Origin of the sequence: Ruegeria sp. HKCCSA071, assembly GCF_017872555.1 — a bacterium.
Classification (GTDB): Bacteria; Pseudomonadota; Alphaproteobacteria; order Rhodobacterales; family Rhodobacteraceae; genus Ruegeria.
On record NZ_JAEDOX010000019.1, the window covers coordinates 1 to 48366 of the forward strand.

49 protein-coding genes and 1 pseudogene are annotated in these 48366 nt (G+C 56.5%); 26 read left to right on the plus strand and 24 right to left on the minus strand.

What is annotated here, in order from left to right; translation table 11 throughout:
* The 3 genes from I9188_RS19215 to I9188_RS19225 all read right to left on the minus strand — a co-directional run.
* The coding region (locus I9188_RS19215) for a GTP-binding protein (protein WP_245223758.1) at nucleotides 1-248 on the minus strand (248 nt) is incomplete at its 3' end.
* 112 nt (nucleotides 249-360) lie between these two features.
* Complete coding sequence (locus tag I9188_RS19220; protein ID WP_209506343.1) at nucleotides 361-954, minus strand: hypothetical protein; 594 nt, start codon at nucleotides 952-954, stop codon at nucleotides 361-363.
* A gap of 96 nt (nucleotides 955-1050) precedes the next feature.
* Nucleotides 1051-3399, minus strand: coding sequence for a DNA topoisomerase IV subunit A (locus I9188_RS19225; RefSeq protein WP_209506341.1), 2349 nt, complete (start codon nucleotides 3397-3399; stop codon nucleotides 1051-1053).
* A 201-nt stretch (nucleotides 3400-3600) separates the two neighbouring features.
* Between I9188_RS19225 and I9188_RS19230 the strand changes: the two genes are divergently transcribed.
* The 6 genes from I9188_RS19230 to I9188_RS19255 all read left to right on the plus strand — a co-directional run bounded on the left by I9188_RS19230 (nucleotide 3601) and on the right by I9188_RS19255 (nucleotide 7868).
* Complete coding sequence (locus I9188_RS19230; protein ID WP_245220564.1) at nucleotides 3601-4230, plus strand: SH3 domain-containing protein; 630 nt, start codon at nucleotides 3601-3603, stop codon at nucleotides 4228-4230.
* Between the two features lie 69 nt (nucleotides 4231-4299).
* A complete protein-coding gene (locus I9188_RS19235) occupies nucleotides 4300-5127 on the plus strand; it encodes an SDR family NAD(P)-dependent oxidoreductase (protein ID WP_209506339.1) in 828 nt (275 codons plus the stop codon).
* Between the two features lie 77 nt (nucleotides 5128-5204).
* Nucleotides 5205-5408 (plus strand): twin transmembrane helix small protein, encoded by a 204-nt coding sequence (locus tag I9188_RS19240; protein ID WP_209506337.1) that lies wholly within the window; start codon nucleotides 5205-5207, stop codon nucleotides 5406-5408.
* Nucleotides 5408-5980, plus strand: a complete 573-nt coding sequence (locus I9188_RS19245) for a cob(I)yrinic acid a,c-diamide adenosyltransferase (protein WP_209506334.1) — start codon at nucleotides 5408-5410, stop codon at nucleotides 5978-5980. Before I9188_RS19240 ends, I9188_RS19245 begins: the two co-directional genes overlap by 1 nt.
* A gap of 200 nt (nucleotides 5981-6180) precedes the next feature.
* Entirely contained in the window at nucleotides 6181-6939 is a 759-nt protein-coding gene (locus tag I9188_RS19250) for an electron transfer flavoprotein subunit beta/FixA family protein (protein WP_209506332.1), read from the plus strand.
* Nucleotides 6939-7868 carry an electron transfer flavoprotein subunit alpha/FixB family protein gene (locus tag I9188_RS19255; protein ID WP_209506330.1) on the plus strand — a complete coding sequence of 310 codons (930 nt, stop codon included), beginning with the start codon at nucleotides 6939-6941 and terminating at the stop codon, nucleotides 7866-7868. The genes I9188_RS19250 and I9188_RS19255 overlap by 1 nt, the downstream gene beginning before the upstream one ends.
* Nucleotides 7869-7927: 59 nt before the next feature.
* Here the strand turns inward: I9188_RS19255 and I9188_RS19260 are convergent, their stop codons facing one another.
* Complete coding sequence (locus I9188_RS19260; RefSeq protein ID WP_245220563.1) at nucleotides 7928-8731, minus strand: DUF6473 family protein; 804 nt, start codon at nucleotides 8729-8731, stop codon at nucleotides 7928-7930.
* A gap of 165 nt (nucleotides 8732-8896) precedes the next feature.
* Between I9188_RS19260 and I9188_RS19265 the strand changes: the two genes are divergently transcribed.
* Nucleotides 8897-9772, plus strand: coding sequence for a 3-hydroxybutyryl-CoA dehydrogenase (locus I9188_RS19265; RefSeq protein WP_209506328.1), 876 nt, complete (start codon nucleotides 8897-8899; stop codon nucleotides 9770-9772).
* Between the two features lie 47 nt (nucleotides 9773-9819).
* Here the strand turns inward: I9188_RS19265 and I9188_RS19270 are convergent, their stop codons facing one another.
* Genes I9188_RS19270 through I9188_RS19300 form a run of 7 tightly spaced genes read right to left on the minus strand, consistent with a single transcriptional unit; the run spans nucleotide 9820 to nucleotide 15241 of the window.
* Nucleotides 9820-10719 (minus strand): lysophospholipid acyltransferase family protein, encoded by a 900-nt coding sequence (locus I9188_RS19270; protein WP_209506326.1) that lies wholly within the window; start codon nucleotides 10717-10719, stop codon nucleotides 9820-9822.
* Between the two features lie 40 nt (nucleotides 10720-10759).
* The gene (locus I9188_RS19275) at nucleotides 10760-11029 is read right to left on the minus strand and encodes an HPr family phosphocarrier protein (protein WP_209506323.1); all 270 of its coding nucleotides are present in this window, start codon (nucleotides 11027-11029) and stop codon (nucleotides 10760-10762) included.
* Between the two features lie 16 nt (nucleotides 11030-11045).
* Nucleotides 11046-11438: a PTS fructose transporter subunit IIA gene (locus tag I9188_RS19280; protein WP_209506320.1), complete on the minus strand. Its 393-nt coding sequence runs from the start codon at nucleotides 11436-11438 to the stop codon at nucleotides 11046-11048.
* Nucleotides 11435-12316 (minus strand): RNase adapter RapZ, encoded by an 882-nt coding sequence (gene rapZ, locus I9188_RS19285; RefSeq protein ID WP_245220562.1) that lies wholly within the window; start codon nucleotides 12314-12316, stop codon nucleotides 11435-11437. Before rapZ ends, I9188_RS19280 begins: the two co-directional genes overlap by 4 nt.
* Nucleotides 12313-12783 (minus strand): HPr kinase/phosphatase C-terminal domain-containing protein, encoded by a 471-nt coding sequence (locus I9188_RS19290; protein ID WP_209506316.1) that lies wholly within the window; start codon nucleotides 12781-12783, stop codon nucleotides 12313-12315. The genes rapZ and I9188_RS19290 overlap by 4 nt, the downstream gene beginning before the upstream one ends.
* 3 nt (nucleotides 12784-12786) lie before the next feature.
* Nucleotides 12787-14505: a sensor histidine kinase gene (locus I9188_RS19295; RefSeq protein WP_209506314.1), complete on the minus strand. Its 1719-nt coding sequence runs from the start codon at nucleotides 14503-14505 to the stop codon at nucleotides 12787-12789.
* Nucleotides 14506-14536: 31 nt separating this feature from the next.
* A complete protein-coding gene (locus I9188_RS19300; protein WP_209506312.1) occupies nucleotides 14537-15241 on the minus strand; it encodes a response regulator transcription factor in 705 nt (234 codons plus the stop codon).
* A 343-nt stretch (nucleotides 15242-15584) separates the two neighbouring features.
* Here I9188_RS19300 and I9188_RS19305 point away from each other — a divergent pair, with 343 nt between their 5' ends.
* From I9188_RS19305 to I9188_RS19315, 3 genes are all read left to right on the plus strand, one after another.
* Complete coding sequence (locus I9188_RS19305; RefSeq protein WP_209506310.1) at nucleotides 15585-17183, plus strand: phosphoenolpyruvate carboxykinase; 1599 nt, start codon at nucleotides 15585-15587, stop codon at nucleotides 17181-17183.
* A 282-nt stretch (nucleotides 17184-17465) separates the two neighbouring features.
* Entirely contained in the window at nucleotides 17466-17852 is a 387-nt protein-coding gene (locus I9188_RS19310; RefSeq protein WP_348540358.1) for a hypothetical protein, read from the plus strand.
* Nucleotides 17853-17885: 33 nt separating this feature from the next.
* Complete coding sequence (locus tag I9188_RS19315; protein WP_209506308.1) at nucleotides 17886-18431, plus strand: hypothetical protein; 546 nt, start codon at nucleotides 17886-17888, stop codon at nucleotides 18429-18431.
* A gap of 4 nt (nucleotides 18432-18435) precedes the next feature.
* Here I9188_RS19315 and I9188_RS19320 read toward each other — a convergent pair whose 3' ends face one another.
* Nucleotides 18436-19200 carry a sulfite exporter TauE/SafE family protein gene (locus tag I9188_RS19320; RefSeq protein ID WP_209506306.1) on the minus strand — a complete coding sequence of 255 codons (765 nt, stop codon included), beginning with the start codon at nucleotides 19198-19200 and terminating at the stop codon, nucleotides 18436-18438.
* A gap of 144 nt (nucleotides 19201-19344) precedes the next feature.
* Between I9188_RS19320 and I9188_RS19325 the strand changes: the two genes are divergently transcribed.
* The 3 genes from I9188_RS19325 to I9188_RS19335 all read left to right on the plus strand — a co-directional run bounded on the left by I9188_RS19325 (nucleotide 19345) and on the right by I9188_RS19335 (nucleotide 22275).
* A complete protein-coding gene (locus I9188_RS19325) occupies nucleotides 19345-21036 on the plus strand; it encodes an acyl-CoA dehydrogenase family protein (protein ID WP_209506304.1) in 1692 nt (563 codons plus the stop codon).
* Nucleotides 21037-21287: 251 nt separating this feature from the next.
* Entirely contained in the window at nucleotides 21288-21842 is a 555-nt protein-coding gene (locus I9188_RS19330) for a hypothetical protein (protein ID WP_209506302.1), read from the plus strand.
* 40 nt (nucleotides 21843-21882) lie between these two features.
* Nucleotides 21883-22275, plus strand: a complete 393-nt coding sequence (locus I9188_RS19335; protein WP_209506300.1) for an META domain-containing protein — start codon at nucleotides 21883-21885, stop codon at nucleotides 22273-22275.
* On the opposite strand, the gene recO (I9188_RS19340) is transcribed toward I9188_RS19335, so the two are convergent.
* The 3 genes from recO (I9188_RS19340) to I9188_RS19350 all read right to left on the minus strand — a co-directional run bounded on the left by recO (I9188_RS19340) (nucleotide 22259) and on the right by I9188_RS19350 (nucleotide 25225).
* Entirely contained in the window at nucleotides 22259-22984 is a 726-nt protein-coding gene (recO, locus tag I9188_RS19340; protein ID WP_209506298.1) for a DNA repair protein RecO, read from the minus strand. The genes I9188_RS19335 and recO (I9188_RS19340) overlap by 17 nt on opposite strands.
* 421 nt (nucleotides 22985-23405) lie before the next feature.
* Nucleotides 23406-24404 (minus strand): HupE/UreJ family protein, encoded by a 999-nt coding sequence (locus I9188_RS19345; RefSeq protein WP_209506296.1) that lies wholly within the window; start codon nucleotides 24402-24404, stop codon nucleotides 23406-23408.
* Nucleotides 24401-25225 (minus strand): peptidylprolyl isomerase, encoded by an 825-nt coding sequence (locus tag I9188_RS19350; protein ID WP_209506294.1) that lies wholly within the window; start codon nucleotides 25223-25225, stop codon nucleotides 24401-24403. The genes I9188_RS19345 and I9188_RS19350 overlap by 4 nt, the downstream gene beginning before the upstream one ends.
* A gap of 340 nt (nucleotides 25226-25565) precedes the next feature.
* Between I9188_RS19350 and I9188_RS19355 the strand changes: the two genes are divergently transcribed.
* A complete protein-coding gene (locus tag I9188_RS19355; RefSeq protein ID WP_209506292.1) occupies nucleotides 25566-27521 on the plus strand; it encodes a DUF3604 domain-containing protein in 1956 nt (651 codons plus the stop codon).
* 724 nt (nucleotides 27522-28245) lie between these two features.
* Here I9188_RS19355 and recO (I9188_RS19360) read toward each other — a convergent pair.
* From recO (I9188_RS19360) to I9188_RS19370, 3 genes and pseudogenes are all read right to left on the minus strand, one after another.
* Nucleotides 28246-28431 (minus strand): annotated as a pseudogene (gene recO, locus I9188_RS19360) (DNA repair protein RecO); the annotation flags it as partial.
* A gap of 354 nt (nucleotides 28432-28785) precedes the next feature.
* Nucleotides 28786-28989: a hypothetical protein gene (locus I9188_RS19365; protein WP_058283652.1), complete on the minus strand. Its 204-nt coding sequence runs from the start codon at nucleotides 28987-28989 to the stop codon at nucleotides 28786-28788.
* Nucleotides 28990-29225: 236 nt separating this feature from the next.
* Nucleotides 29226-29993 (minus strand): helix-turn-helix transcriptional regulator, encoded by a 768-nt coding sequence (locus I9188_RS19370; RefSeq protein WP_348540359.1) that lies wholly within the window; start codon nucleotides 29991-29993, stop codon nucleotides 29226-29228.
* 153 nt (nucleotides 29994-30146) lie between these two features.
* Here I9188_RS19370 and I9188_RS19375 point away from each other — a divergent pair, with 153 nt between their 5' ends.
* The 6 genes from I9188_RS19375 to I9188_RS19400 all read left to right on the plus strand — a co-directional run bounded on the left by I9188_RS19375 (nucleotide 30147) and on the right by I9188_RS19400 (nucleotide 35786).
* Nucleotides 30147-31247, plus strand: a complete 1101-nt coding sequence (locus tag I9188_RS19375; protein WP_245220561.1) for an ABC transporter ATP-binding protein — start codon at nucleotides 30147-30149, stop codon at nucleotides 31245-31247.
* 34 nt (nucleotides 31248-31281) lie between these two features.
* Nucleotides 31282-32445, plus strand: a complete 1164-nt coding sequence (locus I9188_RS19380) for a spermidine/putrescine ABC transporter substrate-binding protein (RefSeq protein WP_209506289.1) — start codon at nucleotides 31282-31284, stop codon at nucleotides 32443-32445.
* Nucleotides 32446-32483: 38 nt separating this feature from the next.
* On the plus strand, nucleotides 32484-33335 hold the full coding sequence (locus I9188_RS19385; RefSeq protein ID WP_209506287.1) for an ABC transporter permease: 852 nt from the start codon (nucleotides 32484-32486) through the stop codon (nucleotides 33333-33335).
* Nucleotides 33336-33342: 7 nt separating this feature from the next.
* Entirely contained in the window at nucleotides 33343-34164 is an 822-nt protein-coding gene (locus tag I9188_RS19390; RefSeq protein ID WP_010442232.1) for an ABC transporter permease, read from the plus strand.
* Nucleotides 34165-34182: 18 nt separating this feature from the next.
* On the plus strand, nucleotides 34183-34941 hold the full coding sequence (locus I9188_RS19395) for an SDR family NAD(P)-dependent oxidoreductase (RefSeq protein WP_209506285.1): 759 nt from the start codon (nucleotides 34183-34185) through the stop codon (nucleotides 34939-34941).
* Between the two features lie 212 nt (nucleotides 34942-35153).
* A complete protein-coding gene (locus I9188_RS19400) occupies nucleotides 35154-35786 on the plus strand; it encodes a tyrosine-type recombinase/integrase (RefSeq protein WP_209506283.1) in 633 nt (210 codons plus the stop codon).
* Nucleotides 35787-36192: 406 nt separating this feature from the next.
* Here I9188_RS19400 and I9188_RS19405 read toward each other — a convergent pair whose 3' ends face one another.
* The 4 genes from I9188_RS19405 to I9188_RS19420 form a co-directional block, all read right to left on the minus strand.
* A complete protein-coding gene (locus I9188_RS19405; RefSeq protein WP_209599722.1) occupies nucleotides 36193-36816 on the minus strand; it encodes a hypothetical protein in 624 nt (207 codons plus the stop codon).
* Between the two features lie 226 nt (nucleotides 36817-37042).
* On the minus strand, nucleotides 37043-37789 hold the full coding sequence (locus I9188_RS19410; RefSeq protein ID WP_209506279.1) for a hypothetical protein: 747 nt from the start codon (nucleotides 37787-37789) through the stop codon (nucleotides 37043-37045).
* Between the two features lie 67 nt (nucleotides 37790-37856).
* Entirely contained in the window at nucleotides 37857-39497 is a 1641-nt protein-coding gene (locus I9188_RS19415; RefSeq protein WP_209506277.1) for a sulfatase-like hydrolase/transferase, read from the minus strand.
* 21 nt (nucleotides 39498-39518) lie between these two features.
* Nucleotides 39519-39761 (minus strand): hypothetical protein, encoded by a 243-nt coding sequence (locus tag I9188_RS19420; RefSeq protein WP_209506275.1) that lies wholly within the window; start codon nucleotides 39759-39761, stop codon nucleotides 39519-39521.
* A 118-nt stretch (nucleotides 39762-39879) separates the two neighbouring features.
* Here I9188_RS19420 and I9188_RS19425 point away from each other — a divergent pair, with 118 nt between their 5' ends.
* The 3 genes from I9188_RS19425 (at nucleotide 39880) to I9188_RS19435 (ending at nucleotide 44002) form a co-directional block, all read left to right on the plus strand.
* Complete coding sequence (locus tag I9188_RS19425) at nucleotides 39880-41238, plus strand: adenylate cyclase (RefSeq protein ID WP_209599723.1); 1359 nt, start codon at nucleotides 39880-39882, stop codon at nucleotides 41236-41238.
* 269 nt (nucleotides 41239-41507) lie between these two features.
* Nucleotides 41508-42140, plus strand: a complete 633-nt coding sequence (locus I9188_RS19430; protein ID WP_209506271.1) for a tyrosine-type recombinase/integrase — start codon at nucleotides 41508-41510, stop codon at nucleotides 42138-42140.
* 167 nt (nucleotides 42141-42307) lie between these two features.
* Complete coding sequence (locus I9188_RS19435; protein WP_209506268.1) at nucleotides 42308-44002, plus strand: alkaline phosphatase family protein; 1695 nt, start codon at nucleotides 42308-42310, stop codon at nucleotides 44000-44002.
* Between the two features lie 324 nt (nucleotides 44003-44326).
* Here the strand turns inward: I9188_RS19435 and I9188_RS19440 are convergent, their stop codons facing one another.
* Nucleotides 44327-44557 carry a hypothetical protein gene (locus I9188_RS19440; RefSeq protein ID WP_209506266.1) on the minus strand — a complete coding sequence of 77 codons (231 nt, stop codon included), beginning with the start codon at nucleotides 44555-44557 and terminating at the stop codon, nucleotides 44327-44329.
* A 95-nt stretch (nucleotides 44558-44652) separates the two neighbouring features.
* Between I9188_RS19440 and I9188_RS19445 the strand changes: the two genes are divergently transcribed.
* Nucleotides 44653-45540, plus strand: coding sequence for a LysR family transcriptional regulator (locus tag I9188_RS19445; RefSeq protein ID WP_170442075.1), 888 nt, complete (start codon nucleotides 44653-44655; stop codon nucleotides 45538-45540).
* 853 nt (nucleotides 45541-46393) lie between these two features.
* On the opposite strand, the gene I9188_RS19450 is transcribed toward I9188_RS19445, so the two are convergent.
* Nucleotides 46394-47038, minus strand: a complete 645-nt coding sequence (locus I9188_RS19450) for a hypothetical protein (protein ID WP_209506264.1) — start codon at nucleotides 47036-47038, stop codon at nucleotides 46394-46396.
* A gap of 315 nt (nucleotides 47039-47353) precedes the next feature.
* Between I9188_RS19450 and I9188_RS19455 the strand changes: the two genes are divergently transcribed.
* Both I9188_RS19455 and I9188_RS19460 read left to right on the plus strand, forming a co-directional pair.
* Nucleotides 47354-47782 (plus strand): hypothetical protein, encoded by a 429-nt coding sequence (locus tag I9188_RS19455; RefSeq protein ID WP_209506262.1) that lies wholly within the window; start codon nucleotides 47354-47356, stop codon nucleotides 47780-47782.
* Nucleotides 47783-47989: 207 nt separating this feature from the next.
* Nucleotides 47990-48271 (plus strand): hypothetical protein, encoded by a 282-nt coding sequence (locus tag I9188_RS19460; protein ID WP_209599724.1) that lies wholly within the window; start codon nucleotides 47990-47992, stop codon nucleotides 48269-48271.
* The last annotated feature ends 95 nt before the right edge of the window (nucleotides 48272-48366 follow it).

Sequence of the window (48366 nt, forward strand, 5' to 3'; positions counted from 1 at the left end):
TAGTCGGCGTGGCCGGGGCAGTCGACATGCGCATAGTGGCGCGCGTCGGTCTCGTATTCCACGTGCGCGGTCGAGATGGTGATGCCGCGGGCTTTCTCTTCCGGCGCACCGTCAATCTGGTCATACGCTTTGAAGTCACCGAAATACTTGGTGATCGCTGCGGTCAGCGTCGTCTTGCCGTGGTCAACGTGCCCAATCGTGCCGATGTTGACGTGCGGCTTATTACGCTCAAACTTTTCCTTTGCCATTCCTCAGGCGCCCTTTTGCGATTTGGGGGACCCTTGGTCCCGGGTTACTATCTGCGCGCGCGAGATATTTGGTTCAAAGGGGAAAATCAAGCACATCCTGAGGGAAATGCGCTTATCCCGCCGGATTTTGCGTAACCTCGGTGGAATCGAGGGGCTGGATCAGGTCTGGCCGTTTTTCGAACCAACCATTCTCTTCATGTTCTTCAGCCAGCCACTCTTCGACCCGGTCGGCAACTTTCAATGACAGACCCGCCATCTGTTCCTCTTTGGTGCGTTCGTGCCCCGACCCTTTCAGCGCACTGCCTCCGGTCGTGTCTTCCAGCACCTGGAACTGCTTTCCCTTGGCCAGAAACTTTTCTTTCTTCACGTCATAGACATTGACCAGCACAATCGCGGTGCTTTTGGGATTGTAGATGATCGGGATTCCCGGAGGCGCCAGCATGTAGCCTTCCAGGCTGATCCCGATGTCATATTCCTGCGTTCCTTCATAACGGCCCAGGCGAATATCGACCGCATTCTGGATGGCCTTCGTCCATTCGTCGGGCGTTGCATCGCGCGACACTGGCCCTTGCACGGCCTTGTCTGCGAAGGCGTAGTTGACCCGCAGCTTGAATTCCCCCAACGACTCGGGTGGTTCATAAACCTGTGTCTGCGTGCAAGCGCCCAGCAGGGCCAGTCCGGTGATCAGCGTCAGAATGCGCAACATGTCTCGTCTCGATAGGCCTGTTTTTCTTTGGTCTAGCGCACCGATACGGGTTGTGCCAAGCCGTATCGGTGGATTTCTACCGCAACCGGGGCCGGATCACGAAAACTTATAGTCCTTCGGGAAACCATAGGGTGGCTTTTTCCCTACGCTGGCGCGCTTGGACAGCCATTGAGACATATCTGCCTCATGCCGGGTTTTGTCGCCCGCCATGGACCATTTCAGGCCCTCCTCCCAGTTGAAGGTGGTGATGTCTGACAGACCGCCATCCAGTTCCAGCGTCCCCTGCCGCCCGCGAGCCATATTGTATTTTTGCAAACGCACACCCTTGCCGCGGGTCATTTCGGGCAATTCCTCGGTCGGGAAGACAAGGAACTTGCCGTTCTGCGACACGATTGCAACGTGGTCGCCCTCGACCGGTTTGCAGATCACTGCTGTTTCGTCGTCCTTGACGTTCAGTACCTGCTTGCCGTTTCGCGTCTGGGCCAGCACGTCATCTTCGGGCACCATGAACCCGTTGCCCGCATCCGAGGCCACCAGCAGCTTGCGCCCCGGTTTGTGAATCAGGATATCGATGATCCGTGCTTCGTTCGGCAGGTCGACCATGAGGCGCAGGGGTTCACCCATTCCCCGCCCGCCGGGAAGGTTGGCCGCGCTGACAGTATAGAACCGCCCGTTCGAAGCGAAGACCAGCAATCTGTCGGTCGTTTCCGCATGGAAGATGAAGCGCGGGCCGTCGCCGTCCTTGAACTTCAATTCGCGCTTCAGGTCGATATGACCCGTCATGGCGCGAATCCAGCCCATCTGAGAGCAGACGACCGTGATCGGTTCCTTGTCGATCATCGCCTCAAGCGGGACCTCTTCGATCTGTCCCGCCTCAGCGAATAGCGTGCGCCGCGCGCCGCCTTCGTAATCTTTGCCGAAGGTCTTCTTGGTCTCTTTCAACTGCTCAGCGATTTTGGCCCATTGCAGGGTGGGATCGGCCAGCAGGTCCTCGAGATTGGCGCGCTCTTCCATCAACGCGTCGCGTTCGCGGACCAACTCCATCTCTTCCAGACGGCGCAAGCTGCGCAGGCGCATGTTGAGGATCGCGTCAACCTGAACCTCGGACAACTCGCCCTCGCCCGGTCTGGGTGAGACATAGTCGGCCTCGCTGGTGGCGCGGATGTGGTCGATGCCCCAGTCCTCGCGCATCAGCGCGGCTTTGGGATCGCCGTCATAGCGGATGATGTCGATCACACGGTCGAGGTTCAGGAAGGCAACGATAAAGCCCTCCAACACTTCCAGCCTGTGGTCGATCTTGGCCATGCGGTGGCGCGAGCGGCGGATCAGCACCTCTTGCCGGTGATCGAGGAACGCGCGCAGCACTTCCTTCATCGAGCAGACCTTGGGCGTCACCCCGTCGATCAGCACGTTCATGTTCAGGCTGAACCGCACCTCAAGGTCCGAGTTGCGATAAAGCATGCCCATCAGCACCTCGGGGTCCACGTTTTTCGAGCGCGGTTCGAGGATCAGGCGGATGTCATCGGCAGATTCGTCGCGCACGTCTGCCAAGATCGGGATTTTCTTGGTCTGGATCAGCTCGGCGATCTTCTCGATCAGCTTGGACTTCTGAACCTGATAGGGAATCTCGGTGACGATGATCTGCCACTGACCGCGCCCCAGATCCTCGACCTCGTACTTGCAGCGCAAACGGAACGAACCGCGACCGGTGCGATAGGCTTGCGCGATATTCTCGGGCGGCTCGACAATTACGCCTCCGGTCGGGAAGTCAGGGCCGGGCACGTAGTTCAGCAACGTGTCATCGCGCGCGTCCGGCGTCTTGATCAGATGCAGACATGCATCGCAGAGTTCCGAGATGTTGTGCGGCGGGATATTCGTCGCCATCCCCACCGCGATACCACTTGCGCCATTGGCCAGCAGATTCGGGAACTGTGCGGGCAGCACGACCGGTTCGGTCAGCGTGCCATCATAGTTGTCGCGGAAATCGACGGCGTCTTCGTTCAACCCTTCCAGCAGCGCTTCGGCCACGATGGTCATCCGCGCCTCGGTATAGCGTGAGGCCGCCGGGTTATCGCCGTCGATATTGCCAAAGTTCCCCTGCCCGTCGACCAGCGGATAGCGGACGTTGAAATCCTGTGCCAGACGCGCCATCGCGTCATAGATCGCGGCGTCGCCATGCGGGTGATAGTTGCCCATCACGTCGCCGGAAATCTTGGCAGATTTCCGGAAACCTCCGGTTGCACTGAGTCGCAACTCTCTCATCGCATAGAGGATTCGGCGGTGAACCGGCTTCAACCCGTCCCGCGCATCGGGTAGCGCCCGGTGCATGATGGTGGACAGCGCATAGGTCAGATACCGCTCACCAATCGCGCGGCGCAGCGGTTCCGCCACCTCGCCCCCACCTGCAGGGGCCTCCATGTTGGGGTCATCGATCGTATCGTTCATATATGATGTGATACGACGCAAGTGCGCCTTGGTAAAGCGAGCAGCACATAAATTGCTGGGGAAAAGTCGCGCTTTTTGCAACAGGGGGAGACACCATGTTGTTTTCCCCCATTTTTCGACTCGCCCCCCGAAATATGCTAAGCTTTCATCAATTGAGATACTGCCATTTGTTGATGTTACGATTGCCTTGGGGGATGCGCCATGACGCGCCTGATACTTGTTACCTTTGCCGCGCTCGGCTGGACCTTTTACGTGATGAGCGGCGGCCCTGATTTTGAACCGCGCGGCGTGCGCCCTGCCAAACCAGAACGCGTGGCTGTCGTGGCCGAACCGGTTGCCCCGGTCGTTGAACCTGCACCTGTCGAAGATTTGGTCACCCGTGCTGCGGTCAAACCCGCTCTGGTGGCTCCACCTGTTGCCGAGGCGGTAACCCAGTTGGGTGAGACCGAAACAAAGGCCCTCCTCTCGCAGGTCGCGGCTGGCTTGAAGGCCAATCCCTCCCTGTTCCAGGACGAAAGCGTGACCCTGACCCTGGCATCATTGGAACAGGGCGTAAGCGCGCTGGAGCAGGTGGTCACCGACGCCGAGCTGCCCACAGTCGAACTGCCCACGCCTGCCGAGGCCCCGAAGGACATCCGCGAAATCTCGGGCACCCGGGTTAATCTGCGCGATGGGCCCGGTACAATCTATCCCATCATCGGTAAAGCCGCGCTTGGCCAACAGGTCGAGGTCCTGAGCGATTCCGGCACCGGCTGGTTACGCCTGCGCGTGTTGCCCGCGCAACAGGTCGGGTGGATTTCAGCATCACTTGTCCGGAAAACATCAAACTGACGCCCGGACGTCATTGCCCTGCCGCAAACCCCACCCTAGCTTTTGGTGGGGTTCAGCTTCGGAAGGCACATGCAGAAATCGATTCTTATTACGGGATGCTCGTCGGGCATTGGTCTGGACGCAGCACACGGAATGCGTGCACGAGGCTGGCGTGTGTTTGCATCCTGCCGACAGCAGCGCGACTGTGACCGCCTGCGCGCGCAGGGGTTTGAAAGCCCAAGAATCGACTATACCGACCGCGACAGCATTTCCTCGGGATTGTCATATGTACTTGAGGCAACGGGTGGAACTTTGGACGCGCTGTTCAACAACGGTGCGCACGGGCTGCCCGGTGCGGTTGAAGACGTCCCGACAGACGCTCTGCGTCATATCTTTGAAACCAATGTCTTTGGATGGCACGAGCTGACCAGACAGGTTATTCCCGTCATGCGCGAGCAGGGCCACGGCCGGATCGTGCAATGTTCCTCGGTACTTGGTCTTGTCGCCTTCCCCTGGCGCGGCGCATATGTCGCCACCAAATACGCCATCGAAGGACTGACCGACACCTTGCGGCTGGAGCTGCGGGATACAGACATTCAGGTCGTTTTGATCGAGCCCGGCCCGATCACCTCAAAGCTCAGGGAAAAGGCAATCCCCGTGTTCGAGAAATACATCGACTGGGAAAACTCGGCCCTGCGGGAAAAATACGAAGGTTCGCTGCTGAAGCGACTATACGAAAACAGTGCGCCCGACCGGTTCGAACTGCCAGCCTCTGCCGTCACCGACAAGCTGGCCCATGCGGTCGAGGCGCGACGCCCCAAACCACGCTACTATGTGACCACCCCGACATATGTCGCTGGGGTTCTGCGCCGAATTCTGCCCACAAAAGCCACGGACCGCATCCTTTCGGATATCTGAGACGTTATTTCCCGTTCGCTTTTCGACGCCTTGACGCTAGATGGGTGATAATCGAAAAAACCGGACGGTGACTTTAAATGGACCCTTTAATGGTCATTCTGCTTCTGGCCATGGCGGCGGTTGTCGTTGTGTTAGCCCTGGGCATCGCGAATTTCGGCAAAAGCGGCATGGAAGCAGCAAAGAAAAGCAACAAGATGATGCGTCTGCGTATCCTCTTTCAGTTCATCGCCGTTATTTTGATCGTGCTATACGTATATCTACGCGGGCAAGGGGTGCAGTAATGGTTGTACTGAACAAAATCTACACGCGCACGGGCGACGACGGCAAAACCGCTCTGGGCAATGGCGAGCGTGTGGCGAAGTACTCGGGTCGCGTTGCCGCCTACGGAACAGTGGACGAGCTGAACTCATTTGTTGGCGTGGCCCGCACCGAGGCTGAAGGCGAAGTCGATGCCGCCTTGTCGCGGATTCAGAACGACCTGTTTGATCTTGGCGCAGATTTCTGCCGCCCTGAAATGGAGAAGGATGCAGAAGCGGACTATCCACCGCTGCGAATCGTATCCGCTCAGATCGACCGGCTGGAAGCCGAAATTGACACCATGAACGAAACACTGGAACCGCTGCGCAGCTTCATCCTGCCGGGCGGTTCGCGGCTGGCCGCGCATTTGCACGTGTGCCGCACTGTATCGCGTCGCGCCGAGCGGTTGGCGGTGGAACTGACAAATATGGAACCGGTTAACGACGTGGCCGTCAAATACCTCAACCGGCTAAGTGATTGGTTTTTCGTCGCGGCCCGGTGCGCAAATAACGATGGCAAGGACGACGTGCTGTGGGTTCCTGGCGCCAACCGCTGAATTTTTCCCTGAAAACAGGCCCAGTTCGGGCAACAATCTTGCGTGCCTCAAGGTAAAAAACTGCAAAACGCGACGTCCCGACGCGACGACGTGACGATTTTGCTCTGTTTTGCGGGTGCAGCAGACGTTATCAAGTCCGACGAGAGCATTGGTGGAGTCGCCTTCGCGGCTTGCCGTTTTTTTGAGGAGAAAGCGCTACAATGAAGGTACTGGTACCTGTCAAACGCGTGATTGACTACAATGTGAAGGTCCGCGTGAAAGCGGACGGTAGCGGTGTTGATCTCGCCAATGTCAAAATGTCGATGAATCCGTTCGACGAGATTGCGGTTGAAGAGGCCATTCGCCTGAAAGAGGCTGGCAAGGCAGACGAAGTTGTTGCCGTTTCAATTGGTGTGAAGCAGGCGCAAGAGACGCTGCGGACCGCTCTGGCCATGGGTGCCGACCGCGCGATCCTTGTTGTTGCGACGGATGATGTGCACACCGATATCGAGCCGCTGGCAGTTGCCAAGATCCTGGCCAAAGTGGTCGAGGAAGAGCAGCCCGGCATCGTTCTGGCGGGCAAGCAGGCGATCGACAACGACATGAACGCCACCGGTCAGATGCTGTCGGCCCTGTTGGGCTGGTCGCAGGGCACCTTTGCCTCGGAACTGGATATTGAAGGCGACAGTGCCAAGATCACCCGCGAGGTGGATGGCGGGTTGCAGACTATCAGCGTCAAGATGCCGACCATCGTGACCGTTGACCTGCGCCTGAACGAGCCGCGCTATGCGTCGCTGCCCAACATCATGAAGGCGAAGAAAAAGCCGCTGGATGAGAAAACCGCAGCCGATTACGGCGTCGACGTCACGCCGCGCCTGGAAATCGTCAAGACCGAAGAACCGCCGGCACGTGCCGCAGGTATCATCGTTGGCTCGGTGGATGAGCTGGTTTCGAAACTCAAAGAAGTGGGGGCTGTGTGATGGCTGTACTTCTGCTTGCCGAAGTCAACAACGGCGAACTGGCGCTGGACGCCACTGCCAAGGCAGTAAACGCTGCCAAGGTGCTGGGTGACGTGACCGTTCTGGCCGCAGGTGGCTCGGCCGCCGCCGCCGGCGAGGCTGCCGCCAAGATCGACGGCGTGTCCAAGGTGCTGGTTGCCGAAGACGCATCGCTGGGTCATCGCCTGGCGGAATCGACCGCCGCGCTGATCGTGGGACTGGCCGATGGGTACGAGCATATCGTGGCCCCCGCGACCACCGACGCCAAGAACGTGATGCCGCGCGTCGCAGCCCTGCTGGACGTGATGGTGATCTCGGATGCCTCGGGCGTGGTCGATGGCTCGACGTTTGAGCGCCCGATCTATGCGGGCAACGCGATCCAGACCGTGAAGTCGAACGATGCCAAGAAGGTCGTCACCATCCGCACCGCGTCCTTCGACGCGGCGGGGACCGGCGGCTCGGCTGCGGTCGAGACCATCTCGGTCGGCGACAATCCCGGCCTGTCGTCGTGGGTCGAAGACAAGGTCGCCGCAAGTGACCGTCCGGAACTGACCTCGGCTGGTGTTGTTGTCTCGGGCGGCCGTGGTGTCGGCTCGGAAGAAGACTTCAAGCTGATCGAAGCTTTGGCTGACAAGCTGGGTGCTGCGGTTGGCGCGTCGCGCGCCGCTGTCGACTCGGGCTATGCCCCGAACGACTGGCAAGTGGGTCAGACCGGCAAGGTTGTTGCCCCCGATCTTTATGTCGCCGTCGGCATCTCGGGCGCGATCCAGCACCTTGCGGGCATGAAGGACTCAAAGGTCATCGTTGCGATCAACAAGGACGAAGAGGCACCGATCTTCCAGGTCGCCGACTTCGGACTGGTCGCCGACCTGTTCCAGGCGGTCCCGGAACTGACCGAAAAGCTCGGCTGAACGCAGCCCGGGGCCTTAGCCCCTCAACCACCAAAGGCCCGCCACCAAGCGGGCCTTTTTCAATTTAACCCCCTCAAAGCCACCTCAAGCTTCAAAGCTATCTCCCCGTGCGCGGAGGGGCCGAGCATATGCTCGGCCACAGGCTGTTGCAGCGTCCCGAACAGCACGTCCTCGATCTCGTCTGACAAGGAGGACACACAGACCGTGCATTCCACTACATCGGCACACAACGGTCGAACCTGTTCGATCATGTCAGCATCGGGCAAGACAAGGTCGCGATGCCGATCCTCCTGTCGATGTATTTGCAGCCAGAGAAGAACAACCCGTGGCTTGATCCGTCGCACCAGCTCGGATGTGTTGCGCAACCAAGTCTCTCGCAACTCCTGCGCCACAACCTCAAAACGCGCGTCCTTTATGGCCCGCAATCTCTCCAGTAAATGCCTGACAAAGTGGATTTCCGTGAAATCGACCTCAGGATAAAGGTCCTGCAAGTCGCACGAGGGTTCAAGAAACCGATCATTCCGACGCGAATGCACGCGATAAAACCTGTTCGACTGGTACGGCACGTCCAGCACTTGCAGCACACAAAGGTCTGATCCATTGACATGATTTAAGACCCCCGGATCAGCAAGCAACGCATCAGCCCCACAAAAAAGACTGCCAAAATTGATACAAGGTTGCGGCAATCTTTTGGCAAGCAATGCCGGGTACGGGTATTCCACGAACCGGCCAAACGTCTCTTCTCCACCCAGACAGGCCACATAAGGCGTCTCAAGATTTCCGTGCGGCGCCCGAAACCAAAGGTTTGATCCTGCATATTGGCACGCGGCCTCTGTGCCGTCGCTTACCCGATGAAAGCTCATACCAAGCCCCCCAAATTTTTCACCCAATTGCCAATTTGCGGCCTTAGGTATTGAGAATCTCCTAATGCGCGCATTTGAAGCAAAATTGACCGGTTCGATCCCCTTGCCGCCCGCCCCGGTCTGCCGATACTGTCCCGGTATCCTCCAGGGCAAAGGCAGCTGAACATGGAAGTTAAATCGGTCGGGGTGATTGGTGCGGGTCAGATGGGCAACGGCATTGCTCATGTTCTGGCTTTGGCGGAATACGATGTCTTGCTGAATGATGTCAGTCAGGATGCGTTGAACAGCGCAATGGCCACGATCGAAGGCAACATGGCGCGTCAGGCGTCACGCGGCAAGATCACTGACGATGCGATGCAGGCAGCCCTGAAGCGTATTACAACCACCCTTGAATTGCCGCAGCTGGGGCAGACAGATCTGGTGATCGAGGCCGCGACCGAGCGGGAAACGGTCAAACAGGCCATTTTCGAAGATCTGCAACCTCACCTTCTGCCGCATACGATCCTGACGTCGAATACGTCGTCCATTTCCATCACGCGTCTGGCCAGCCGCACGGACCGGCCCGAACGTTTTATGGGTTTCCACTTCATGAACCCGGTTCCAATCATGCAATTGGTGGAACTGATCCGCGGCATCGCAACGGATGAGGAAACCTTCAAAGCCTGCAAGGCGGTCGTGGACCGGCTGGGCAAAACGGCCGCCAGCGCCGAAGATTTCCCGGCTTTCATCGTTAACCGCATCCTGATGCCGATGATCAACGAAGCCGTTTATACGCTTTATGAAGGTGTCGGAAGCGTCCAATCCATTGATCAATCGATGAAGCTGGGCGCGAATCATCCAATGGGGCCGTTGGAGTTGGCGGACTTCATCGGGCTGGACACCTGTCTCGCCATCATGAACGTCTTGCATGATGGTCTGGCCGATACCAAGTATCGCCCCTGCCCGCTTTTGACCAAATACGTCGAGGCAGGATGGCTGGGGCGCAAGACGCAGCGCGGTTTCTATGACTATCGCGGCGAGGTGCCGGTTCCGACCCGCTGACAAAACCGCCCTTGCCAAGCACGGTGTCGGTCAGATGAAGACACGGGTCAGGATTGGCCTGACTTGCCTAGCGACATAGTATGGTTTCTGAGCCACGTCATGAAACCACGCGGGTCACGCTCCAACTGTTCCATGTCCTGATCCGAGATCGGATTGCCAATGACCGGCGATTGCGGTTTTTTGCACGAGCGGACGATTTCATGCAGCAGCAACCCTTGCCGGAGGATCGGCGACAGCTTGTTTGCAATCTGATACCAGCGCGAGTTGCTGCCGGGAAAGAAAATAGGCAGCACGCGCGCACCCGAACGGCGGATCATCTTTGCAGTGAACACATTCCACTCGCGCTCGACTGCGGGGCCGAACCAGTCATCCGAGGACATGACGACGCCGGACGGGAACAGCGCCACGACGCCGCCGTCTTTCAGATGGTCCATCGCCTTGCCACGCATTTCCAGCATCTTGGCCTGCGCCTCGGGGTCATGCGGAAACGGAACCGGGATCATGAAAGACGTCGCGGCCTCATCAAGACCCGTCAGGACCGAGCGGGTCAGAATGCGATAATCACTGCGGACCCGCCCGATCAACTCGGCCAGAATCATACCGTCCACCATCCCGTGAGGGTGGTTGGCAACGACAACCACGGGGCCGGTTTTTGGGATACGGGCGATCTGTTCTTGCGGTGTGGTCAGGTCAATCCCCATCACCTCAAGCGCGCCGCCCCAGAACCGCTGCCCCCGGTAAAGTTCGTTCTTTTTCTCGAATTTGTTAACCATCCGCAGAATGGTCAGCTTGCCCGTACACCATTCGATTGCGCGAATGGCCGTCGAAGTCCAGGCATCGTCGAAAGAGTTCGCATAGGTCAGAGTTCTACGATCGTAGATCTCGCCCTGATCTGCGGTCCCATCCACCACCGGGCTTGTCTTGGTCTCGTGCGTCGTTTCCGCCAATTCCTGGCCTTCCCGTTCTTTCTGTCCCGGCGAGGGCGGCTTAGAACCCCTCTCCGAACTTGTCGTTCACAAGCGCTTCCAGAGCTTCTGCCAATGCTTCAGCATCCGGTCCGGAGGTCTCGACGTCAATAGTTGTTCCGCGTGATGCTGCCAACATCAAAAGGCCCATAATACTGTCGCCTGACGCAGAAATCCCGTCCTTCGACACCTCGGCATGCGCATCGAAACCTTCCACAACCTCAACCAGCTTCGCCGAAGCGCGGGCATGCAGACCTTTTTCATTTATTATTTTCAGGCTTCGAGTGGTCATATTCATCAATCCGATTTTAGTCCAATGTCACATTTTGCGCATTGATGTATTTCCGTCCAGCTTCCATTGCCTGACGAACAGCATCACCAACGGGTAAGTGGCGGCTTTTGGCCAATTTAATGAGCATTGGCAGGTTTGCCCCATACAATATCCGCCGATCCTGAGGGGCGCAGGCCCGCAGACTCAGATTTGAAGGGCTGCCGCCGAACAGGTCGGTTACAACAACAACACCGTCGCCCATATCCACTTCGTCAGCCGCACGACAGATTTCCGCCTGTTTTTCATCCCTGTCGTGGTCGGGTTCGATCGCAATGGCCACAAGGCCGGGCTGCGGTCCGACCACATGCTGTGTGGCGGCCAGGTATTCCTGGGCCAAACCGCCATGCGCAACGATCACTATTCCGATCAATCCGACCTCACACTCAACGACCGACGTTCCATCTCGCGATGCCTAATTGCCACCTGCTGCCCGTCCTCTGCAAGGGCCTTTGCAACGGCTTCCGCCATTGCGACGGATCTGTGTTGCCCACCCGTGCATCCGAAAGCTACCGACAGATGTGCTTTTCCTTCGGCCCGAAAGGCCGGCAGCAACAAGGTTAGCAAATCCATCACCCGTCCAAGAAAGAGTTCGTAATTCTTATCCGATTGGACATAGCGCGCAACGTCCGAGTGTCGCCCATCCGCCGCCCGCAACTCGGAGCGCCAATAGGGGTTTGCCAGAAACCGGCAATCAAAGACCATGTCCAACCCGCGGGGAAGGCCCCGCTTGTACGAAAACGACTCGATTGAAACTGCCAGATGTCGCCCCCCTTGAGGCGCAAACCAGTTTTCAACTTCTTCCCGTAACTGGTGCACGTTCAGTTGGCTTGTATCGATCAGGGTATCTGCAATTTCGCGAATGGGGGCCAACAGTTCTTTTTCGCGCTGAACGCCGGTCTCAGGGCTGGCATCTTTGGCGACGGGATGCCGCCTGCGGGTTTCCGAGAACCGGCGCACCAATACGTCATCACTGCAATCCAGATACAGAACGGTCAAATCCACCCGCGCCATGCGGCCCAGGCTTTCGGCCAGTTCGATAAACCCTATTGTCGAGAAATCGCGATTGCGGGCGTCAATGCCCAGCGCCATTGGGCGGTCGCTGTCCGCACTGTCCAGCAGGCGCAGCAACAGGCCCATCGGCAGATTGTCGATGGCCTCAAAACCCAAGTCTTCCAGTACATGAATGGCTGTGGATCTTCCCGCCCCTGATGGGCCTGTTACCAGCACGATCCGCCGTTGCTCTGTCATTTGTTCGGCCATTCCGGGTGTACACGCCCATTCTTCAGAAGCTGCATCAACGCTGCGGCCAAGTTGGGCACGCCCGCCCCACGAAGCAAGGGAACAGTTTGCCCCAGCAACATGATTGTCGCCTCGGCAGGCAATCTCTGTGGTTCGTTTTGATCCAGATCCATAACATAGTCCAACGGAACCGGCCCGAATACATCCGCTTTGATCAAACCAATGTGACGGGCCTCAATCAAACCCTGTATCTGCGGCACGGCAGCGGCAATGACCTGATTGTCCCGCCTTGACAGGTCGACCCGATCATCCGCGACCAGACCCGCCCCATAGGCCATCATCTGCAGTGCTAGAGCCGATTTTCCCGCGCCCGAAGCGCCGACAATCAAAAGCCCGCGCCCGGCCACTGTTACGCATGAGGCATGAACACAAGCGCTGTCCCGGTCTTTGGCGTCTGACAGAGAACCTGCTTGCATGAGTTATACAGGTAACCCCACTACAAAGCGTGCCCCTAGCGGGTCTGATGTGATATCCGCTTCGGTCGGGCGGATGTTCTCAGCCCAGATTACGCCGCCATGGGCTTCGACAATCTGTTTCGAGATGGCCAGACCAAGCCCCGAATTGTTGCCGAAATGCTCTGCCGGGCGTTGCGAATAGAAACGCTTGAACACTTTGGTCAAGGCCTGTTCCGGAATACCTGGCCCGGTGTCTTCGACCACGACAAGAACACGGTTGTCTCGCTGACGTACCCAGACGCGGATGGCATCACTTTCTTCACAGAAGGAAATGGCATTGGTGATCAGATTGACGAACACCTGCGCCAGCCGTGCCTCAAGCCCGTTGATGACAATCGGTTCGGATGGCAGATCGGTGATATAGTCGATCCCCTTGGACCGCGCGTCTTCACCCAGATATTGACCGATATTGCCAATCAGCTTGAGCAGATCAAAGGGTTGTTCTTCTTCCTTAACCAGTTCCGCATCAAGACGTGACGCGTTCGAGATGTCGCTGACCAGCCGATCCAGGCGCCGAACGTCATGTTCGATTACACCCAGCAGCTTGTCGCGCTGATCATCGCGCTTGACCATACGAAGCGTGCCAACAGCAGATTGCAGGCTGGCTAGGGGGTTCTTGATTTCATGGGCGACATCAGCGGCGAACTGTTCGTTTGCGTCAATCCGATTATACAGAGCAGTCACCATGCCCCGCAGAGCGCGGCTGAGGCGACCGATTTCATCCGGACGGGCGCTAAGATCAGGTATGCGAATGCGCCCCGGATTGACTCCTGTGCCCCGATCCTTACCCATTTCGGCCGCTGCGGCCAGGTCCGCCAATGGGTTGGCGATGGTCGAAGCCAGCACAAGGCTCAGGCCCACCGAAACCAGCAAAGCCACCACGAACATTTGCAGAATGCGCTCCTGCTCGCGGCGGGCCAGTGCGTCGATCTCACCGGCGGGGCCTGTGATGGCAACTGCTCCGGCAGGGGTATCCTCGTAAAGGATCGGCGCAGCCGCAACAATAACGGTCTCACCTGCGGCGTCCTGAACTGCCTGAACCTGCCTACGGCCTGCAAGCGCCTGCGGAATAATTCCCTGTACCCGCTGCGCCAGCGTCGGCGCCTCGACCTCGGTCGACCAGTTGAGCAGGTTCGACACACCGATCCACACCGCGTTCAGCGTGTCGCTGATCACTGTGCTGCCGGTTTGCAGCTCGGAATTGGTTTGCAGAAGAACCGGCATGGCCGATCCCTGGGGGGCGCCGCGTGTCCAGCCAATCAGGGTGCCACTGGCGTCATAAACAAAGACTTCCCCGCCTTCAGGAAGTGTCAATCCAGACAGCGTATCTCTGACGTCGAGGTTACCGGCATCCTGCGCCGTGTGCGCCGCACCCTGCCGCAGTTGGGTTTCAAAGACGTTGCTGACCAGCTGCGCATCGCCAAGCAGATTGCGCGCCGTTTGCTGAACCGTCTCTTTCCGCGAATCGTCCAGATACAGCAACCCCGTAACCAGGATCACCAGTGCGATCAGGTTAAAGGTGATGATCTTGCGCGCCAAAGGCGAGCCTCGCAGAGAAAACAGGTTTCTCTGGGACCGCTTTTCCCTCAGTTCCGCTGACTCGGAATCGTCGGGAATGACCCAGTCATCCCCGAGAACGACGTCACCGTCACGTAGTTCGCTGGCTGCTTCGGTGTCGCGCACGAGAGCCCATTACCCCTTGTTGGCGTCGCGCCTATTCTTCGTTGTACCGATAACCGATACCATAAAGGGTTTCGATCGCCGAAAACTCGGGATCAGCCGCGCGCATCTTCTTGCGCAGACGCTTGATGTGGCTGTCGATCGTCCGGTCATCCACATAAACCTGATCGTCATAGGCCACATCCATCAGCTGATCGCGGCTTTTGACGAAACCCGGACGCTGGGCCAGTGCCTGAAGAAGCAGGAATTCGGTCACGGTCAGGGATACATCATTCCCTTTCCAGCTGACCGCATGGCGCAGCGGGTCCATCCGCAAGTCGCCGCGTTCCATAACCTTTGTGTCGTTGCTATTGGCCGTAATCGCGTCGCCGCTTGTTGCCTCTTGCCGACGCAGCAGGGCGCGGATGCGCTCAACCAGCAACCGTTGCGAAAAGGGCTTCTTTACATAGTCATCCGCGCCCATGCGCAGACCCAGAACCTCGTCGATTTCATCATCTTTCGAGGTCAGAAAGATCACCGGCATCTGCGTTTTCTGACGCAGCCGCTGTAGCAGATCCATGCCATCCATACGCGGCATCTTTATATCGAGCACGGCCATATCCGGCAGCTTTTTGTTGAACGCATCCAACGCGGCCTGGCCATCATTATAAGTTTCAACCTCGAAACCTTCGGCTTCGAGTGTCATGGATACAGACGTCAGAATGTTTCTATCGTCATCCACAAGTGCAATCTTTGACATCGGGCTCACCCCTATTCCTGCTCACTCGCGCAATAATTCGCTTATTTGTAAGGCATTGTTGGCGGTTTTAAGACGCCGAATCAATCCGTAACTGCGAATCGTGCCTTTGTTGCGGCAGGTCTGCGGCAAATTTGCCTTTATGGCCGCAAAAATATGCCCGGTTCTCGGTCATTGAATTTGTGATGGCGCTAAACCCGGACTTGGTTGCGCTAACTGCGTCAAACCCGCCTGTTCATGTCCTGAACGACCGTGGTAAGACGCGCCCAACCGCCGGTTTTCCCGGTACACTGCCCCAAAGGCGCCTCAGGCCCAAAGCCCCGCGCCGCCACAGGAGAAGACACACATGACATCTGGACGGGTTAACCCGCAATTCCGCCTCGAGGATCAGGGCATCGAGGGTCTGGGCAATGTCTATTATAACTTCATGGAACCGGCGCTGATCGAAGAAGCGCTGAAGCGCGGCGAAGGTACACTTGGAAATGGCGGTGCCTTTCTGGTCACCACTGGCAAGTTCACCGGTCGCTCGCCCAAGGACAAGCATGTCGTCAAAACCAGCAGCGTGGCTGACACTATTTGGTGGGAAAACAATGCCGAGATGAGCGCTGAGGGATTTGACGCCCTCTACCAAGACATGCTGGCCCATATGAAAGGCCGCGACTATTTCGTGCAGGACCTCGTCGGTGGTGCCGACCCGACCTACGCGATTAACGTGCGCATGGTGACCGAGCTTGCCTGGCACAACCTGTTCATCCGTCACCTGCTGCGCCGCCCCGACCGCGAAGATCTGGATGATTTCACGGCTGACTTCACCATCATCAACTGCCCCAGCTTCAAGGCTGACCCGGCCAAGCATAACTGCCGCAGCGAAACAGTGATCGCATTGAACTTCGACCGCAAGCTGATCCTGATCGGCGGCACCGAATATGCGGGCGAGAACAAAAAATCCGTATTCACCCTGCTGAACTACATGCTGCCAGAAAAAGGCGTGATGCCGATGCACTGCTCGGCCAATCATGCAGTCGGCAACGCGGTCGACACCGCCGTTTTCTTTGGCTTGTCCGGCACTGGCAAGACAACCCTGTCCGCCGATCCGTCGCGCACGCTGATCGGAGATGACGAGCACGGCTGGTCGGATCGGGGCACCTTCAACTTCGAAGGCGGCTGCTATGCCAAGACCATAAACCTGAACGCCGAGGCCGAGCCGGAGATTTACGCGACCACCACGAAATTCGGCACCGTGATCGAAAACATGGTCTTTGACCCAGAGACCAAGGAACTGGATTTCGACGACGACTCGCTGACCGCGAACATGCGTTGCGCTTATCCGCTTGAATACATCTCGAACGCCTCGAAAAGCGCGCTGGGTGGTCATCCAAAAAACATCATCATGCTGACCTGCGATGCCTTTGGTGTACTGCCGCCGATCGCGCGGCTGACGCCTGCACAGGCAATGTATCACTTCCTGTCGGGCTTCACTTCAAAGGTGGCCGGGACCGAGCGTGGCGTAACCGAACCGCAACCCACCTTCTCAACCTGCTTCGGCGCACCGTTCATGCCGCGCCGCCCGGAAGTCTACGGCAACCTGCTGCGTGACAAGATCGCCCAGCACGGCGCGACCTGCTGGCTGGTCAACACAGGCTGGACCGGTGGCGCCTATGGTGTCGGCAGCCGGATGCCGATCAAGGCCACCCGTGCCCTGCTGACCGCAGCGCTGGATGGTTCGCTGCGCGACGCCGAGTTCCGCAAGGACGCCAATTTCGGCTTTGACGTTCCCGTCTCTGTTCCGGGCGTCCCCGAAGTTCTGCTTGACCCGCGTCGGACCTGGGATGATCAGGCCGCTTTCGACAAGCAGGCCGAGAAACTGGTGCAGATGTTTGCCGAGAACTTCGAGCAGTATCTGCCATTCATTGATGACGACATCAAAGCCGTCGCAATCGGATAAACGAAAAAAGGGGCCGCTGGGCCCCTTTCTTTTTGCCGATCCGCAGCTCCCTTAGCTGCCCACCAAATACTCATCTTATAGTTGTATGTCATTAAATGCACATACAAGTGCGTTGTTTCAAAGTGCGATCTGCGCTAGGCATATTTACTGTTGAGACGAAAAAGCCCGGCACATTCGCGCCGGGCACTGACTGAAAGGACTTTGTGGAAGCTCATATGCGCACACTCACAACGCTGAATTGAGCAACCTAATCAGGCTTCTAGTCTAAGTAAACGGGGATGAGTGTCAACATGGGACTGGCTGATTGGTATTGCTATCGGCGTGGTTCAAATGGTCGCGGACAGGCCGCAGTTGGCACAGAAAACAACAGGTAACACCATGACGGAAATCTCGAAACTCACCGAACTACGCAAACTGATGCAAAGCATGGAGCGGACGCTTGGGCTGGAAAAACTATCTCCGGTTGAGCGCGACATCTACTACGCCGCGGAAGAGCTTTCAAAATCCACTCAAGAAGTGCGTACGTTCGGTTTGATCGAGCATACTTTGGTTCAAAGCATTTCGCGCCCAACTTTTTTCCGCGCGCTGAAATCGCTGGTTGAAAAAGGCTATCTTTCGCAAAGCGGCAGCGCCAATCGCGGGCGGTACATCGTTCATGCCCCCAGATGATGCGCCCCGTGCGCGCACGATGCGGTAATTGCGATGCGCGGCTGGGCGACTGACACCCTTGCGGCTTCACTGGCTTACGTGCTTGCGTCGATACTGACCTTCGCTGTGCTGATGCCAATGCAGAACGTGTTTTTTCCGGAATACCCAAGCCGGGCGAGCCTGCTGTTTTTGCCGCATGGCGTCCGGGTTCTGTCGGCCTGGCTGCTGGGGTGGCGCGCAGTATTTGCATTGCTGCCGGGTGTGTTCATCGTCTTTGCCTATCTGGCGGGAACGGATGTTTTCCTGCCCACCCGCCTGCTGGCAATTGCTGTCGCAGTCCTGACGGTACCTGCGGTTTTCTATCTGCTCAAGGCTGTCGGATGGGACCTGTTCCCCAACCCGAACCGCAAACCCTGCTGGATTTGCGTTATGGGCGTGGGCATAGCCACATCCTTTCTGGTCTCTGGCCTGACCAATCTGGTCTTTGGCAGTGCAACGGTTGAATACATCGCGTTCCTGATCGGCGACATCTCGGGCCTGTTCTTTCTGATGCTGGGTCTCTACTTCGCGTTCCGATTTGCCGACAGGCGACCGGGCTAGCGCCTTAGCCCATCAGGCCACGCCGCAGCAGGTTCAATCCCGCCACCAGTAAAACGAACAGCGTGGCCTTGCGAAAGCTGGCCTGATCGATGCGATCCTGCAGTTTCAAACCAACCCACATCCCTAGCATCGCAGGAACGATCAGGATTACTGAAAACGGAACCGTTTGCACGCGCAGAATACCGGACCAGACATGCGCGGACAGCAACATGACCGCGCCCAATCCATAGATGACGCCCTGAATTCGGATCTGCTCGGCCTTCGAGGTATTCAAGGCCGTCAGGTAAGCAACTGTGGGGGGACCCCAGATGCCCGACATGCCACCCACGAACCCTGCCACACCGCCAACAATAGCCTCAACACCGGGTGATGGATGATTTAGCACCAGCCTGACACCCAGAACCTGCACAAGGGCGAAGAAGGACACGAATGCGCCGATCAGCAGCAGGAAGACCGAGCCGGGCACCAGCGTAACCAGCTGTGCGCTCAGCACCAGAAAAATACCGCCAACGACCAGGAAAACCCGAAACCGGCGAATGGAGCTGAGTGCGGCGCTGGCGCCCCCGCGAGAAGCCTGAACGCCATTGGTGACAAGGGTCGGCAGAATGAGCCCCGCCAGGGTCAGATCCGGCGGCAGAAACGAATTCAGGCCAGATACAAACAACATGGGCATGGCAAATCCAACCATGCCCTTGACCCATCCGGCGGCAAAGGCAACGGCGATGGCAAGTAACAGCTCTTGCGGCGACAGAAGGGAAAACAGGTCCATGCCTTCTAGATATCATCTGGATTTTCTTCTGCATTGCAAAAATGATAAGGTAATTTTTGAACTTTCTAGCAGTAAAATGAGTATTTTTGTTGCGCTGCACGTGCAGCATGATATGACCAGACGACCGAGGAAAGGACGCGATTCATGGCCCATGACGGACAGGATATGACCCAAATGACAACTGATGCAGTTTTGCCCGATCTTCTGGACTTAACGCGGGCCGCCGTGCCTGCTGTGGACGCCGTTTTTGAAAAAGCCCGCGCATCCGTGCGTGGCATGGTGACCGCCGAGGGCCGGGTTTCTGGCGCACTGATCGAAGCAAATCAGACTGCTGCGCATGGTCTGGCCTGGCTGGCGACATATTCTCAGTCGCTGCAACAGATGCAGCGCTGGGCCGAAGCGCTGCAAGCCGAAGGCAAATTTGGCGAGATCGAGCAGTTGCTGCACCAGATCGCGTTTGGTGAATATCTGCACCAGGTCGCGGGCGGTATTCCGATGAACCAGGGCGAGGTGGTGCGTCTTCAGGATTTGGGCCTTGGCTGGGATGCGCTGTCGGGCTTTCAGTCGACCGAAGTGCAGACCCTGATGGCGCGGGCCAATTCTCAGGCTGCGCGCAGCCGTCTGGTTGCACTGATGCAGGATCAGGCCGGAGCTACGATGTTCGGCGCGTCCGGTCTGGATGAAGAGCTTGAGATGATCCGGGACCAGTTCCGCCGCTACGCGCAGGAAAAGGTCGAACCAAACGCGCATGACTGGCATCTGAAGGATGAACTGATTCCGCTGGAAGTCATTGAAGAACTGGCGGAAATGGGCGTTTTCGGCCTGACCATCCCCGAGGAGTTCGGTGGATTCGGCCTGTCCAAAGCGTCGATGTGCGTGGTGTCCGAGGAACTGTCTCGCGGCTATATCGGCGTGGGTTCGCTGGGGACCCGATCCGAGATTGCGGCCGAGTTGATCATCGCAGGCGGCACCGACGCGCAAAAGGCACAGTGGTTGCCAAAGATCGCCAGCGCCGAGATCCTGCCGACCGCCGTTTTCACGGAACCCAACACCGGTTCGGACCTTGGCAGCCTGCGCACGCGCGCGGTCAAGGATGAGAATGGCGATTACAAGATAACCGGCAACAAGACCTGGATCACCCACGCCGCGCGAACCCATGTGATGACCCTGCTGGCGCGGACCAACCCCGACAGCACCGACCACCGCGGCCTGTCCATGTTCCTGGCGGAAAAGACACCGGGCACTGACGAGAACCCCTTTCCCACCCCCGGCATGACCGGTGGCGAGATCGAGGTGCTGGGCTATCGCGGCATGAAGGAATACGAGCTGGGTTTTGACGGCTTCCATGTCAAGGGTGAGAACCTGTTGGGCGGCGAAGAAGGTAAAGGTTTCAAGCAGTTGATGGAAACCTTCGAAAGCGCGCGCATCCAGACCGCCGCCCGCGCCATCGGCGTGGCACAGTGTGCGCTGGACATCGCCATGCAATATGCGATCGACCGCAAGCAGTTCGGAAAATCTCTGATCAACTTCCCGCGCGTGTCCGGCAAGCTGGCGATGATGGCGGTCGAGATCATGATCGCGCGTCAGCTGACCTATTTCAGCGCATGGGAAAAAGATCACGGCCAGCGCTGTGACCTTGAGGCCGGTATGGCGAAGCTGCTTGGTGCACGTGTGGCCTGGGCTGCGGCGGATAACGGGTTGCAGATTCATGGCGGTAACGGCTTTGCGCTGGAATACAAGATCAGCCGCGTTCTGTGTGACGCGCGTATCCTTAACATTTTTGAAGGGGCTGCCGAAATTCAGGCACAGGTCATCGCACGGCGTCTGCTCGGGTGACCCATTCCGGCAGTCCTGTTTCCCCGACTGGCCCGGCGCTTGCGCCGGGTCTTTTTCCTGTATTGTACAATCTGTACGCGGTCCGAACCATGCAGAGTACGTTTTGTACAAAACATACCAATGCCCCTCGTGGCCCGCGTGGCGGTCACAAATGACCCACGTGTTTCAAAACTTCCCCCTTTGATCCCGCCCCTTTCACCGGTAGAGCATCAGCCGGACACGAGACGGAAAAATAACTTTTGGGAAACCGCATGACCCGTTCTTTCCTTGCCATGTGTGCTGTTCTTGCGGCTCTTGCTCTGTCGGCTTGCACCACCCCGCAGCCGACGGTGAGCCGGAACGATATTGATGCGCTGGCACAGTCGATCCAGGCGCTTGGGCCAGATGTTAATCCGGCTGAGGCACAGCAAGCGGCCACGATTGCCTATGCCTATTCGCAGCAGCTGAAGCAGGACTGGAACGTCACCGACCCGGCGATCATCCACAATGCCAAGATCATCAACGGGTTCCGCGAAAAGGGTCTGTGCAATGACTGGGCTGAAGCCATGACCAAACGCCTGCGGCAGGAAAATTTCCGGACGCTGGATTTGCATTGGGCCACGTCGCCGCCGACCCCGCTGCGCATCATCCACCATTCGGCATCGATCAGCGCCAAGGGGGACACGATGTATGATGGCATTATCCTGGACCCCTGGCGCTACAGCGGTGCCTTGTTCTGGGCGCCGGTGCGCGAGGATACGCGATACAACTGGGCACCCCGGCTGGAAGTGCGCGAGCGGCTTCTGAACGGGTCTTTGCCCTACTGACCCGGTTCCGCCGATAGGGCTGATACGCTAGAACCCTGCCATGACACGCCTGATCCTGACCCTGCCTTTGATGGCCCTGTTTCAATGCGACAGGGATGAAACCGTCGCCGCCTATGGCGCGGCAGACCGGACATGGGCGTTGCAGGAGATCGACGGACAGCCCTTTGCCGCCAGCGCCCTGCTTTGGTTCCCAGAAGAGGGCAGGATCGCCGGAAATGCCCCCTGCAACGGCTATGACGGCACGCTGAACGCGCCCTACCCGTGGTTCGAAATTCAGGACCTGAGAGCAACGCGGGCCGCCTGCGCCGGGCTTGAGGCCGAAGGGGTCTATTTCGCCGCCCTTTTGGCCATGACCCAGTCCGAAGTGTCGGGCGATGTGCTGATCCTGCGCAATGAGGACGGGCACGAGATGGTGTTTACAGCCGCCGAGTGACCTGATCCACGAACCGCGCGCGCGCCTCGGGCAAAGGGTTATGCCCCAGCGCAGGGGCGACGCGGCGGTTCAGGAAATACCCGGTTGTGCGCAAAGCTTCGGCAATCTCGGCATCCGGCGCGGTGCCTTCACCCCGCAGACAGGGTGGCAGCGGCAACATCTTGTCTGCCCAATCCCCGGCCCCTTTGGCACTGACGGCGCGCCCGGTCTTGGGCGACACATAGATCAGCCCCTCGGTTGTGCCGGTCGCGGCGCAGGCAGTCAGATCAAGGCCAAAGCCAAGCTCGTCCAGCAGCGCCAGCTCCCATCGCAGGTAGGCCAGCGGCCAGATCTCATCCTGTCCCAGCAGGTCCATCAACCGTTCGGTCCGGGTATATAGCGCGGGGTGCGCCTCCCGTTCAGGCAAGCAGAAGGTCAAAAGCGACACGACGGCGTTCAGCCCGGACAGGGCCAGCCGCCCGGAAAACGCCGCCGCCGCGCGCGAGCGCAGGGGTTCGACCTGAAAGGTGCCGATATGTTCTTCCAGCCGCGCACGCCACAGCACGTCCAGCTGCGCGCCGGGTTGCAGGATTGGTGCGATCTTGCGGCTGGTCCCGCCCCGCACCACACCGGCATGACGCCCGTGGGATTCGGTAAAGACCTCGATAATCGCCGAGGTTTCGCCGTGGCGGCGAGAGGTCAGTAGAATGCCGTGATCGCGCCAGTCCAATTCGGGGTCCTGTCGGTGAATAAGTTGTGGTGTTCCCAGAAAATCGTGAAGGGGTCCGTTCTGCAATGGTTTTACACATCAAACGCGGAAAGATACGTCAATCGCTTGGTCCTACCGCAGGGGGCTAGTAATCTAAGTGGGACTTAGCCGCCTTATGCGGATGCAGCAAACTTGGGAAGCCGGGTGAGGCACGATGCAAGGATGTCTCGTCATACTGCAGCTGATTTCCCGAGAGCGGTCATCCCGACCACTTCAATTGAAGCCGACCGGAACCGGCCATTTGGTTTTATTTTGATCTGATAGGCACCTAGAACGGGTGCAGATTGCGCCGGTCGTTGAGTTCTACCGATTCAGATTGGATGGGTATTCGCGGGCGAAGGTTTGCGCCAGTGGCTTTTTTGGTAGCTTCTTCGAGCTTCGCTCAAAATCCCGCAATTCGTTCAATCACCCAAAAGGCGGCTAGACTACCGATGCCGTAACTTGTCACGCGTTCTAGCTGAACCGCTTGCTCCTTTATCGCCGGGTATAGAAGCCGGGCCGCGAACCCAATGGTCAGTACCACAACGATAAACAGAACCTGACCAAGCTCCACCCCGAGGTTGAAGGCAAACAGAGCCAGTGGAATGTCCCCATCAGGCAAGCCGATCTCTCTCAGCGCCCCGGCGAATCCCAGGCCATGTATCAAGCCGAAAGAGAAAGCGACGATCCAGGGTGAACGCGTGGCCAACGGGTCACGGTTCTCCGGTGAAAGCGACAGCTCATAAGCGAGGAACACGATTGAGAGCGCGATCACTGCCTCGACAGGTGGAGGAGGAATGTTCAGCCAGCCGAGAGTGGCCGAAGCCAACGTGATGCTGTGTGCAACGGTGAATGCCGTGATCGCCCATAACAACCGACTGAGATCGCGAACCAGCAGCACAAGCGCGAAGACAAAAAGCAGGTGATCGAGGCCTTCGAGGATGTGCGTCACTCCGAGCGCTACGTAGCTCGAAAGGATGTCGAGAAACCCAGGATTCTCAGGTACGGTGAATGCGGTTTCGGTCGACGTCAGGCGACGCACCTGCGTCTGTCCGGGTTCCAATTCGTACCGCACCAGGGTTTCCGTGCTGGTCTGCTCGAGCCCGACGATCTCGATCACACCGCCCTCAAGGCCTCCTGGACAGGTGGCGATCCATCCGGTTGTCCAGGCACGTCCATCAAAGGACGGTGACGGAGACGGCTCATGTGAACAGTTCGCTGGCAGGCGAGCCTCTATGGGCATCTTTCGACCGTTCACGTCAGGTGCGCGCCAGGTCACGCGCCAGCGCTCCTGCCCCATGGACGCGAGTTCGAGATACCCTGGATCAAGCGCGTGGGCTGGCGCGTATCCCGGCAGACAAATGGCGAAAATGGCAAACAGAGGTACCAGAAACCTTTTCATCTTTTCAACACTTCTTCGGCGTTGGGCAAGCTCACGGTGTAACGATCCAGCAGTGCCTGACCGAAGCTTTCGCGCATCTTCTTTGTCTCAGCCGCGAACCATTCGGCCTTTACGCGGTCGCGGATTTCGGACAGCGGTGGCAGCACGGCGTCCATTCTCTCGATTACCCGAACGAGATGCAGGCCATAGCCGCTCTCGACCGGACCCTGCCATTTTCCGACCGGCAGGTCCGCCAGCGCCTCGTGGAACCCCTCTCCGAGTGTGCGGTCGATCACCGGTGCAGGCGTCATTGGAAAGGATTGTGGCAGTAGAGTAGCCTGTCCCAGCGTCGCCGGGTCGGCACCGTTCTCCAACAGCGCCAGAAGCTCGGAGGTATCCCGATCTCCGGGCACAACGATCTGTTCCAGAGCCATTCGAGCGGGTTGCGTGAACCGTTCCGGGTTTTGTTCCAGATACGTCTGAAGCATGTCCTCATCCGGTTCCACCATCGCGGCGCCAGATTCTGCGAGGAACTTCATCTTCTGGTTCAATCGCTGGCGTATAACCACGTCGCCCCGATCAAGTCCGAGGATCAGCGCCTCGCGGACATGGGCCTCTTCCAGCGCCCACGATTGCATCAAGTTCTCCAACTCCCGGATCGTTGGGGGGCGGTTCCAGGTGGCAATGAAGTTCTGCACTAGTCGGCTTGCCTCGCTCTCGGTCAAGCTGATCATATCGGGGCTGAGCGCAACTGGCTCATCCTCGATCGCCGTGTATACGGCAAAGATCAGGGCACCAAGCGCGAAGAAATGGACAAGCGGAGAAAGAAAAAGCGTGCGCATGCGTATCATCAGACCTTCGGGTATCAGTTGCCACGAAAAGGTAAGCTCTACGGTCGGCGATGCGATTGCAAGCTATTACACAAAACCAAACTTATATTGACACATATACAATTGCTAACCTCGCGACCCTTACCGCCGGATTCCATGCATTCTACGATGAACAAGGGTATCGTGGTACGGAAGCTCTGGCACCAAACGGGCGCCCTCAATCAGGCCGGATTGCCCGCGCCAAATCTCTATACCAATCACGACGTCCGTTTGATCTCGGTCATGGGGACTGTTCGACCAAACCGCTAAAATATGGTTTTATGCTAAAACAGAAGCGTTGGGAGGAGAAGACATGGAACAGCAGAGACACGCCGCCGTAAAAAACGCGATTGCCTTGCTCGCAACGACTGTCCTCACTACGGCAATGCCAGCCCATGCGCAGGAATGGACCCCAACTTCGGAACAGCTCGCCGATACCTATCCAGCGCCGGCCTATTCGCCCTATGCTGGTCGAACTTTCCCGGAACGACCACTCTGGGGTGAGACGCATCTTCATACGGGACAATCTATGGACGCCGGAGGTTTCGGTGCGCGCCTTGACCATGAGGATGCTTATCGTTTTGCGCGCGGGGAAGAAATCACCGCGTCCTCTGGCCAGCCTGTTCGCTTGTCGCGCCCATTAGACTGGCTGGTTATTGCAGATCACTCGGACGGTATGGGCATGATCTTCGACGCCCTTGCAGGCAATCCGTCGGTTACGCGCTATGAACAGGGCAAGCGTTGGTCCGATGGGTTCCGCGCGGGCGGACAGACAGCAGTGGATACAGCGCTTGACCTGATCGGAAGCGTTTCTCAGGGCGCCATCGAAGAGGAAATGTTCAACAATTACATGCCCGGCTCGCGAAGGTTCGCAACGATTTGGTCGGACAACCTCAAGACCGCCGAGCGCTTCTACGAGCCCGGCATCTTCACTCCGATGCTCGGGTTCGAATGGACCTCACTCGTGGCGGGGAACAACATGCATCGCAACGTGATCTTCCGTGATGGACCGGATCGCGTTGGACAGATCGTACCCATGGTGATGACGCCGCCCTGGGGCAGTCCCGATCCGATGGATCTCTACGCCTATCTCGAGGACTACGAGAAAAAAACCAACGGCGCGGTTCTGGCGCTCGCACATAATGGCAACTTGTCCAACGGGGTGATGTTTCCAATCGACATCCGGTTCGACGGATCCCCCGTCACGCAGGAATATGTGGAAGCCCGAGCCAGATGGGAACCGCTCTATGAAATTACGCAGATCAAGGGCGACGGTGAGGCACACCCGTTTCTCAGCCCGAATGACGAGTTTGCCGACTATTACAACTGGGATGTAGGCAACCTCGATCTGTCTGAAGCCAAAACCGACGATATGCTCGCGCGAGAGTATGCTCGCGAAGCGTTGAAGAGCGGGCTGGCCCTGGAAGCAGAATTCGGAACAAATCCTTACAAGTTTGGCTTCAGCGGGGCGACAGACAGTCATACAGGTCTTGTGACCGCCGAAGAAGAGAATTTCTTTGGCAAGCACACCGGCTACGAGCCGTCCGCAGAGCGGTTACAACACCCTTTCATGAAGAACGAAAACGGTGAGCTTTTCGCATGGCAGATGGTCGCCGCCGGTCTCACGGCGGTCTGGGCCGAGGAGAATACTCGCGAAAGCATCTTCGACGCCATGGCGCGCAAGGAAGTCTATGCCACGACCGGCCCCAGAATATCGGTTCGTTTCTTCGGCGGTTGGAACTTTGACGAGGCCGACCTGGCTTCTCGTATTCCGTCTACCGTCGGGTATTCGAAAGGCGTGCCCATGGGCGCCGACCTGTCCGCTGCGCCCGACGGGGCCGAGGCGCCGACATTCATGGTGGCCGCGCTAAGGGATCCAATCGGAGCCAACCTTGACCGCATCCAGGTCGTGAAGGGCTGGCTCAATGAGGATGGCACGACCAGCGAAGCCGTCTACGACGTCGCCTGGTCCGACGGGCGCGTCCCCGGCGCGGATGGCAAGCTGCCTGCGGTAGGCGATACGGTGGATGTGGCAACGGCGAGCTGGGCCAACTCGATCGGCGCATCCGAACTTGCGACGATCTGGACCGACCCGGACTTCGATCCCGCCCGCCCAGCCTTCTACTACGTCCGAGTATTGGAGATCCCCACACCGCCTTGGTACGTCTACGATGCCTATCGCTACGGGATCGAGATTCCTGAAGGCGCACCGACATCTCAGCAGGAGCGTGCCTACACATCTCCCATATGGTACACACCGGCAGGCTGACGGATGGTGAAATTGGGATGACAGTAACCCTCGACCACCCGTTCGACGGAGCGGTCGAGAACGCAATCGCAGCGCTTGCGGAAGAAGGCTTCGGGGTCCTTTCGCGCATCGACCTCGACAAGCTATATTGTGGAGTGGCTTGGGAAGCCTTTCACAGCTATTCAATTCTTGGGGCAAGCAACCCCAAACTTGCATTCCGGACAGTGAACGCAGGCCCAATGTGGGTTTGCTCTTGCCCTTTGAAGTCACGGTCGAGGAGTTTGAGGCCGGGTCAATCGTCAGAATAGTGGATTTCGGTCAAGTCATAAACGTGGAAGACCTAGCTCAAAGACTGCGCGACGAGTACCAGCACCACGTCGGCGTTTGACAACAGATCGCTGAGCGCACCCCATTTGGAGATGAATGGATAGCCAGTAACGCTTGCCGCGAGCAATGCGAGCGTCCGCGTTCATCGCTGTGAGACAGCGATGGTACCTGATTGGACTTTGCGACCGGCCTGCTGCAGTAGCGAAATCTGTGATTTCCGCTCGGTCGGATTGGGTTTTTCGTTGAAAACCTCTTGCTTGATCGTGAGGTAAGTCGCTGATTCAATTCTCCCCGAGGATGGGAGGACTGAGCGATGATGGGGCCGAAGCAGGAAGCCCAGGCGGTATTTCTCTTTTGTGGATCATTTTCCCTAAGATCACCTGTTGCGCTCGATTGATCGCCTTGTCGATCTGGATGGTATCCGCGCGCGCCACAGCACATCCAGCTGCGCGCCGGGTTGCAGGATTGGTGCGATCTTGCGGCTTGTCCCGCCCCGCACCACACCGGCATGACGCCCGTGGGATTCGGTAAAGATCTCGATAATCGCCGAGGTTTCGCCGTGGCGGCGAGAGGTCAGTAGTATGCCGTGATCGCGCCAGTCCAATTCGGGGTCCTGTCGGTGATTAAGTTGTGGCGTTCCCAGAAAATCGTGAAGGGGTCCGTTCTGCAATGGTTTTACACATAAAACGCGGAAAGATAGGTGAAACGCTTGGTCCGACGGCAGGGGGCTGGGCATCTATGCGGACAAAGCGGTCTGTGGTTCTCCAATCAAATCGGCCGACCTTGGGTTTACAGTACACGGTTGTGGAGAGTGAGAAGGATTAGTTGTCTTCACTTCCGGAAGTATAGTGTCTCAATTGGCACCCTTATTGCATGCTGAGCAGGACGTTATGGCTCACGAGCGTCCAGATACCCTCCGGTTAAGCCCTTTTGAGTGTCAGATGGTATCGTCCCAAAATTAGGTTGTTGGTTGTTCGGGTGCATCCCCCAGAGCCAGCAGCAAAAGAATAGCCAAAAGGGGTGATCCAACCAGACCGATCAGGAACCAGATCAAACCAGACCGGTTGCGCCGCCCTGCCATCGTGATCGGCAGGATATAAAGCCAGATCACGACAACCAGCAAGATGAGCATAAAAATCAACTGGATAACTGGTGCGTCCATGAAATTTTGCCTTTCGTATCTTGACGCCATTTTTAAAACGGCTGATCCGGTTAGATAGACAATGGCCCGAAAGCGTTTTCGGGTATTAATTTAGCCCAACATGGGTCCCGGGCGTCCCAACCCTCTCCCTTTGGGTTCCTTGGCTATCAGACAGTGCCGTCCAAATGTTTGGTGTTTTCCGGGTCACAAGGTAGCAAGGTCGGCAAAACGGATAAAGTGGGTGTTCAAGGAACCTTTTAAAGTGCCTTTTCAATGAACTTTGAAAAAAGCTCACCCTGCGAGTTGATCCTAAGTTTCGCGTAAATGTTGCGTCTGTGGATGCGGACTGTGCCTGGAGAGATGCCGAGAATTGTGCCGACAGCTTCTGCCGAATGGCCCTTCAACGTGAACTCAACGACTTCTCTTTCTCGTGGTGTCAGAACGCCATCGCCAAATGCCTGGAATGCAAGATCGACGCGACGACTAACGCCATTCGCTGCGGTGCCGCGGGCCATCGTTGGAAAGCCACTCCAATGTTTGCAACAGGCTGCCCGAACGAGCGGCCATAGAGCGAGCAAATGACGAATTTCCTTGGCTGAAAAAGGCTTCTCTGCACGCATGAGGGAGACCACAACCATCCCAGTGCTTGGGATATCGATAAAGTAGCCAATCTCCTCTGCTAACCCAGTCCTTTTGTAATAGCTGCGATAGTATTCGCCCTGATAGAACCTGTCCGGTGCGATATCACGCATGCGGTACAGACCCGGTGTTATCGGTTTTGTCGCGGCCAAAAAAAATGGATCAAGCACGTAGGGTCCGGCTTGGTAGTCCTCAACAAAAATACGCCGCTTGCTTTTGGGAAAATCGTCGTGAAGGTCTATTGGTGCTTCGGTTCCGACATGGCCAAATACTACTGTAAAATCGAATGGTGCAACCTGCCGCAAGCCATCTGCCAAAGCACATGGAAATTCCGGGGTTCCAATCTTCTCCACGACCCGGCCGGCCTCTTCCATCCAATCGTACACACGCTGCTCCAGATTTTCGAAAAGCAGCTCTATACCCCAATTGTGGTATATACAACTAATCGGAGTTATTGTTACTTTTTCCCTGTTTGAGTGGTATGCCAATAAATGCCAAAAAATCAAGCAAAAGGAAAACGGCAGTATATGAGCTTTGACATGAGCGTCACCATGCAGACGATTGCAGAACTCCGCGGAGTGACCAAGACCTTCGGGAATGTGGTTGCTGCCAAAGACCTGAATCTTTCCATTAGGAAAGGAGAGTTCCTGTCGTTCTTAGGCCCATCTGGTTGCGGCAAAACCACTGCACTTAGAATGCTGGCGGGTTTCGAGAAACCAACCGAAGGTCAGGTGTTGCTCGATGGCGAAGTCGTCAACGACTTGGATGCGCACCATCGCCCAGTCAACATGGTGTTTCAGCACTACGCTCTTTTTCCTCACCTGAGTGTGTTCGACAACATCGCGTACGGCCTGCGCCAACAACGACCACGCGTAGACAAAAAAACAATAGCGACAAAGGTTGAGCAAGCGCTAGAAACTGTCCGTCTTGGTGGGTTTGGCCCACGTAGAATCTGGGAGATGTCTGGGGGTCAGCAGCAACGTGTCGCTTTGGCGCGTGCGATCGTAAACGAGCCCAAGCTTTTGCTGCTCGATGAACCAATGGCTGCTCTGGATCGAAAGCTTCGAAAAGAAATGCAGTTTGAACTGCAGAACCTGCAGCGACAACTGGGAATAACTTTTGTCCTCGTCACGCACGATCAGGAAGAAGCGCTTTCAATGTCCGATCGAATTTGTGTGATGGAAGGCGGCAGTATTGTGCAGGTAGGCAGCCCACGCGAACTCTATGACATGCCCCGCAGCCGCTATGTGGCAGGATTTGTTGGCACCTCGAATTTCTTTGATGCAACCGTAACTGACGCAGTAACCGACCAAATCACTGTGCGTTTAGCAAGCGGCCAAAAGGTGCACGGAGATCCGGAGACCCCAATCGATGTAGGGCAGGAAGTGTGCGTCAGCATCCGTCCTGAACAGATCACGCTGACCCGCGCGCTACCCACAGCTGAAATTGCTCTGCCAGTTACCATTAAAAATCGGATCTTCCTTGGGGAGCACACAGAATACCTTGCGCGCAACGAAGCACTGGGTGATTTCCACGTGCTTGTGCCAAGGCAAGCGGAATTGAACGAGGGGACGTTCAATGCAGGAGAGCAAGCCTTTGTCTCATGGGGCGAAGGCGCACTGCTGATCCTTGAAAAATAACAAATCCCGCAATCCAACAAAAGAGAGGTTCACGATGACCAATGATAACGGGACTATTTCCAAGCAAAAGTTCATGGAAGAGCTTCGCCGGTACCAAAAGGGTTCGGTCACCCGGCGACATTTTTTGGGCGTGACAGGTCTTGGGATGGCAACGGCCGTTCTGGGCACGGCCATGCCTGGGTTGCGTCCACGCCCGGCATTTGCTGCCGGAGACGTTGGCGACCGAGTGATCCTCGCCACGTGGCCGAACTACCATGACGAGATGAACTTCGAAGCCTTCACGGAAGCCACCGGCGCCCATGTTCAGGTCAATGTTTTTGGCTCGAACGAAGAGATGTTGGCAAAGTTGCAGGCCGGAGGCTCTGGCTGGGACGTGTTCGTTCCAACCAATTACACGATCACTACGTATGTGGGCGAAGATCTGATCATTCCGCTCGATACGTCCAAACTGCCAAACTACGACGCAGGTTCATTCGAACAGCGCTTTTCAGATGCTGGTTCTGTCGGTGGCCAGCTTTACGCAGTGCCGAAAAACTGGGGCACGACCGGCTTTGCAGTGAATACCAGCAAGCTTGATGGCGCTCCGACTCCAACCACATGGAAAGAGTTCTGGGACCTGACTATGGCGGGTTACTCAGGGCGTACAATGGTGCACGATTACCAACTCACCACTATCGGTAATGCACTGAAGTATTTTGGCTATTCCTTCAACTCGGTCGATGAGAAGGAACTGGCGGATGCTGAGAAATTGTTGCTTGATGCTAAGCCGCATCTGTTCGCAATTTCGTCTGACTATCAGCCACCGATGCGCAACGGTGACGCCTGGATGACCATGTGCTGGACGGGTGACGGAAAGCAGATGAACGTCGACATGCCTGAAATCGCCTACGTTCTGGGTGCCGAGGGCGGTGAACTCTGGTCGGATTATTATGCCATTCCGAAGGGCGCGCCCCATTTGGATGCCGCCTATGCCTTGATCGACTTCCTGCTGAATCCGGAAGTTAATGCGAAAGAAGTCCTCGCTCATGGCTATCCATCGGCTGATGCTCGCACCAATGCGTTGCTGCCGAAGGAATTGCTGGAAGATCCGATCCTTTATCCGGCAGCTGACCTTCTGAATGCGCTCGAGTTTGGCGCGGCGGCTACGCTAACCGATCCAAACCGCGCCGAGTTGCTCGCCCGCTTCAAGTCGGCCTAAGCGGCAAGGCCGCCAATATCGGAAAAGACGAGGACAAAATGACCGAACGAGGCAGAAAAGCACTGTTGCTGGCTCCAGCAGGAATATGGCTTTTGGTAATGCTTGCCCTTCCTCTGCTGGTCGTCTTCGTCTTTTCCTTTGGCGAACGGGGTGCCGCCGGAGGCTACGTTCCAGCGTTCACGTTGGAACAATATGCCAACCTTCCTGCGCGATGGACGGCGTTTAAGAACACCTTGATCCTTGCACCTCTGGGGACTATCGCTGCGTTGGTAATTGCCTACCCGCTCGCCTACTTTCTTGCGGTGCGGTGTTCACCAAAGTGGAGAACTTCGCTGTTGATCCTGGTGATCGTGCCGTTCTGGACATCGATCTTGATCCGGTCATACGCATGGATTTTCATCCTTGGGGGGCGAGGCTTGCCCGCTTTACTGGAGTCGATCGGCATCGATGATATCCGCCTGATAAATACGCCGCTCGCTGTGCTTGTCGGGATTGTCTATGGGTATCTACCTCTGATGGTTTTCCCGATTTTTGTAAGCTTGGACAAACTGGATAAACGCCTTCTGGAAGCATCGGCTGATCTCGGCTCTACCCCATGGCGTACGTTCCGTCAGGTGACACTTCCTTTGTCGGTACCTGGTATCGCAACTGGCTGCATGCTGGTCTTCATCTTGCTAATGGGCGAGTTTCTGATCCCAGCGATCTTGGGCGGCGGAAAGGTCTTTTTCGTCGGAAATGCGCTGGTGGACCTGTTCCTGCAGTCTCGGAACTGGGCGTATGGATCGGCGGTCGCAATGACTCTGGTTGTCGTAATGCTTGTCACTGTCTCAATTTACATGAAATTCATCTCGCGCCTGGGTGGCCAGCGCGAAGATGTCTCGCTGATGTGAGGATCCGATGCGCTTATACGCAATTTGCGTCTACCTTTTTCTATATATTCCAATCGGCATCATCGCGCTTTTCAGCTTTAATGCCGGACGACACGCAAGCCAGTTCATGGGGTTCTCGACCCAATGGTATGGCAAAGCGCTGAACAACCCATTTGTAATGGACGCGCTCGAGACCAGTCTGCTTGCGGCATTCATAACTGCTTGCCTCGCATCCACTCTCGGAACCATGGCGGCCATCGCTTTACAAGGGGTTAAGGGATGGCTCCGAACTTTGTTTGATGCGATGATTTATATTGCGATAATGATACCCGGTATCGTCATCGGCATCGCGACACTCATTGCCCTGGTCACCGTATTCGGCTGGCTAAACCCGCTTCTTGCAAGCCTATGGCCCGATGGAGCAAATCCCCCGCAACTTTCCATGGGGATGCCCACGCTTGTCGCCGCCCACACCATGTTCACAATGGCGCTGGTCATAATCATCGTACGTGCAAGGCTATCGGGTATGGACCGCGCGCTCATGGAAGCTTCGGCTGACCTCTTTGCGACGCCCTGGGGCACCTTTCGACAGGTGACCCTGCCGTTGATAGCACCGGCAATTTTGGCAGGCTTCCTGCTCAGCTTCACTTTCTCATTTGATGATTTCATCATCGCGTTCTTCGTAGCTGGCTCAGAAACAACCCTGCCAATCTACATATTCTCATCCATCCGGCGCGGCGTAACACCCGAGATCAATGCCATCGGCACTATGGTTATGGGCGCGTCGCTCTTGTTGCTCGTAGCAGCGCAGCTGCTTTTGCGCCGAGGCGCCTCAAAATCGAATAATTAAATAAAGGAGCCAAGTGACATGCGGCTTGCAGGTAAGGTCGCGCTCGTGACGGGCGCGGGATCAGGAATTGGTCGGGCGGGTTCAATGGCAATGGCACAAGAGGGTGCGCATGTTGTGGTAACCGATCGCGATGCAACACTTGCTGAAGCCACTGTGGCCGCGATCGTAGCGCAGGGAAATCAAGCATCTGCCATACAGCTTGATGTGACCGATGACGATGCCCTTACCAGAACCATAGACGAAGCAGTTAAAAACTTCGGTCGGCTTGACGTGTTGCACTCTCATGCTGGGTTGCAGATCGAAGGAACACTGGAACAGGTGGAACCAGATGGAATGGATGCTTCATGGGCATTGAACGTCCGCGCCCACTTCATTGCCGCGCGTGCAGCCGTCCCCCATATGAAATCACAGGGCGGAGGCAGCGTGATCGTCACGGCCTCAAATTCTGGGGTTCAATACGACCGGGGTATGATTGCCTATGCGACCACAAAGCACGCAGCTGTTGCGATGGTTCGGCAGATGGCAGCCGACTACGCTGTCCATGCAATCCGTTTCAATGCCCTTTGTCCTGGATTTGTAGACACGCCCTTCAATGCAGGCTTCGAAAAGCAGATGGGTGGCCGCGCCAAATTGGAAAGCTACATTGAGCAAGCGATCCCTATGAGCCGGTGGGCGACAGTTGAAGAGATTGGCCATGGGATCGTCTATTTAGCTTCAGATGAATCCGCTTTTATGACGGGGCAAGCCCTGGTTATCGATGGCGGTGAATGCATTTAGTGATGGGTTAGACCGCTCAAGAGAATGTCTATCGCTGCAATTCATTTTGGCGAGCACATTTCAGTTTGCTTTGGGCTCGAAGCCGCCGAATGCTCATGTGGCATTCCTCCGACCTGCGGCTTCCTGAAACCTGACATTCACAAAGGATGGTAGAATCGCCCGTCAGCACGGTGTTGATGTCTGGGCCTGGAGGGAGGGTTGGAGGCTAAACCATGCCTAGAATTCAACTTCCCGCAACCACTCCCAAGCGCCGCGCCTGGAACAAAGGCCGCATCATCGGCCAGAAACGCCCGCTCCTGCCAAAACAGGTTTGGGCAATCCGCGCACGATTGGAACTGGCAGGCAATCTGCGCGACCTGGCGCTCTTCAATGTCGCTATCGACAGCAAGCTGCGTGGCTGTGATCTGGTTCGGCTGAAAGTGATAGACCTTGTGAGTGGCGAGCGTGTTCGGGAGCGCGCGACAATCGTCCAGAGCAAAACTGGTCAGCCGGTTCAGTTCGAACTCACTGAAAACACGCGCGATTCCGTGACGGCTTGGGTGAACGCTCCTGAGATGATCCGTTGTGCATTCATGTTTCCAAGCCGGTTTCACAACCGACCACACATTTCGACGCGCCAATACGGAAGGTTGCTCCGCGACTGGGTGACCGCGATCGGGCTGGAGCCGAGCGGATACGGCACCCATTCTCTGCGTCGAACCAAGGCGTCGGAGATCTATCGCAAGACCGGCAATCTGCGTGCCGTGCAACTCCTGCTTGGCCACACCAAGGTGGACAGTACAGTGCGCTACCTTGGCGTCGAGCTCGAAGATGCGCTGAGCATTGCTGAAAAAATCGATCTCTGATCAAACTTCTGGGATGGCTCTGGCCGTTCGCCATCCGGGACCGCCCATTCCCGAAATCAAAGCGTTCGGCGGCTCCGAGCCCACACCGGGCATTGTATTTTTGCGCTGCACGCGCAAAAAGCGTAGATTTCTCTGCGAACGCTCAATTTTGGGTGTCGCGGCGCGGCGGGGAATACAGCCGTTCGTGCATCCCGCAGCCCAGAGGAGACAATCAAAACCGAGTTTTTTCGCCAACCAAATGCCGGAGGTAACCGCGCTTTACAATTGCAGTTGATGCCGGCGTAGATCGACCTTCATCGCGATTAAGCACACGCCGCCGACTCGTGGTCAGACTAGCGACAGAGCTGACGCAGCGCGAGTTTCCGGCCCAGTTCGTTTCTTATGGAACTTGTTTCACGCCCGCTCGTTAGAAAAAATACTTGATACCAATGTATGGACCGTGCTGGTCGACGTCATAGGCAAATTCACCGGAGCTCAGTGTATCGCTATAGTCAACGCTAAAGTAACGATACCCGAATGTGAGCGCTGTTTTTTCCCATGGTTGATAGTCGAAACCAACATTTGCACCAACCTGGAGGTCATTTCCACCGGCACCAAAACCGCCAAGTTCCAAGGACCCAATCCCAGTCCATTTCTGGTTTAGCCGCCACATCCCGCGTATGCCGACGACTGGTTCTATCCAACCCTGATCTCCGCCCAACGTAGGTGGGTTCCCCGGTCCTGGGGTAGTTACGTCGATTTCCTGACGGATGGAATTGTACCTCAGACCACCTTGGAGATCGATCGCATATCTCTGGCCGCTGCTGCCGTATTCGCCATCCAAAATACGGTAAGCCCCAAGCACACCAAACCATTTTTGACGAACGTCGACGTTAACCCCGGCGCCCAGAGGGCCAGGCAGAGTGGTTTCCAGTTCGATCCCCACATAATTTGCATCCACGATGATCCCAAAATCCCCGTTCCAAGCCTCGTACCGGCCGGCTGCCGCGAAATCGAGCGCATCCAGGACGTCACCAAGGTTCAGATCCAATTCCGCGGATTGTCCAGCCACGGTTGACGTACCTGTGGTTCTTAGGGGTGTGAACAGATAGAATGAGGCTCCATGCCGCCAGCCTGTTTCGTTTTGACCTGGCGCAGGTAGAGACTGAGCACGGGAAAGCCCGGGCATAGATAATACGCCGGTCAGAAATACGAGGGCGCAAATTAATCTGAGTTGGAGCATCGCAGTTCCTTGCATTTTGGCAGTTTGGCGGCACTTAGTAGTTGAACCTAAGACCGATCCCGGCGCCTTGGTCGTAGGCGCGATCAGCACCAATCCCGATCAGCGCATCTGCATAGAGGGCTACTCCGAGGCTCAGGTTCTCTCCGATCTGGAATTCGGCGGTCGCGGACCAGGCGTCATTTTCCCAATCGTATGGTGCTTTGATATCTGCTTTGACCCAATACCCGTCACCAAATGGCTGAAGCGCAATCAGGCGCATCGCAGTCTGGCTGACATCGGTCGAACCATTGTATGAAGCAAAGTGCTGGACCAGAGGGATCAGAGTCAGCCCAGTATTAGTGTTTGCAAAAGCGAACCCACCAAATGGGGCTATCTGATCCGACCCGGTGCCGATGCCTTCGTCGGGGTCACCAAAATCGAGGATCCACTCCAAACCAAGTGCAGACTTCACGCTCCAGGTGTCATTCAAGGGTTTCTGTGAGGGAAAGTAGATCAGCTTGAAGCTGGTCTTTTCGAACCCGTCGAACCTTTCGCCAGTCGCATTCGTTGAATTGTAGTGGAGCTCGTATTTTAGTTTTAGATCGGGGCGTAACATGTATGCACCGTCGACAAAGGCATCCTGACGGTCTGCACCCCCTCCCAAATCAAAATACTGATATCGAATGTCGGTATTGTTAACCGCAGCCAATGGATTTGACGCGTTTTCCTCAGCTTCTGCTGCAGAGCCTACCACGAGCAGTGCATAGATCAGAGGAACAAGACAATGGAAGATGCGTGACATCAGACACCTAAGAGAGGTTGGATGGTCAGGTTAGACGGCGACAGGTTCTCGCCGCCGTCTACCTTCATCATTGCCAGCTGGAGAAGACTTCTCGGGTCAACTCGCTTTCGGGACGAAGATTCTCAATACCTTCATACGGTACACCCTTGCCCAACGGCAGATGCGGGTGCTTTGCAATGGTTTTCTGATGACGCTTTACCATGTCCTGGAAAGACGCCCCGGACCACAGCGAATACCCGACAAGCGGATGTTCTTCACGGGGATCGCGATAGACATTGAAGACAGGGGCCGCAGCACCAGGCTGACCGGGAGCTGGCAGATGCATCTTGAACTCTTGCTTCACGACCGAGCGCAAAACCGGCCCTTCATACACATAGACATAGTCGCGGCGCGAGTTGCCTTCTCCCTCAAGCAATAGAGCCGTCTGGTCGATGCCATCAATGACACGGTCGCGTGGAATGTGGTCTGTCGCGCCTGCGAGCCGGGCAAAGGTGGAAAACAGATCTGAGACATGAACGATGTCACCTGCTGCACTGCCCGCCTCTATCGCGCCGGGCCACCGGATGAACGCGTCAGTTCTCACACCGCCTTCAAGGTGCTGTGTCTTGCCGCCGCGATAGATCAGCTGGTTTAAGCCCGATGTCCCTTCGTAGTGATACATCAAACCATTGTCAGCCATGATCATAACGACGGTATTATCTGCCTTGCCGGTTTCATCCAGTTTGGCCAGAACCTCACCGATCCAGCCGTCCAGAACCTGCAACTTGTCGGCATGGAAGCCACCATTGCGGGAAACGGCTTGATCCGGATAAGCAAAATTCAGCGGATAGAGTGGCCAGTATTGCATAAAGAATGGGTCGTCCTGCGAGGCGAGGCGGTCTAGCTGTTCCAGTGCCTGACTCTGATAGCGCAGGTTCATTTCTTCGTATTTGGCCTGTGTCCATTCTTCGCCCGGCGCCATGTCGACTTCGCGAGCCAAGCCGCCTACTTCCCCTTCAACGCCGGTTACCAGACCGTAGGGCTTGAATCGCCCATCCAGCTGGAATTGGTTGGACTGTCCGGACGGATGGAAGCCAAGCATATTGTTGGCAACCATCGCATCCCGTGTCATCAGGCTGAGTTGTACTTGCTGATGCAAAGGGAATGCGGCCCAGTCAAACCCCTGATTGTGCGGAAAGGCCTGCTCAATATCGCCCTGGTGCCATTTCCCAACATGCGCAGTGTTGTATCCTTCTTCCTTCAGGATCTCGGCAATCGTGACTTCTTCAGCTGCAAGACCTTCGCCAACCAGCGCAACTTTGACCTCTTCAACGCCGGCGCGCACCGGATGACGACCGGTCAACATCGCAGTTCGTGTCGGTGTGCAGGATGGCTCAGTATACATCCTCATCAAGGACATGCCTTCCGCGGCAAAGTCGTTGATGTTGGGCGTATCGAAACCGGTGACGTAGTTCATCGTCCGGTTACCCATTTGACCGAAGCTGACATCGTCGATCAATATGTATAGAAAATTGGGCGGCTGACCGCCATTGGCGTCGCGGATATCGGCAAGTTTCGCCTCGATCTCGATGTCCTGCGCATCCCATTGCGCGCCAAACTGTGCGCGAAGGAACTCAAACTCTCCATCATGGATGATGGGCGCATCTTGGGCAAAACCCGCGCCAGCCATCAGCACCATGGCTGAGGCATGTTTCAGTAGTGATCTCATCGGTATCCCTTCCCCTATGGATTAGATCTTTCCTGCGCGCCGCAGCGATTGGACGATTTCATCCCGAAGACCATCCAGGGTATCGCGGACATCGCAGGCGAATTGGTACGAGTGGCTTCCCGGCTCTGTGTTCACTGGCAGAAACTCGTCACAAAGAAGCTGATAGTCGCGGCAGATCTCATCGAATTCCGTATCCGCGCGCCGTAAATCCGCAATTTCGGATTGGTGATCGGGAAACAGGGTATCAAAGGCGTAACGTTCCAATGGCGATGACTCATTCGATGGATCAGCAGACTTCGCTGAGTTTTCGCCGAATTCACTTCTCACAAAAGGTTTATCGGGGCATAATACGGTGTAATCTAATGCGTAACTTACTGAAAATATGGATTTAAACAAAGACACATCTACTGCATTGAATGAGAGCGGGTCGCCTGCTCCCAAAGATGTGCGGGCGGCACTTCAGCGGCTTGTCAGGTCTTCAACTTTCGCAGGTTCGCAGCGATTGCAGGACTTTCTGGTGTATGTGGTCGAAGAATCGCTTAGCGGTCGAGCTGACGATATTCGTGCCAAGACCATCGCAATGGATGTTTATGGTGGGACCCCTTCAGAGATGTCGCGCCGTGAAAACGTCGTTCGGGTCGATGCCGGCCGCTTGCGTCGCAAGCTTACCGAATTCTATGCCGGAGATGGTCTCGAAGAGGGCACGATATTCGACCTGCCAAAGGGCGGCTACGCTCCTAAGATTCTAGTCAGGTCGCCCGAGACGCTTCAACCTCCTCCGTTTGGGCTGAAAATCAGAGCAAACACTTGGCGTCGCCCGTTCGTTGGAGTTGTCGGCCTCTTCGCACTAGCCTGTATTGTAGTTGCTGTTGTGTTGCTATCGACAAAACTAGCGGATCCAGTCGGCTCGCCGACCGATGACCTGAGTCGTGACGAGCGCAGCGCCATTTTCGATGCATCTCCAATGCGTCTTCAGGCTGTAAATCTGGCCAATACTGGTCGTGATCTAATCTTTCCGGCCTTGGAACCTGCGCGTCTTGACGCGGCCTTAACCATATTCAAGGGGGCAATTGAAAACGACGACAGCTATTTCGGCGGCCATGCAGGCGCTGCGCAGGTCGCTGCGACAATTGCTGTGTTGACATCCGATGCCGACCTAGCCAACGAAATGTTGAACTACGCCGACGCTCAGGCCAACAGGGCCATCGAGTTGGCCCCGGAAACGGGTTGGAGCCAGTCCGCAATGGCTTGGGTCAAGTTTGCTATGGGAAACTGGCCTGAGGCCATAGAATTTGCGCAAAGAGCACAGCGTTTGGCACCACACGACGTACATGTGTTGGAGTTCGTGTCGCTAGTCCTGCTCTATTCCGGTTCATTTGAACAAGTCGTAACAATTAGCGAGGACTCGCTCTCAAAAATCGAGCTAGATCGGGGTTATGTGTTTCAGAATGCGATGGGGTCAGCAAAGTTCCATCTGAAGGACTATGCAGGTGCCGTGTCAGCCTTTGAACGAGCAATGGAAAAAGGCGGCCCTGTAGGGCCTGTATCCGTTGCTTACCTAATGGCGTCACATCAGATGTTGGGGAATAAGGCTGAAGCTCAGGCTCTATCGGAACAACTCTCTCACGAGTGGCCTGACAGTCGCGTGGATGCGCTGTTTAAGAAGCTTTTTGCAAATCCGAAATATGGGGAAGACCTTGGTGAAGCTATGAGGCAAGCCAATTGGAAGCCACCAAGTTAGGAGCGTAATTTCGAATTTCGGCCGGTAGAGTTTCTCTCAATGTCATTGAGGCCGAATGCTCGGCAACTGTACCATGCCCTCTTCATGTGCATTCACGTGTTTCGGACATCGCGCAGCATGCGACACTTCGGGCTCAGACCAGCCCAATGCACCCACAGCGTTTCTCGGATAACAAGCAATCGGACAACGGCCATTCAAACCAACAGTAAAATTCAGGTGTCAGCGCGGTGCTGATGTCTGGGCTTGGCGGGAGGATTGGAGGACCCAATATGCCAAGAGTCCAACTTCCCGCAGTCACCCCGAAACGACGAACCTGGAACAAGGGTCGGATCGTCGGCCGGAAAAGGCCGCTGTTGCCGAAACAAGTGTGGGCAATCCGCGCGCGGCTCGAATTGGCCAGGAATCTGCGTGATCTCACGCTGTTCAACGTGGCGATTGATAGCAAGCTTCGCGGATGCGACTTGGAGAAACTGTCCGTCAGCGATTTGGTCAGAAATGACCGCGTTCGCGAGAGGGGGTCTGTGATCCAGAGCAAAACCCGACGACCCGTTCAGTTCGAACTCTCTGAAAACACGCGGGATACCATTGCCGCATGGATCAAGTCGCCGGAAATGATCGGCTGCCGTTTCATGTTTCCCAGCCGGTTTCATGACCGCCCACATATCTCATCCCGCCAATATGGCCGACTTGTGCGGGATTGGGTTTCTGCGATTGGGTTGGAACCCAGCGGCTACGGCACCCATTCGCTGCGCCGGACCAAGGCGGCGGAGATCTACCGCAAAACCGGAAATCTCAGGGCGGTTCAACTGTTGCTCGGACACACAAAGGTCGACAGCACTGTCAGGTATCTTGGTGTTGAACTTGAAGATGCGCTGAGCATCGCCGAGCAAATCGACATTTGAACCATGTTGGCGGGCGGCACTTGCCGTTCGCCAATCCAGACCAGACCTACGGTCGCACCGCGGCAGTGGTTCGGTTCGAGCCCAATGCAGTCACTGCTCCTTCGTTTCGCGGTTGTTTGCCCTGAAGGAGCGACACATAATATCTTTTAAGACGATTGGAGATTTTTATGGCTGTTTTTACAAAGACCGCAGGTTTTTTTGTGATCGCTATGGGCATGTTCCCCGTTGCCTTGGAGGCTCAGGACAGCCCACGACTGATCCTTCAAATCACTGTGGACCAGTTGAGAGGCGACCTCCCGAGAAGGCACTTGGACCAGTTTGGCGCAGGCGGGTTCAGATATCTTCTTGAAGAGGGGATTCACTACGATAACGCGCACCACACCCACGCGAACACCGAAACAATCGTCGGCCACACGACGCTGGCGACGGGCGCGAACCCCGCGGCGCATGGGATGGTCGGCAATCTCTGGTACGACCGGTCGCAAGGGCGGACCGTCTATAACATTGAGGACCCCGATTACTCGATCCTCACGAGCGGTGCGGACGTTGACGACTCCACCGAAATCGACCCGACCCAGCGGGCTGCGACTAGTGACGGTCGATCGCCCCGCACAATCCTCACATCGACCTTTGGAGACGAATTGGCTCTCGCCACTGCAGGACGCGCGAAAGTGTTCGGTGTCTCTATCAAGGATCGCGGGGCGGTCGCGATGGCTGGCCATGTAGGCAAGGCGTTCTGGTTCTCGAAGTCCGCCGGACAGTTCGTGACGAGCAGCTACTACTACGATGCCTATCCGACTTGGGTCGAGGATTGGAACGCCAAGGGGCTGCCGCAAAGCTTCAGCGGGCAGTCATGGGAATTGCTCAACCCCATCGACACCTACCTGTTCAGCGATCGGGACGACCAACCCTGGGAGCCGGATTTTGCAGGCTTCGGGCGCACCTTCCCGCACCCGCTTGGAACGGTTGACGATAAGTATTTCACAACGCTCCTCACGCTCAGCCCGTTCGGGGACCGAATGACGGCCGATTTTGCCAAAACCGTCATCGATGCCGAAGACCTTGGCGACGACGACGTGACCGATTTCCTTGCGGTCAGCTTCTCGGTCACGGATTACGTCGGACATTTCTTCGGCCCGTCGAGCCTCGAGGCCGAGGACAACCTGCTACAACTCGATCGTACGCTTGCCGACCTGTTCGCCTATGTCGATGCCGAGATCGGTCTGGAGAACACTCTGATCGTGCTTTCGTCGGATCATGGCGCGCCCGAAGCGCCCGGGTACCTCGAGTCGATCGGAATGCCCGGGGGCTACGTGACACCCGACGAATGGGACACCGCCCCGGCTGTGGCTCGGATCAAGGAGCGCTTTGGCCTGAGCGGTCCATTGTTCGAGGGCTACGACCACCCCTATCTGACCCTGTCCGAGGCTATTCGCCAAGATCCTGGCATCGACAGAGTTGCGCTTGAAACTGCGATTGCCGATGAGTTGGTCGCCTTTGAGGGGGTGGCCTATGCTGTGCCCAGTTCGCGCCTACGCGAAGGCTCGCTCCCGGACAATGCACTGATGCGCGCGGTCTTGAATAACTATCATCCGGATCGCTCCGGGGATATCTACCTCGTGTTCAAGCCGGAATGGTTCATCAACGACATGGATGGATTGTCGGTGACAGTCACCCACGGATCGCCTTGGCGCTACGACACGTTCGTACCGATCCTGTTTGCTGGCTATGGGCTGGATCCACAACGAGTATCGCGGCGTGTTCACACCGTTGATGTAGCTATGACTCTGGCTTCCGTGGCAGAAACTCGGCCTCCGTCCGGTGCGGCGGGAGAAGTCTTACTGGAGGTCTTGGGGCAGTAGTTCCTAGGCGGGACCGAGTGACATCAGCGTTAAGTCCGTGGGGCTTCCAGGCGACCGCTAAGTCCGCTCACTGCTAGCCCAAGCCCGACCAGGCGAACGGCCTCAATCTCTGAGGTCAGCCATTCAAGCTGGGCGCGGCAAACTTGCGGAATGAGCCCGAAGTGCATGATGCTGCGTTCGGCTCGGGTGGCAGCGACCCGTAGCTTTCTGACTTTGCGAGGCGAAGGCGGTTGGGCATTACGGATCGGCGCGACCGGCCCGATAGCGGCCATTCGACGGTCTAGAGCGGACGGGGATTAGCGCTCAAGGTCGGCCCCGAACTAGTCAGAACCTGCCGGGATACATACTCATCATACTTTGGACATCGGCATCGCTGGAGAAGGCGTCCGGGTTGCGGGAAAGAACCTCCCAGATGAATTCCCGCCGGGCCCGGGCGTCATCGGGCTGCGTTTCCTCAGGGCGGGGGCGCGGGGCGAAGTGGAATACACGCTGGATGAAGCCAAGAGCCTTTTGAAGCGGCGGGACTGTGCGGGCGCTGGTCATGAATGCGTTCATCTCTCGGGCCTTTCCTGCTGCTGTGAAGGTGCTCCCACTGTAGCGGCTGCACGATTTTCCCGGTATCGGCTGCGGCGATGTGCTATTCTACAAAAATGAAGAGCGTACTCCGGAGCTGGTCAGAAATCAGGGTCTTTCTTGCCGTCGTGCGCGCGGGGTCCACCTTGGCTGCCTCGCGCCAGCTCGGCATGGCCCAGCCAACCGTTGCGCGCCGCATTGAGGCGCTTGAGCATGAGCTAGGCGTAACCCTGTTCGAGCGGGACACGCGCGGCTTCCGGCCGACCGAAACAGCACGAGCGATCCTGCGGAACGCGGAAGAAATCGAAGCGGCGGCAACCTGCCTGGCCCAGACGGTTGAAACGCTGCGCAGCACCAGGCCGATCCGGATCACGGCCTATTCCGGCAACTTCTCGCCCCGGATCGCAACGATCTTCAACGAGTTCTCTTTGCTCCGCCCCGATGTCAGCTTCGAATTCCTGCCCAGCGTCGAAGTCCTGGATTTATCGGCTGGCGAAGCGGACATAGCACTGCGCGTGACAAGAAGCCCTCCCCATCCGGACCTCATCTGCCGCAAGATAAGCACCGCGCGTTACGCGCTTTTCGGATCCCATTCATACGCCGAAAAACACGGGTTGCCGACCTCGGTAGAAGACTTGTTCAACCATACGTTTGTCAGCTTCCTACGTGAAGGTGTGCCGTCAGCCTTTCACGATTGGCTGATCCGCTATGCGGAACCTGATCAGATCAGGCAAACCTATTCCGAGCTGGACCTGATGCATGCCGCCATCCGGTCGGGTCATGGCCTTGGCATCATAAACGTGAAACTTGCCGAAAGCGATGACACGCTCATTCAATGCTTTGCGCCGCTCGAGGAGATGAACTCGGAGCATTTGATGCTGATTGCGCCAGAGGCTTATAGTCGCCCCGAAGTAAAGGCCTTCGCGAAATTCTTCGCGCCCCGCTATGCTGCCATTTTCAGGTAGAAGCTTCCCGTGAAACCGGAATAGTGAATTGGGGCGGTTAATCACACCGATTGCGTTTTCACCCGCAAACCGACTGTCTTCGAATTGCGCTTCGAACGACCGCTCTCCGGCTAGCCTGCATACGCTCCCTCAAACGAAAATTCCCGTTGGTCACGTCCGCTTCCGGCTAACTGCGGTTATAAACTCAACCGAGGCAGACGACCGCTCGGTCCGCGTCTTTCGAGTCCGAGACCCATACAGCGAAGGTGCGGTTAAGACGATGCCCCTGAAACCGCTTGGGAATGACCGCTTCGGCGACCTATGCTGTTGCGCGGCAGGATCGCCGCTGCGAATGCGAACGGATGCTGCCTCAGCAATAGCCGCGTGAGCGAAGGGCGGGTCTGTCCGCTCCCTACCAGTTCGGGCAGCACGCAGCGAATGGTCGGTATGGATTTGGCGCATCTTCGCAGGTTTCAATGACCGCTTCGGCGAAAAGGGCTGCAGCGCAGCGAAAGGCGTGCTGCAATCGCGAGGGATTTTTGCACGAGCACACGCCGCACCTGCACGAGTCCGGAAAGTCCGCGAATCTGTGAATTCGCTTCCGGATAAATGCTGCGCCCGGTGGCCAACGACCGGTTTTCGAGCCGCACCGCAGCGCGAGAAATTATGTCGGTGCAGAAGAATTCGTGCCGCGTGCGCACGCAGCGAGAAAATCGAATTCACGGGGTTGGCTCAGAGCAGCCGTTTGCCGGGTTCTGTCTGAGTGACCGCTACGCGGGACATTGCGGACGGCCACTCTTGGTTGCCGCTTCGGAACACAATTTACAGTTATCTGGTTCTTAGCAGATTTGGTTGCGAAAGAAGAAATTGCAGATCAGTAAAGTCTCAGCGTCTTGTAGGCCTGCCCGGCAGTTACAGATGGCGTGAGATATTTGAAGCGCTCTATTGCTAGAGCTCCGTCGGTATTTGCTCGAAACCTCTCGGTTGCACGCAACTCTACCAACTGAACCGTATTTGTAGAGCCATCAAACCGAGCACAGACTCGTGTTTCGATCCAAATTCTAAATTCTTCACCAACGTATTTCGGAACGCGTCGGTCGACTATGACGGCATTCGAAAGCGTGCAAAAATCAGCACCGCCCGTTAGCTTCGCATTTGGCAAAGAGTCTGATGAAAGGAACTCCAAGAGCTTTTGTCCGGGAGAATTCGCATTGGCTTTCCGCAGGTCAGAGGTGTACTTCTTGACCGTGGCTTTGACAGCCTTTTCCTTCGCGGTATCAGAACTTGCATTGGATCGATACCTTTTTTCCAGCAGTAAAATGACGAAATCATGCGTTGGGCTGAAACGCTGTGCGCAGGCTTGAACGGCACTAAACGCTCGTGCCAAAGCGCGTGAATTTTTACATCCCTTTGGGTTCTTAAACGAAGAGGTTGCGCTTATCGCTGATCCTGCGGTCGCTATGTTTGCGGCTGCTGCGCTCGCAAAAACAAAAAGTCCTAAGAACAGCGCGGATAGCATTAAACACGAAAATCTGTATCGGCTGATATTCAAAAGTCCTGCTCCCTTTGGCTATCCCTGAACCTTCAATCGTTGAAACCATCGTGCACAATCTAACAAAGCTTGGTTTTTGCTACATTGACACAGGACAATGCTCGATACTTCTTTGCGACTCCTGCTAACAAAACCGTCAGCGAGATCGAATGCCGCCTTTGGGCTCGCAGCGGTCGTTCCGCAGTCTGCACAAATTAGATTCCAAGGTGTTTTTTGACTGAGATCAATGCCGCTGAGACGTCATCCGCTACTTTTGCACGATAGTAGTGGAGGAGGAGCGCCATGCACCAATCGGTATTCGCACTTATCCGAGAAAATAAACCGTCCAAATCTTCCGGCGTTCAAGGTGGTCACGGGTTTATCAATTTGACCAAAGTTGTGCTCGGAGCACTTTTGATTTTCGTTTTGTCGACATTGGTCCCTACGCCTGCACCGGCAAAGTCACTAGAGCAACAACTGGCGGAAATTGAAGAAGCTTTGCCAGGAAATTCGTACACAAAGTTTTCACCCGCACTAGCCGTCCAGTCTTGGGAGATGGCGGCGACCATCGCACACATTCAGAAACCCGCCTCCTGCGAAACCGCTAAGCTTATCGATACCAAGGTAGTGGCTGTGCAGCAGAAAGTCGTCTTCACATCAGCGAGAAAGCTAAAGCAAGGTCACTGGTCTGAGGTTTGGACCTTTGACAAGTGCGGAAAAAAATTCGGGTAAGAGCTGAATTCAAAGCCGATGGAAGAGGTACAGCTGATGGAGACTTTTCCCTTGCTAAGTAGTTCGCTGGGAATGAATTTTTGCCTTTGCGTCAGGCTTAGAGTTACCACTTGGCAGACTAAGGCGAAGATCAGTGATGCGGACAAAGCGTCAATCCAACAAGCAGATTAATGCCTCGGCTGTTAGACAAGCGAAGGGGATATCAAAATGATAATACTAGCTTTGAGGTGCTTTGCCGTTTTTGTTTCTTTAGTGCTGCTAGCAGGCTGGATCACTTCGGAGAGTTTGGCCGATCCTGCCACGCCCAAAAGCGAAAGGGTGGCCAAGTATGGAAGCTGGTCAGTCGTAAAAAAGCCATCAACTTACGTCATCGTAAACGATGCGGGTGAGCCAGTGAAAAAAGGTCGCCACTTCATTTGCAGTGCGGTCCTGTTTGCCAGCAATGTCTCGTTAGGGTCAGGACCCATTGATTTCCGCATTGCGGCGTGATTCACGGTTCGAAAAACGAGCGGTGACCATGTCTGATCTTTTCTGGCTGACGGATGCGCAGATGGCGCGTCTTGAGCCCTTCTTCCCCAAGTCTC

What these genes read in the sequence shown, in the direction of transcription:
- I9188_RS19220 (WP_209506343.1), bottom strand. Translation starts at nt 954, where the DNA reads ATGTTGCGCATTCTGACGCTGATCACCGGACTGGCCCTGCTGGGCGCT.
- I9188_RS19225 (WP_209506341.1), bottom strand. Translation starts at nt 3,399, where the DNA reads ATGAACGATACGATCGATGACCCCAACATGGAGGCCCCTGCAGGTGGG.
- I9188_RS19230 (WP_245220564.1), top strand. Translation starts at nt 3,601, where the DNA reads ATGACGCGCCTGATACTTGTTACCTTTGCCGCGCTCGGCTGGACCTTT.
- I9188_RS19235 (WP_209506339.1), top strand. Translation starts at nt 4,300, where the DNA reads ATGCAGAAATCGATTCTTATTACGGGATGCTCGTCGGGCATTGGTCTG.
- I9188_RS19240 (WP_209506337.1), top strand. Translation starts at nt 5,205, where the DNA reads ATGGACCCTTTAATGGTCATTCTGCTTCTGGCCATGGCGGCGGTTGTC.
- I9188_RS19245 (WP_209506334.1), top strand. Translation starts at nt 5,408, where the DNA reads ATGGTTGTACTGAACAAAATCTACACGCGCACGGGCGACGACGGCAAA.
- I9188_RS19250 (WP_209506332.1), top strand. Translation starts at nt 6,181, where the DNA reads ATGAAGGTACTGGTACCTGTCAAACGCGTGATTGACTACAATGTGAAG.
- I9188_RS19255 (WP_209506330.1), top strand. Translation starts at nt 6,939, where the DNA reads ATGGCTGTACTTCTGCTTGCCGAAGTCAACAACGGCGAACTGGCGCTG.
- I9188_RS19260 (WP_245220563.1), bottom strand. Translation starts at nt 8,731, where the DNA reads ATGAGCTTTCATCGGGTAAGCGACGGCACAGAGGCCGCGTGCCAATAT.
- I9188_RS19265 (WP_209506328.1), top strand. Translation starts at nt 8,897, where the DNA reads ATGGAAGTTAAATCGGTCGGGGTGATTGGTGCGGGTCAGATGGGCAAC.
- I9188_RS19275 (WP_209506323.1), bottom strand. Translation starts at nt 11,029, where the DNA reads ATGACCACTCGAAGCCTGAAAATAATAAATGAAAAAGGTCTGCATGCC.
- rapZ (WP_245220562.1), bottom strand. Translation starts at nt 12,316, where the DNA reads ATGACAGAGCAACGGCGGATCGTGCTGGTAACAGGCCCATCAGGGGCG.
- I9188_RS19290 (WP_209506316.1), bottom strand. Translation starts at nt 12,783, where the DNA reads ATGCAAGCAGGTTCTCTGTCAGACGCCAAAGACCGGGACAGCGCTTGT.
- I9188_RS19300 (WP_209506312.1), bottom strand. Translation starts at nt 15,241, where the DNA reads ATGTCAAAGATTGCACTTGTGGATGACGATAGAAACATTCTGACGTCT.
- I9188_RS19305 (WP_209506310.1), top strand. Translation starts at nt 15,585, where the DNA reads ATGACATCTGGACGGGTTAACCCGCAATTCCGCCTCGAGGATCAGGGC.
- I9188_RS19315 (WP_209506308.1), top strand. Translation starts at nt 17,886, where the DNA reads ATGCGCGGCTGGGCGACTGACACCCTTGCGGCTTCACTGGCTTACGTG.
- I9188_RS19320 (WP_209506306.1), bottom strand. Translation starts at nt 19,200, where the DNA reads ATGGACCTGTTTTCCCTTCTGTCGCCGCAAGAGCTGTTACTTGCCATC.
- I9188_RS19325 (WP_209506304.1), top strand. Translation starts at nt 19,345, where the DNA reads ATGGCCCATGACGGACAGGATATGACCCAAATGACAACTGATGCAGTT.
- I9188_RS19330 (WP_209506302.1), top strand. Translation starts at nt 21,288, where the DNA reads ATGACCCGTTCTTTCCTTGCCATGTGTGCTGTTCTTGCGGCTCTTGCT.
- I9188_RS19335 (WP_209506300.1), top strand. Translation starts at nt 21,883, where the DNA reads ATGACACGCCTGATCCTGACCCTGCCTTTGATGGCCCTGTTTCAATGC.
- I9188_RS19345 (WP_209506296.1), bottom strand. Translation starts at nt 24,404, where the DNA reads ATGAAAAGGTTTCTGGTACCTCTGTTTGCCATTTTCGCCATTTGTCTG.
- I9188_RS19350 (WP_209506294.1), bottom strand. Translation starts at nt 25,225, where the DNA reads ATGCGCACGCTTTTTCTTTCTCCGCTTGTCCATTTCTTCGCGCTTGGT.
- I9188_RS19355 (WP_209506292.1), top strand. Translation starts at nt 25,566, where the DNA reads ATGGAACAGCAGAGACACGCCGCCGTAAAAAACGCGATTGCCTTGCTC.
- I9188_RS19365 (WP_058283652.1), bottom strand. Translation starts at nt 28,989, where the DNA reads ATGGACGCACCAGTTATCCAGTTGATTTTTATGCTCATCTTGCTGGTT.
- I9188_RS19375 (WP_245220561.1), top strand. Translation starts at nt 30,147, where the DNA reads ATGAGCGTCACCATGCAGACGATTGCAGAACTCCGCGGAGTGACCAAG.
- I9188_RS19380 (WP_209506289.1), top strand. Translation starts at nt 31,282, where the DNA reads ATGACCAATGATAACGGGACTATTTCCAAGCAAAAGTTCATGGAAGAG.
- I9188_RS19385 (WP_209506287.1), top strand. Translation starts at nt 32,484, where the DNA reads ATGACCGAACGAGGCAGAAAAGCACTGTTGCTGGCTCCAGCAGGAATA.
- I9188_RS19390 (WP_010442232.1), top strand. Translation starts at nt 33,343, where the DNA reads ATGCGCTTATACGCAATTTGCGTCTACCTTTTTCTATATATTCCAATC.
- I9188_RS19395 (WP_209506285.1), top strand. Translation starts at nt 34,183, where the DNA reads ATGCGGCTTGCAGGTAAGGTCGCGCTCGTGACGGGCGCGGGATCAGGA.
- I9188_RS19400 (WP_209506283.1), top strand. Translation starts at nt 35,154, where the DNA reads ATGCCTAGAATTCAACTTCCCGCAACCACTCCCAAGCGCCGCGCCTGG.
- I9188_RS19410 (WP_209506279.1), bottom strand. Translation starts at nt 37,789, where the DNA reads ATGTCACGCATCTTCCATTGTCTTGTTCCTCTGATCTATGCACTGCTC.
- I9188_RS19415 (WP_209506277.1), bottom strand. Translation starts at nt 39,497, where the DNA reads ATGAGATCACTACTGAAACATGCCTCAGCCATGGTGCTGATGGCTGGC.
- I9188_RS19425 (WP_209599723.1), top strand. Translation starts at nt 39,880, where the DNA reads ATGGATTTAAACAAAGACACATCTACTGCATTGAATGAGAGCGGGTCG.
- I9188_RS19430 (WP_209506271.1), top strand. Translation starts at nt 41,508, where the DNA reads ATGCCAAGAGTCCAACTTCCCGCAGTCACCCCGAAACGACGAACCTGG.
- I9188_RS19435 (WP_209506268.1), top strand. Translation starts at nt 42,308, where the DNA reads ATGGCTGTTTTTACAAAGACCGCAGGTTTTTTTGTGATCGCTATGGGC.
- I9188_RS19440 (WP_209506266.1), bottom strand. Translation starts at nt 44,557, where the DNA reads ATGAACGCATTCATGACCAGCGCCCGCACAGTCCCGCCGCTTCAAAAG.
- I9188_RS19445 (WP_170442075.1), top strand. Translation starts at nt 44,653, where the DNA reads ATGAAGAGCGTACTCCGGAGCTGGTCAGAAATCAGGGTCTTTCTTGCC.
- I9188_RS19450 (WP_209506264.1), bottom strand. Translation starts at nt 47,038, where the DNA reads ATGCTATCCGCGCTGTTCTTAGGACTTTTTGTTTTTGCGAGCGCAGCA.
- I9188_RS19455 (WP_209506262.1), top strand. Translation starts at nt 47,354, where the DNA reads ATGCACCAATCGGTATTCGCACTTATCCGAGAAAATAAACCGTCCAAA.
- I9188_RS19460 (WP_209599724.1), top strand. Translation starts at nt 47,990, where the DNA reads ATGATAATACTAGCTTTGAGGTGCTTTGCCGTTTTTGTTTCTTTAGTG.